General features: G+C 69.2%; 57 protein-coding genes and 2 tRNA genes (1 of these 59 running past the window's edge). 27 read left to right on the top strand and 32 right to left on the bottom strand.

The window, feature by feature from the left end:
• Together DS843_RS18770 and DS843_RS18765 are read left to right on the top strand one after the other, a co-directional pair.
• Positions 1-771, top strand: the 3' portion of a protein-coding gene (locus tag DS843_RS18770) for a UDP-2,3-diacylglucosamine diphosphatase (RefSeq protein WP_149470376.1). 42 nt of this gene lie to the left of the window's left edge; the window shows 771 of its 813 coding nt (coding positions 43-813); its start codon lies beyond the left edge, outside the window; it ends in the stop codon at positions 769-771.
• Complete coding sequence (locus DS843_RS18765) at positions 768-1766, top strand: glycosyltransferase family 4 protein (protein WP_149470375.1); 999 nt, start codon at positions 768-770, stop codon at positions 1764-1766. Before DS843_RS18770 ends, DS843_RS18765 begins: the two co-directional genes overlap by 4 nt.
• 42 nt (positions 1767-1808) lie before the next feature.
• Here the strand turns inward: DS843_RS18765 and DS843_RS32055 are convergent, their stop codons facing one another.
• Both DS843_RS32055 and DS843_RS32050 read right to left on the bottom strand, forming a co-directional pair.
• Positions 1809-2378, bottom strand: a complete 570-nt coding sequence (locus DS843_RS32055) for a methyl-accepting chemotaxis protein (protein WP_353618366.1) — start codon at positions 2376-2378, stop codon at positions 1809-1811.
• A 24-nt stretch (positions 2379-2402) separates the two neighbouring features.
• Positions 2403-3164: a protoglobin domain-containing protein gene (locus DS843_RS32050; protein ID WP_353618365.1), complete on the bottom strand. Its 762-nt coding sequence runs from the start codon at positions 3162-3164 to the stop codon at positions 2403-2405.
• A 306-nt stretch (positions 3165-3470) separates the two neighbouring features.
• Here DS843_RS32050 and DS843_RS18755 point away from each other — a divergent pair, with 306 nt between their 5' ends.
• The 8 genes from DS843_RS18755 to DS843_RS18720 all read left to right on the top strand — a co-directional run bounded on the left by DS843_RS18755 (position 3471) and on the right by DS843_RS18720 (position 9337).
• Positions 3471-4754, top strand: a complete 1284-nt coding sequence (locus DS843_RS18755; RefSeq protein ID WP_149470374.1) for a 3-deoxy-D-manno-octulosonic acid transferase — start codon at positions 3471-3473, stop codon at positions 4752-4754.
• Positions 4751-5761: a tetraacyldisaccharide 4'-kinase gene (gene lpxK / locus DS843_RS18750; protein WP_149470373.1), complete on the top strand. Its 1011-nt coding sequence runs from the start codon at positions 4751-4753 to the stop codon at positions 5759-5761. The genes DS843_RS18755 and lpxK overlap by 4 nt, the downstream gene beginning before the upstream one ends.
• Positions 5754-6662, top strand: a complete 909-nt coding sequence (locus DS843_RS18745) for a lipid A biosynthesis lauroyl acyltransferase (RefSeq protein WP_149470372.1) — start codon at positions 5754-5756, stop codon at positions 6660-6662. The genes lpxK and DS843_RS18745 overlap by 8 nt, the downstream gene beginning before the upstream one ends.
• 13 nt (positions 6663-6675) lie before the next feature.
• The gene (locus DS843_RS18740; RefSeq protein ID WP_149470371.1) at positions 6676-7341 is read left to right on the top strand and encodes a LysE family translocator; all 666 of its coding nucleotides are present in this window, start codon (positions 6676-6678) and stop codon (positions 7339-7341) included.
• Between the two features lie 129 nt (positions 7342-7470).
• On the top strand, positions 7471-7863 hold the full coding sequence (locus tag DS843_RS18735) for an NADH:ubiquinone oxidoreductase subunit NDUFA12 (protein WP_149470370.1): 393 nt from the start codon (positions 7471-7473) through the stop codon (positions 7861-7863).
• A gap of 30 nt (positions 7864-7893) precedes the next feature.
• Positions 7894-8379: an outer membrane lipid asymmetry maintenance protein MlaD gene (gene mlaD, locus DS843_RS18730; RefSeq protein WP_149470369.1), complete on the top strand. Its 486-nt coding sequence runs from the start codon at positions 7894-7896 to the stop codon at positions 8377-8379.
• Between the two features lie 157 nt (positions 8380-8536).
• Positions 8537-8803 (top strand): hypothetical protein, encoded by a 267-nt coding sequence (locus DS843_RS18725; protein ID WP_149470368.1) that lies wholly within the window; start codon positions 8537-8539, stop codon positions 8801-8803.
• Between the two features lie 90 nt (positions 8804-8893).
• Complete coding sequence (locus DS843_RS18720) at positions 8894-9337, top strand: DUF2155 domain-containing protein (protein ID WP_286192182.1); 444 nt, start codon at positions 8894-8896, stop codon at positions 9335-9337.
• Between the two features lie 15 nt (positions 9338-9352).
• Here DS843_RS18720 and aat read toward each other — a convergent pair whose 3' ends face one another.
• Positions 9353-9994 (bottom strand): leucyl/phenylalanyl-tRNA--protein transferase, encoded by a 642-nt coding sequence (gene aat, locus DS843_RS18715; RefSeq protein ID WP_149470367.1) that lies wholly within the window; start codon positions 9992-9994, stop codon positions 9353-9355.
• A 125-nt stretch (positions 9995-10119) separates the two neighbouring features.
• On the opposite strand from aat, the gene DS843_RS18710 reads away from it, so the two are divergent.
• The gene (locus tag DS843_RS18710) at positions 10120-10773 is read left to right on the top strand and encodes a ribonuclease T2 family protein (RefSeq protein WP_149470366.1); all 654 of its coding nucleotides are present in this window, start codon (positions 10120-10122) and stop codon (positions 10771-10773) included.
• Positions 10774-10848: 75 nt separating this feature from the next.
• On the opposite strand, the gene accC is transcribed toward DS843_RS18710, so the two are convergent.
• From accC to DS843_RS18685, 5 genes are all read right to left on the bottom strand, one after another.
• Complete coding sequence (gene accC, locus DS843_RS18705; protein ID WP_149470365.1) at positions 10849-12192, bottom strand: acetyl-CoA carboxylase biotin carboxylase subunit; 1344 nt, start codon at positions 12190-12192, stop codon at positions 10849-10851.
• A 20-nt stretch (positions 12193-12212) separates the two neighbouring features.
• Positions 12213-12662, bottom strand: coding sequence for an acetyl-CoA carboxylase biotin carboxyl carrier protein (gene accB, locus DS843_RS18700; protein WP_149470364.1), 450 nt, complete (start codon positions 12660-12662; stop codon positions 12213-12215).
• Between the two features lie 23 nt (positions 12663-12685).
• Positions 12686-13135, bottom strand: a complete 450-nt coding sequence (gene aroQ, locus DS843_RS18695; RefSeq protein WP_014241158.1) for a type II 3-dehydroquinate dehydratase — start codon at positions 13133-13135, stop codon at positions 12686-12688.
• Positions 13136-13260: 125 nt separating this feature from the next.
• Entirely contained in the window at positions 13261-14025 is a 765-nt protein-coding gene (locus DS843_RS18690) for a substrate-binding periplasmic protein (protein WP_149470363.1), read from the bottom strand.
• Positions 14026-14058: 33 nt separating this feature from the next.
• Positions 14059-15522 (bottom strand): dynamin family protein, encoded by a 1464-nt coding sequence (locus tag DS843_RS18685; RefSeq protein WP_149470362.1) that lies wholly within the window; start codon positions 15520-15522, stop codon positions 14059-14061.
• A 186-nt stretch (positions 15523-15708) separates the two neighbouring features.
• Between DS843_RS18685 and DS843_RS18680 the strand changes: the two genes are divergently transcribed.
• Positions 15709-16704: a cation diffusion facilitator family transporter gene (locus DS843_RS18680; protein ID WP_286192181.1), complete on the top strand. Its 996-nt coding sequence runs from the start codon at positions 15709-15711 to the stop codon at positions 16702-16704.
• An 84-nt stretch (positions 16705-16788) separates the two neighbouring features.
• Entirely contained in the window at positions 16789-17346 is a 558-nt protein-coding gene (locus DS843_RS18675; protein WP_149470360.1) for a hypothetical protein, read from the top strand.
• Between the two features lie 218 nt (positions 17347-17564).
• On the opposite strand, the gene DS843_RS18670 is transcribed toward DS843_RS18675, so the two are convergent.
• Both DS843_RS18670 and DS843_RS18665 read right to left on the bottom strand, forming a co-directional pair.
• Positions 17565-17864 carry a hypothetical protein gene (locus DS843_RS18670; RefSeq protein WP_149470359.1) on the bottom strand — a complete coding sequence of 100 codons (300 nt, stop codon included), beginning with the start codon at positions 17862-17864 and terminating at the stop codon, positions 17565-17567.
• Between the two features lie 124 nt (positions 17865-17988).
• On the bottom strand, positions 17989-20427 hold the full coding sequence (locus tag DS843_RS18665) for a methyl-accepting chemotaxis protein (protein ID WP_149470358.1): 2439 nt from the start codon (positions 20425-20427) through the stop codon (positions 17989-17991).
• A gap of 483 nt (positions 20428-20910) precedes the next feature.
• On the opposite strand from DS843_RS18665, the gene DS843_RS32130 reads away from it, so the two are divergent.
• Positions 20911-21630: a helix-turn-helix domain-containing protein gene (locus DS843_RS32130; protein ID WP_408902082.1), complete on the top strand. Its 720-nt coding sequence runs from the start codon at positions 20911-20913 to the stop codon at positions 21628-21630.
• Between the two features lie 117 nt (positions 21631-21747).
• Here the strand turns inward: DS843_RS32130 and DS843_RS18655 are convergent, their stop codons facing one another.
• Both DS843_RS18655 and mepK read right to left on the bottom strand, forming a co-directional pair.
• Entirely contained in the window at positions 21748-22926 is a 1179-nt protein-coding gene (locus DS843_RS18655; RefSeq protein ID WP_149470357.1) for a baeRF3 domain-containing protein, read from the bottom strand.
• Positions 22927-23130: 204 nt separating this feature from the next.
• Positions 23131-23721, bottom strand: coding sequence for a peptidoglycan L,D-endopeptidase MepK (mepK, locus tag DS843_RS18650; RefSeq protein ID WP_475849236.1), 591 nt, complete (start codon positions 23719-23721; stop codon positions 23131-23133).
• A 342-nt stretch (positions 23722-24063) separates the two neighbouring features.
• On the opposite strand from mepK, the gene DS843_RS18645 reads away from it, so the two are divergent.
• On the top strand, positions 24064-25341 hold the full coding sequence (locus tag DS843_RS18645) for a L,D-transpeptidase family protein (RefSeq protein WP_149470355.1): 1278 nt from the start codon (positions 24064-24066) through the stop codon (positions 25339-25341).
• A gap of 37 nt (positions 25342-25378) precedes the next feature.
• Here DS843_RS18645 and DS843_RS18640 read toward each other — a convergent pair whose 3' ends face one another.
• Positions 25379-25963: an HPF/RaiA family ribosome-associated protein gene (locus DS843_RS18640; RefSeq protein ID WP_149470354.1), complete on the bottom strand. Its 585-nt coding sequence runs from the start codon at positions 25961-25963 to the stop codon at positions 25379-25381.
• Positions 25964-26019: 56 nt separating this feature from the next.
• A complete protein-coding gene (locus DS843_RS18635) occupies positions 26020-26316 on the bottom strand; it encodes a DUF2934 domain-containing protein (RefSeq protein WP_149470353.1) in 297 nt (98 codons plus the stop codon).
• 242 nt (positions 26317-26558) lie between these two features.
• Between DS843_RS18635 and DS843_RS18630 the strand changes: the two genes are divergently transcribed.
• A complete protein-coding gene (locus tag DS843_RS18630; protein WP_286192180.1) occupies positions 26559-27779 on the top strand; it encodes a polysaccharide deacetylase family protein in 1221 nt (406 codons plus the stop codon).
• Positions 27780-27804: 25 nt separating this feature from the next.
• Here the strand turns inward: DS843_RS18630 and DS843_RS18625 are convergent, their stop codons facing one another.
• From DS843_RS18625 to treZ, 5 genes are all read right to left on the bottom strand, one after another.
• Entirely contained in the window at positions 27805-28170 is a 366-nt protein-coding gene (locus tag DS843_RS18625) for a hypothetical protein (protein WP_149470352.1), read from the bottom strand.
• A 108-nt stretch (positions 28171-28278) separates the two neighbouring features.
• Positions 28279-28482: a hypothetical protein gene (locus DS843_RS18620; RefSeq protein WP_149470351.1), complete on the bottom strand. Its 204-nt coding sequence runs from the start codon at positions 28480-28482 to the stop codon at positions 28279-28281.
• Positions 28483-29146: 664 nt separating this feature from the next.
• Positions 29147-30307: a PAS domain-containing sensor histidine kinase gene (locus DS843_RS18615; protein WP_167525365.1), complete on the bottom strand. Its 1161-nt coding sequence runs from the start codon at positions 30305-30307 to the stop codon at positions 29147-29149.
• 256 nt (positions 30308-30563) lie between these two features.
• Positions 30564-32630 carry an amylo-alpha-1,6-glucosidase gene (locus tag DS843_RS18610; protein WP_149470349.1) on the bottom strand — a complete coding sequence of 689 codons (2067 nt, stop codon included), beginning with the start codon at positions 32628-32630 and terminating at the stop codon, positions 30564-30566.
• Positions 32623-34596, bottom strand: coding sequence for a malto-oligosyltrehalose trehalohydrolase (gene treZ, locus DS843_RS18605; protein ID WP_286192179.1), 1974 nt, complete (start codon positions 34594-34596; stop codon positions 32623-32625). Before treZ ends, DS843_RS18610 begins: the two co-directional genes overlap by 8 nt.
• A 115-nt stretch (positions 34597-34711) precedes the next feature.
• Between treZ and DS843_RS18600 the strand changes: the two genes are divergently transcribed.
• Positions 34712-35458 (top strand): ThuA domain-containing protein, encoded by a 747-nt coding sequence (locus tag DS843_RS18600; protein ID WP_149470347.1) that lies wholly within the window; start codon positions 34712-34714, stop codon positions 35456-35458.
• A gap of 19 nt (positions 35459-35477) precedes the next feature.
• On the opposite strand, the gene DS843_RS18595 is transcribed toward DS843_RS18600, so the two are convergent.
• Genes DS843_RS18595 through DS843_RS18580 form a run of 4 tightly spaced genes read right to left on the bottom strand, consistent with a single transcriptional unit; the run spans position 35478 to position 38115 of the window.
• Positions 35478-35732: a hypothetical protein gene (locus DS843_RS18595; protein WP_149470346.1), complete on the bottom strand. Its 255-nt coding sequence runs from the start codon at positions 35730-35732 to the stop codon at positions 35478-35480.
• Between the two features lie 30 nt (positions 35733-35762).
• Entirely contained in the window at positions 35763-36938 is a 1176-nt protein-coding gene (locus DS843_RS18590) for a zinc-dependent alcohol dehydrogenase (protein ID WP_149470345.1), read from the bottom strand.
• Positions 36935-37684, bottom strand: coding sequence for an SRPBCC family protein (locus DS843_RS18585; protein WP_149470344.1), 750 nt, complete (start codon positions 37682-37684; stop codon positions 36935-36937). The genes DS843_RS18590 and DS843_RS18585 overlap by 4 nt, the downstream gene beginning before the upstream one ends.
• Complete coding sequence (locus tag DS843_RS18580) at positions 37681-38115, bottom strand: DUF3775 domain-containing protein (RefSeq protein WP_149470343.1); 435 nt, start codon at positions 38113-38115, stop codon at positions 37681-37683. The genes DS843_RS18585 and DS843_RS18580 overlap by 4 nt, the downstream gene beginning before the upstream one ends.
• A 190-nt stretch (positions 38116-38305) precedes the next feature.
• Between DS843_RS18580 and DS843_RS18575 the strand changes: the two genes are divergently transcribed.
• The 4 genes from DS843_RS18575 to leuA all read left to right on the top strand — a co-directional run bounded on the left by DS843_RS18575 (position 38306) and on the right by leuA (position 42242).
• Positions 38306-38977, top strand: a complete 672-nt coding sequence (locus DS843_RS18575; protein WP_149470342.1) for an alpha/beta hydrolase — start codon at positions 38306-38308, stop codon at positions 38975-38977.
• Between the two features lie 72 nt (positions 38978-39049).
• Complete coding sequence (locus tag DS843_RS18570; protein WP_149470341.1) at positions 39050-39424, top strand: CidA/LrgA family protein; 375 nt, start codon at positions 39050-39052, stop codon at positions 39422-39424.
• Positions 39421-40155 (top strand): LrgB family protein, encoded by a 735-nt coding sequence (locus DS843_RS18565; protein WP_149470340.1) that lies wholly within the window; start codon positions 39421-39423, stop codon positions 40153-40155. Before DS843_RS18570 ends, DS843_RS18565 begins: the two co-directional genes overlap by 4 nt.
• 389 nt (positions 40156-40544) lie before the next feature.
• A complete protein-coding gene (leuA, locus tag DS843_RS18560; RefSeq protein WP_149470339.1) occupies positions 40545-42242 on the top strand; it encodes a 2-isopropylmalate synthase in 1698 nt (565 codons plus the stop codon).
• Positions 42243-42445: 203 nt separating this feature from the next.
• On the opposite strand, the gene glyS is transcribed toward leuA, so the two are convergent.
• From glyS to DS843_RS18545, 3 genes are all read right to left on the bottom strand, one after another.
• Entirely contained in the window at positions 42446-44533 is a 2088-nt protein-coding gene (gene glyS, locus DS843_RS18555; protein WP_149470338.1) for a glycine--tRNA ligase subunit beta, read from the bottom strand.
• A gap of 4 nt (positions 44534-44537) precedes the next feature.
• Complete coding sequence (locus tag DS843_RS18550; protein WP_149470337.1) at positions 44538-45425, bottom strand: glycine--tRNA ligase subunit alpha; 888 nt, start codon at positions 45423-45425, stop codon at positions 44538-44540.
• Positions 45426-45528: 103 nt separating this feature from the next.
• Positions 45529-45795 (bottom strand): hypothetical protein, encoded by a 267-nt coding sequence (locus DS843_RS18545; protein WP_149470336.1) that lies wholly within the window; start codon positions 45793-45795, stop codon positions 45529-45531.
• Positions 45796-45976: 181 nt separating this feature from the next.
• Between DS843_RS18545 and DS843_RS18540 the strand changes: the two genes are divergently transcribed.
• Entirely contained in the window at positions 45977-46204 is a 228-nt protein-coding gene (locus tag DS843_RS18540) for a type II toxin-antitoxin system HicB family antitoxin (protein ID WP_149470335.1), read from the top strand.
• Positions 46205-46212: 8 nt separating this feature from the next.
• Here DS843_RS18540 and DS843_RS18535 read toward each other — a convergent pair whose 3' ends face one another.
• The 3 genes from DS843_RS18535 to DS843_RS18525 are packed head-to-tail and all read right to left on the bottom strand — an operon-like array spanning position 46213 to position 48095.
• The gene (locus DS843_RS18535) at positions 46213-47085 is read right to left on the bottom strand and encodes a S49 family peptidase (RefSeq protein ID WP_353618364.1); all 873 of its coding nucleotides are present in this window, start codon (positions 47083-47085) and stop codon (positions 46213-46215) included.
• Positions 47086-47136: 51 nt separating this feature from the next.
• On the bottom strand, positions 47137-47880 hold the full coding sequence (locus tag DS843_RS18530) for a tRNA1(Val) (adenine(37)-N6)-methyltransferase (protein WP_149470333.1): 744 nt from the start codon (positions 47878-47880) through the stop codon (positions 47137-47139).
• Positions 47880-48095, bottom strand: a complete 216-nt coding sequence (locus DS843_RS18525; protein WP_149470332.1) for a putative signal transducing protein — start codon at positions 48093-48095, stop codon at positions 47880-47882. The genes DS843_RS18530 and DS843_RS18525 overlap by 1 nt, the downstream gene beginning before the upstream one ends.
• Positions 48096-48205: 110 nt before the next feature.
• Here DS843_RS18525 and DS843_RS18520 point away from each other — a divergent pair, with 110 nt between their 5' ends.
• From DS843_RS18520 to DS843_RS18505, 4 genes are all read left to right on the top strand, one after another.
• The gene (locus DS843_RS18520) at positions 48206-49222 is read left to right on the top strand and encodes a polyprenyl synthetase family protein (protein WP_149470331.1); all 1017 of its coding nucleotides are present in this window, start codon (positions 48206-48208) and stop codon (positions 49220-49222) included.
• Positions 49223-49331: 109 nt separating this feature from the next.
• Positions 49332-49408, top strand: a tRNA-Pro gene (locus DS843_RS18515).
• Positions 49409-49566: 158 nt separating this feature from the next.
• Positions 49567-49643: transfer RNA gene (locus DS843_RS18510), tRNA-Pro, on the top strand.
• A gap of 122 nt (positions 49644-49765) precedes the next feature.
• Entirely contained in the window at positions 49766-50185 is a 420-nt protein-coding gene (locus DS843_RS18505; protein WP_149470330.1) for a hypothetical protein, read from the top strand.
• A 26-nt stretch (positions 50186-50211) separates the two neighbouring features.
• On the opposite strand, the gene DS843_RS18500 is transcribed toward DS843_RS18505, so the two are convergent.
• Complete coding sequence (locus DS843_RS18500) at positions 50212-50601, bottom strand: carboxymuconolactone decarboxylase family protein (RefSeq protein ID WP_149470329.1); 390 nt, start codon at positions 50599-50601, stop codon at positions 50212-50214.
• Between the two features lie 302 nt (positions 50602-50903).
• On the opposite strand from DS843_RS18500, the gene DS843_RS18495 reads away from it, so the two are divergent.
• Complete coding sequence (locus DS843_RS18495) at positions 50904-53039, top strand: hybrid sensor histidine kinase/response regulator (RefSeq protein WP_149470328.1); 2136 nt, start codon at positions 50904-50906, stop codon at positions 53037-53039.
• A 15-nt stretch (positions 53040-53054) separates the two neighbouring features.
• Here the strand turns inward: DS843_RS18495 and DS843_RS31285 are convergent, their stop codons facing one another.
• Together DS843_RS31285 and DS843_RS18490 are read right to left on the bottom strand one after the other, a co-directional pair.
• A complete protein-coding gene (locus tag DS843_RS31285; RefSeq protein WP_167525364.1) occupies positions 53055-53231 on the bottom strand; it encodes a hypothetical protein in 177 nt (58 codons plus the stop codon).
• 175 nt (positions 53232-53406) lie between these two features.
• Positions 53407-53637 (bottom strand): SMc00767 family acetate metabolism repressor, encoded by a 231-nt coding sequence (locus tag DS843_RS18490; protein WP_094301980.1) that lies wholly within the window; start codon positions 53635-53637, stop codon positions 53407-53409.
• Positions 53638-54086: the final 449 nt, after the last annotated feature.

The raw sequence follows: 54086 nt of genomic DNA, 5'->3' as shown, positions 1-54086 counted from the left end.
ATCTCCGACGTCCATCTGGGCACGCGGGGATGCAAGGCGGAGTTCCTTCTGGACTTCCTGAAGCACAACGAGTCCGAGCACCTCTATCTCGTCGGCGACATCGTGGACGGCTGGCGGCTGCGCAAGACCTGGTACTGGCCGCAGGCGCACAACGACGTGGTGCAGAAGATCCTGCGCCGGGCGCGCAAGGGCGTGCAGGTCTATTACATCCCCGGCAACCACGACGAGGCCGCCCGCGATTATGCCGGCCTGCAGTTCGGCGGCGTCCAGGTGGTGGAGGAGATGATCCACGTCACCGCCGACGGGCGCCGGCTGCTGGTCACCCATGGTGACCGCTTCGACGTGGTGGTGAAGTACGCCCGCTGGCTGGCCTTCATCGGCGACAACGCCTACGTGGTCCTGCTCCAGGCGAACACGCTGTTCAACTGGGTGCGGCGCAAGCTGGGCTTCCCCTACTGGTCGCTGTCCGCCTTCCTCAAGCACAAGGCGAAGACGGCGGTGGAGTTCATCGGCCAGTACGAGGCGGCACTCGGCGACGAGGCCCGGCGCCGCAAGGTGGACGGCGTCGTCTGCGGCCACATCCACACCGCGGAAATCCGCGACATGGAAGGAATCCTCTATTGCAACGACGGCGACTGGGTCGAGTCCTGCACCGCCTTGGTCGAGCATCCCTGCGGCCGGCTGGAGATCATCGATTGGGCGGCGGACATCCGCCGGCGCGCTCCGACGGCGCTGCCCGACCTCAGCCCGGCCAGGGAAAAGGCGGCGTGAACATCCTGATCGTCTCGGACGCATGGCTTCCCCAGGTCAACGGCGTGGTGCGCACCATCGGCACCGTCCGCGCGGAGTTGGAAGCCATGGGCCAAAGCGTGGAGGTGATCGGCCCCGACCGCTTCCGCACCGTGCCGATGCCCACCTACCCGGAAATCCGGCTGGCGCTGGGCGCCGGGCGGCGGCTCGGCGCGATGATCGACGCGCTGCGCCCCGACTGCATCCACATCGCCACCGAAGGGCCGCTGGGCTTCGCCGCCCGGCGCCACTGCCTCAGCCGCGGCAAGCCCTTCACCACCGCCTATCACACCCGCTTCCCGGAATATGTGCGCGACCGGGCTCCGGTGCCGCTGGCGCTCGGCTACGCCGTGGTGCGCCGCTTCCACAAGCCGTCCTCGGCGGTGATGGTGGCGACCCGGTCCATCGAGACGGACCTCGCCGCCCGCGGATTCACCAACATCCGGCGCTGGACCCGCGGCGTGGACACCGATCTGTTCCGCCCGCGTCCCAAGGATTTCCTGGCGCTGCCCCGCCCCATCGCCCTCTATGTCGGGCGCGTGGCGGTGGAAAAGAACCTGGAGGATTTCCTCCGGCTCGACCTGCCGGGCAGCAAGGTCGTGGTCGGCGACGGCCCGGTCCGCGCGGAGCTTCAGCAGAAATATCCGGAGGTCCATTGGGCCGGCGCCCGCCATGGCGAGGAGCCGGCGCAGCATTACGCCGCGGCGGACGTCTTCGTCTTCCCGTCCCGCACCGACACCTTCGGGCTGGTTCTGCTGGAGGCGCTGGCCTCGGGCGTGCCGGTGGCGGCCTATCCGGTGCCCGGCCCTCTGGACGTGGTGAACGGCTCGGGCGCCGGCTGCCTGGACGAGGACCTGAGGAGCGCCGTCGAACGCGCCCTGGCCATCCCGGCGGACCAGTGCCGCGGCCACGCCCTGAACTTCTCCTGGCGGCGGTCCGCCGAACAGTTCCTGGCGAACCTGCGCCCCCTCGCCTGAGCCTGCCCCAGGCCGGTCCGCCACCGTCCCGGCCTGCCACCGTCACGCGGCGCGGATGCGCTGCATGAACAGGTCCACGCTCTCGCGCAGGCGGTCGGATTCACGGTGCAGGTTTCCGGCGGCCCCCAGCACCTCTTCGGCGAGGTTGCCGGTCTCCGAGGCGCCCCCGGTCACCGACCCGATGGTCTCGGTCACGCTGCGGGTTCCGTGGGCGGCCTCCTGCACGTTGCGTGCGATTTCCCGGGTGGCGGCGGTCTGCTCCTCCACCGCGGCGGCGACGGTCATGACGATGTCGTTGATGGTGCCGATGGTGGCGCCGATGCCGTTCAGCGCCTCCGCGGAACTGCGCGCCACCTCCTGGATGCCGGCGATCTGGACGGAGATGTCCTCCGTGGCCTTGGCCGTCTGGTTGGCGAGGCTCTTCACCTCGCTCGCCACCACGGCGAAGCCCTTTCCGGCCTCCCCGGCCCGCGCCGCCTCGATGGTGGCGTTCAGCGCCAGCAGATTGGTCTGCCCGGCGATGCCGTTGATGAGCTGAAGCACCGCGCCGATCCTCTGCGCGGCATCGACCAGCCCGTTGACGGTGGCGTTGGTCCGCTCCGCCTCGGCCACCGCGCCGCGGGCGACTTGCGAGGACTAGCTGACCTGCCGGCTGATCTCGGCGATGGAGCTGGCGAGCTGTTCCGACGCCGCGGCGACCGTCTGCACGTTGGCGGACGCCTGCTCGGCGGCGGAGGCCACGGCGAGCGATTGGCGGTTGGTGGCGGCGGCGATCTGCGCCATGCGCTGGGCGTGGCCGCGCATCTCGTCCGACGCGGCCACCGTGTTGCCGGCGATGCTCCGGACGCTGCCTTCCAGGCTGTCGGCGAGATGGTTCAGGATGGTGCGCTTGCTCTCCCGCTCCGCCTCCGCGTAGGTCTCCAGAAGCACTTCGAGGTCGAGCCAGGTGACCCGGCCCAGAGTGTCGCGCAAGGCCGCCTTCTCCGCCCCCTTGCCGGACCCGAACGGAAGCCTCCGCCGTTCCGGCGCGTCCAGGCCCAACTCGCGGACGATGCCGTTGGACACCGTGTGGTGGCAGATGGCGACGGCATAGCCGGGCACGCCGTTGTCGTAGAAGGCCTTGGCCAGACGATGGGCCGACTCCAGGAATCCCGGCCCCAGATCGCCCGAAACCACGCGGGTCCAGTGGGAAACGCGCGCGGAGTGAACGTCCGGCAGAGTCAAGGCGTTGCGGATTTCCGGCCAGGCCGAGAAGGCGTCATGCCATTGTTCCAGCAGCAGCGGCAAACGGCGCTCCGCGAAATCCCGGAGCGCGCGCAGCCGCGCGATGTCCGCCTCCGCGATGTCGAAAGCCCGGAGCCGGTGGTCCTGACCGTCACGCTGCTGTCCGCCTGCCATGATCCGCATTCATCCTCTATCAATTGGAGGGCCAATGGTTGGTGGCCGGCGCTTCACCCGCCTTCCCACACGCTGTCTGTGTTTCTACGAAGTCATCTTAGAACCGGATTGCTTCAAAATTATCATAAGCCACCCCATAATCGTCATACTCCGGTATGCCGACCATCCCCTATGGCCATCAGCCCTCCGGAAGGCGTCAGCGCAAAGCCTTACCTCTGCCACAGCCCGCCGTGCTAAAGTGGTGGCGACCGCGGCCGGGAGATCAAACCGGCCGCGTTGGTTTTGTCGGATGGCGTTTCGACCCGAATGCTTCAATCACTCTACCGCGGCCTGACGACCCTCGCCGGGCCGGCGGTTCGTCTGTATCTCGACCGGCGGCTGGCCGCCGGCAAGGAGGATTCCGCCCGCCGGGGGGAGCGTTTCGGCACGGCCACGCGCCCGCGCCCGCCGGGGCGGCTCGCCTGGATTCACGCGGCCAGCGTGGGCGAGGCGAACTCGGTGCTCGTCCTCATCGACCGCCTGCTGGACGAAACGCCGGACCTGACCATCCTGATGACCACGGGCACCGTCACCTCGGCGGAGCTGATGGGCCGCCGCCTGCCGGAGCGCGCCTTTCATCAGTATGTTCCGGTGGATCTGCCGGCGGCGGTGGACCGCTTTCTCGACCATTGGCAGCCTGATCTGGCGCTGTGGACGGAATCGGAGATCTGGCCCAACCTGCTCGGCGCCGTGCGGACGCGGGGCATTCCGGCGGCTCTGGTCAACGCCCGCATGTCGGAACGCTCCTTCTCCCGCTGGCGCTGCGCGTCGGGCCTCATCACGCCGCTGCTTTCCACCTTCCAGGTCACTCTGGCCCAGTCGGACGGGGACGCCGACCGGCTGCGCCGGCTGGGCGCGCAGGGTGTCGCCAGCGTCGGCAACCTGAAATTCTCCGCGGAGCCGCCGCCCGCCGATCCGGAGGCCCTGGCGGCCCTGCGCGCGGCCTGCGCCGGACGCCCGGTCTGGCTGCTCGCCAGCACGCACCCGGGCGAGGACGAACTGGCCACCGCGGTGCACGAGGCGCTGGCCCCGCGCCTGCCCGGCCTGCTGACCCTGCTGATCCCCCGCCACGCCCACCGCGGCGCCGGCATCGCCGCGCTTCTGCGCGGGCGCGGCCTGACCGTGTCGCGGCGCAGCGAGGGAACCCTGCCCGCCGCCACGGACGCCGTGCACATCGCCGACACCATGGGTGAGATGGGGTTGTTCTACCGGCTGGCGCCGGTGGTGTGCATGGGCGGGTCCTTCGTGCCGCACGGCGGCCAGAACCCGGTGGAGCCCGCCCTGCTCGGCTGCGCCGTCCTCTACGGCCCGCACATGTGGAATTTCACGGAGATCACCCGCCAGCTCGAAGCCGCCGGGGGAGCCGTGCCCGTGGCCGGCGCGGACGACCTGCCCGAGGCGGTCGGGCGCCTGTTGACCGATGACGTGGCCCGCGCCCGCGTCGCCGCCGGGGCGGCGGCGGTGACCGAGGGCAACCGGCGGATCGTCGACCGCGCCCTGGCGGCGCTCGCCCCCGTCCTGGGCGCCGGCGGCGTCCGCCCCGCGGCATGAGGACGCCCGGTTTCTGGTACGGGTCCGGCGGTCCGGCCGGGGCGGCCCTGGGCTGGGCTCTCGCCCCGCTGGGCGCGCTCTACGGGCTGGCCGGGCGGCTGCGCATGGCGTCGGGACGCCCGGAGCGGGCCGGGGCGCCGGTGATCTGCGTCGGCAATCTGGTGGCGGGCGGGGCGGGCAAGACGCCGGTCTGCATCGCCGTGGCGGAGGCTCTGCGCGCCCGTGGCGCGGTCCCCGCTTTCCTTACGCGCGGCCATGGCGGGCGGGAGCACGGCCCGCTGGCCGTCGATCCCGGCATCCACGACTCCGCGGCGGTGGGCGACGAGGCGCTGCTGCTGGCCTCCCACGGCCCCTGCTGGGTGGCGCGCGACCGCGCCGCCGGGGCGCGGGCGGCGGTCGCGGCGGGCGCCTCCGTTCTGGTGATGGACGACGGCTTCCAAAATCCCGGCCTCGCCAAGGACCTCTCGCTGATCGTGGTGGACGGGGCGGTGGGCTTCGGCAACGGCCATCTCGTCCCCGCCGGCCCCCTGCGCGAGCCGGTGGCCCGCGGGCTGGCGCGCGCCGGGGCCGTGGTCGTGGTGGGCGAGGACCGCGCCGGGGTGGAGCGCCGGGTGGCCGGCGCCCTGCCGGTCCTCCACGCCCGGCTGGAGCCGGTGGAGGAGGCCCGCGCGCTGGCCGGGCGGACGGTCCTGGCCTTCGCCGGCATCGGGCGTCCCGAGAAGTTCTTCGCCACGCTGGAGGCGCTGGGCGCCCGCGTGGTGGAGCGCGCCGCCTTCGCCGATCACCACCCCTACCGCCCCGAGGAGGTGCTGGCCCTGTTGGACCGCGCCGCCGCGCTGGGCGCCCTGCCCGTCACCACGGCGAAGGACGCCGTCCGCCTGCCGGACGATCTGCGCGCCCTGGTCCGGGTGGTGCCGGTGCGCGCCGTCTGGCGGGAGCCCGCCGCGCTCGACCGTCTGCTCACCTCTCTTCCGACCGGGCATTTGACTGGAGTTCCGAATGGCTAAGCCGCGCGGCCCCCTGGCGACCTGGCTGACCCGCCGGGTCGCCTATCCGCTGGAAGCCGTCCTCGTCCACGGCCTCTGCGGCCTGTTCCGCGCCCTGCCGCTCGACCGCGCGTCGGCTCTCGGCGGCTGGATCGGACGGACCGTCGGACCGCGCCTGCCCGGCACGCGCACCGCGCGCCGCAACCTGGAGCGCGCGTTCCCCGAGAAGTCCCGCGCGGAGATCGACGCCATCGTCCTCGGCATGTGGGACAATTTGGGCCGCGTCGTCGCCGAATACCCCCATCTGGACGAAATCAGCGACTACGGCCCCGGCGGGCGGGTGGACATCGTCGGCGGGGAGCACATCGAGGCCCTGCGCGACGACGGCAAGGCCGGCATCCTGGTGTCCGGCCATTTCGCCAATTGGGAGGTGCAGTCCGTCTGTTCCCGCAAGATGGGCGCGGAACTGGCCGTGGTCTACCGGGCACCCAACAACCCCTATGTGGCCAAGCTGCTGACCGAACTGCGGGGAGCCGCCTCCGGCACCCAGATCCCCAAGGGGTCCGAGGGCGCGCGCACGCTGATCCGCGTCCTGACCAAGGGCGGCCACGTCGGCATGCTGATCGACCAGAAGCTGAACGACGGCATGCCCATCCCCTTCTTCGGGCGCGACGCCATGACCGCCCCGGCGGCGGCGCAGCTTGCCCTGCGGCTGGGCATCCCGCTGGTTCCGGCGCGGGCCGAGCGGCTGGACGGCGCGCGCTTCCGCATCACCGTGCTTCCCCCCGTGGAACCCCCGAACACCGGGGACCGCAACGCTGATGTGCGGATTTTGATGGAGCGTCTGAACGCCCTGTTGGAGCAATGGATTCGGGAACGCCCCGCCCAATGGCTGTGGCTGCACCGGCGCTGGCCCGACTGACGGAGAATCCCCCATGTCCCTGCCCTTGGACCCCCACCTGCTTCAGCTCTATCTCGTCGCGGCGTTGGTGCTGACGGTGGCGCCGGGGCCGGATTCGCTCCTGGTCCTGTCGCGCAGCGTGATGGACGGGCGCAACGCCGGGGTGGTCGCCACCGTGGGCATCACGCTGGGCAATCTGATCCACGCGCTTCTGGCCGCCGCCGGCATCTCCGCCCTGGTCGCCGCCTCGCCGGCTCTGTTCGACGTGCTGCGCTACGCGGGCGGCGCCTATCTGGGGTGGATCGGCGGGCGCGCCCTGTGGAGCGCGCTGCGGACCGGCTTCGGCGGCGGTGAGGATATGGCGACCGCCAAGCCCGAGTCGGCCCCGGCGCACCGGGTCTTCCTCCAGGCGCTGCTGACGAACCTGCTGAACCCGAAGGTCATCCTGTTCTACCTCGCCTTCGTGCCGCAATTCGTCGCACCGGCGCTCGGCCACGTCGCGCTGCAGATCTTCCTGCTGGGGTCGATCCTCGGCGGGATCGGCTGCCTTTATCTTCTGGGGGTGGCCGCGCTCAGCGCCGGCGCGGCGCGGCGGGCGCTGTCCAACGCGCGGGTCCGGGCCGTTCTGGACGGCGTCGCGGGGGTGCTGTTCCTGGGATTCGCCGTCCGCCTGCTGCTGACCGACCGGCGCATCGCCTGACGGCAAATCCGTCAGGCGGGAAAAGACGTTGCAGAGTCTGTGGACGAGCGTGGCCGGGGGTGTCATAGTGCCGCCCGCGTTTAACCGGCCAGCCCGTCCGGCCGAATGGCTTACCGACCGCGAGCGACGATGAGCGAGAAAATCTCCCTGATCACCTGGATGGCGAACATCCACATCCGGTTTGTCACCTGGCGCCGTGGCAACAAGGTCGGCACCGACCGCTTCGGCAACACCTACTACCGTTCCCCCAGCGCCATCGCTGCCGTGAAGGAACGCCGCTGGGTGATCTATGCCGGGGAACCGGACGCCTCCAAGGTGCCGCCGGAATGGCACGCCTGGCTGCATCACACCACCAAGGACCCGCTGCCGGAGGGCAACAGCGCCTTCCACAAGCCGTGGCAGAAGGAGCATGTCCCGAACCTGTCGGGGTCGCTCGGGGCCTACCGGCCGCCCGGGCACCAGTACGCCGGCGGGCAGCGCGTGCGCGCCACCGGCGATTACGAACCCTGGACTCCGGGCTGAGACCCCCGCGCGGTCCTTTAGGAATCTCTCATGCGCCGCAATGTGATTGAAACCGTGCTCGGCGGGGTCGTCCTCGCCGTGGCCGGCTTTTTTCTGGCTTTCGCCTACACCAGCGCCGATTTGCGCAAGGTGAGCGGCTATGCCCTGACCGCCAACTTCTCCAGCATCTCCGGCCTGCAGAGCGGGGCGGACGTGCGGATCAGCGGCGTCAAGGTGGGGTCCGTCACCGAACTGACGCTCGACCCGAAGAGCTATCAGGCGGTCGTGCACATGTCGATCCACCCGGACATCCGGTTGCCCAAGGACACCGCGGCGGTCATCGCCTCGGAAAGCCTGCTGGGCGGCAAGTTCCTGTCGCTGGAGCCGGGCGGCGAAGAGGACATGATCAAGCCGAACGGGCGCGTCGAGTACACGCAGAGCACCCCCGGGATCGAGCAGCTCCTGGGTCAGGTCATCTTCTCGCTGCAGAACATGAGCAAGCCCGGCGAGAACGGCGGCGAGCCGCCCAAGCTGTAGGCGATGCACCGAGTCGTGACGAACGGAGGGGCCGCAGGGCCCCTTTTTTCGTTTGCGGCCTCCACTTTTTCCCAGTCCCTTCCGGAACAGCCGCGGCCACGCTGCCGTTTCCTCCCGCAGACCCATCACGCCAGACCTATCAAGGAGGAGATCAGCGATGAAAGCGCGTTTCCTGGTTCTTGGATTCGCCCTGCTCGCCGCGGCCTGCGGCGTCAACACGGAAGAGAAGGCCGCCAGCGGTGCGCTGGGCGGGGCAGCGGCGGGCGCCGTGATCGGCGGGCCGGTCGGCGCGGTGGTCGGCGGGGCCGCGGGCGCCGGAGCCGGCACCGCCACCCAGAAGGTCGAGGAGAAGAACGGCACCGATGGCCCGTCGACCACCAACAGGTCTACCGGCAGCCGGTCCACCGGCAGCGTCACCCAGTAAGCGGTCATTCAGTGGACGGGGCGCCGCTTCCGGGATAGAAGGCTGTCGGGTTTCGGCCCACGCCGTTCGACATCACGGAAGCGATCCCCAGTGACGACGACTCCGAAAAGCTTCATCGGCCAGATCGCTGGCACAAGCGTTCGCGGCGCGGCCCTGTCGGCCGCGCTCCTCTGCCTTCCGGCCCTGGGGCTGCCTAGCCGGGCCGACGCCGCCCCGGTGCCGGAGGAGATGGTGAGCCGCCCCGCCGCGAAGCTCCAGGGGCTGGACAAGATCACCGCCCGCACCTCCACCTTCACCATCGCGGTGGGCGAGACCAAGGCGCTCGGCAGCCTGCGCATCACGCTGCGCGCCTGCAAGGAGAACCCGCCCATCGAGACTCCGGAAACCGCCGCCTTCCTCGAAGTGATCGAGAGCAAGCCCGGCGAGCAGGCGGAGCCGGTGTTCAGCGGCTGGATGTTCGCCTCCAGCCCCGCCCTGTCGGCGATGGAGCACCCGATCTACGATGTCTGGGTTCTGTCCTGCGAGGGCGAGTGAGGCAAGCCTCGCGGCTCAGCCCTCCGCCCCCAGAAGCGCCGCGATGGCCTTCCCCTGATCCACGCCGCCGAAGTCCGTCGGCACCGCCAGCGCGGCGGCCAGCCGGCGGCGGTATTCTGTGCGCGGGATCTCGACCGCGCCGAACTGGCTCAGATGCTCCGTCACGAATTGCGCGTCCAGCAGCGTGTAGCCCGCAGCCCGCAGCCGGGCGACCAGATGCACCAGCGCCACCTTGCTGGCGTCGGTGACGCGGCTGAACATGCTCTCCCCGAAGAAGGCCCCGCCCAGCGCCACGCCGTACAGCCCGCCGACGAGCCGCCCCCCGCTCCAGCATTCCACGCTGTGGGCGCATCCCCGTTCGTGCAGTTCGGTGTAGAGCCGCAGGATGTCGCCGTTGATCCAGGTCTTCGGGCGCTCCGACGTCGGCTCGGCGCAGGCTTCGATCACCGCGCGGAAGGCCGTGTCGAATCGCAGCTCGAACGGGCCGCGCCGCACGGTCTTGCGCAGCTTGCGCGGGACGTGGAAGCCGTCCAATGGCAGGACTCCGCGCCGCTCCGGATCGAACCAGTACAGCTCTTCGGAGTCGGCGTTCTCCGCCATCGGGAAGATGCCGGCGGCGTAGGCGCGCAGAAGCAGCGATGCGGACAGCTCGATCATCGCCGCCACTATACCCGTTTGCCCCCTCTCCCCAGCAACGTTATCTCGGCACACCACTTCCGCGCGACAGGTGGCTCCCACCATGGTATGCAACGGAAGAGCGTGTTTATTGAAGGAAATCCATCATGAAGACGGTTTTGTCAGCCATCGCCGCCGCTTTGATTGCGCTCGCGACGATGACCGGCACGTCCTGGGCGCAGCGCAAGGCGGAGCCCGGCACCTTCGATTATTACGTGCTCAGCCTGTCCTGGTCGCCGACCCATTGCGCCAAGGAGCAGGGCGGCGCCGATCCCGACCAGTGCGGTGTGGAGCGCAAGTTCGGCTTCATCGTCCATGGCCTGTGGCCGCAATACACCAACGGCGGCTACCCGGCCACCTGCACCCGCGACCGCAGCGTGCCCAAGGCGGTGGTGGACGCCACCATGCCGGTGATGCCCAGCGTCGGGCTGATCGTACACCAGTGGACGAAGCACGGCACCTGCAGCGGCCTGCCTGTGACCGATTACTTCGCTCAGGTCCGGACGGCCTTCGGCAAGGTCAAGATCCCCGAGGCGCTCCAGTCCCCGAAGCCCGACCTGTCAATCCCCGCGACCCAGGTGGAGCGTCTGTTCGTCCAGGCCAACCCGGGACTTGAGCCGGAGTCGGTGGCGCTCGTCTGTTCCAAGCGCGACGTGGCGGAGGTCCGGCTGTGCCTGAGCAAGGAGTTGGCCTTCATCCCCTGCGGCGCCAAGGTGGTGGACCGCTGCCGCCGCGACGCGATGCTGACCGCGGCGCCGTGACGGGGAGCAGGAACGAAAAGAGCCCTTCCTCCCCACCGGGAAGAAGGGCTCTTCTTCATTCAACCACGCAACGGATTACTTCTTCGCAGCCATCAACTGTTCGAGCCAGTGGATGTCGTAGTTGCCGTCGATGAAGGCCTGCTGCGCGATGATGCGCTGGTGCAGGGGCAGCGTGGTGTCCACGCCGCCGATCACATACTCCTCGATGGTCCGGCGCAGCCGCATCAGGCACTCGTTGCGGGTGGTGCCGTGGACGACCAGCTTGGCGATCAGGCTGTCGTAGTGCGGCGGGATGCGGTAACCGTCGTAGAGCGCCGAGTCGACGCGCACGCCCAGACCGCCCGGCGCGTGATAGCCGTCGATCTTGCCCGGCGAGGGCATGAAGGTTTCCGGATGCTCCGCGTTCACCCGGCATTCGATCGAGTGGCCCTGGAACCGGATGTCCGCCTGCCCGTAGCCGAGCGGAGCGCCGGTCGCCACGCGGATCTGCTCGCGCACCAGATCGATGCCGGTGATCATCTCGGTGATCGTGTGCTCGACCTGAAGGCGGGTGTTCATCTCGATGAAGTAGAACTGCCCGTCCTCGAACAGGAACTCCATCGTGCCGACGCCGCGGTAACCGATGGCCGCCGCCGTCTTGGCCGCCAGATCGCCGATGAAGGCGCGCTGCTCGGCGTTCAGGGCCGGCGACGGGGCTTCCTCGATGACCTTCTGGTGGCGGCGCTGCACGGAGCAGTCGCGCTCGCCGAAATGCACGCAGTTGCCGTGCTCGTCGCCGAGAAGCTGGATCTCGATGTGCCGGGGCCGGCCGAGATACTTCTCGATGTAGACCTCGTCGTTGCCGAAGGCGGCGCGCGCCTCGCCACGGGCGAGCTGGTAGGCTTCCTTGAGCTGGTCGGGGTTGCGGGCCACCTTCATGCCCTTGCCGCCGCCGCCCGCCGCCGCCTTGATGAGGATCGGATAGCCGGTCTCGCGACCGATCCGCTCCGCCTCCTCCAGCGTCGCCACCGGGCCGTCGGAGCCGGGAACCACGGGCAGCCCCTGCTCCATCACCGTCTTCTTCGCGGTGACCTTGTCGCCCATGATGCGGATGTGCTCCGCGGTCGGGCCGATGAAGGTGAAGCCGTGCTCCTCCACCATCTCCGCGAATTGGGCGTTCTCCGACAGGAATCCGATGCCGGGATGGATCGCGTCCGCCCCGGTGATCGACGCCGCCGACAGGATCGCCGGAATGTTCAGGTAGCTTTCGCGGGCCGACGCGGGGCCGATGCACACGCTTTCGTCCGCGAGGCGGACGTGCATGGCGTCGGCATCGGCGGTGGAATGCACCGCCACGGTCTGGATGCCCATTTCGCGGCAGGCGCGGTGGATGCGCAAAGCGATCTCACCACGGTTCGCGATCAGGACCTTCTCGAACATCGCCAAGGGATGGTCCCCGCTCACTCGATGATCATAAGGACTTCGCCGAACTCCACCGGCTGGCTGTCGGAGACCAGGACCTCGACGACCGTGCCGCCCCGCGGGGCCTTGATGGGGTTCATGACCTTCATCGCCTCGATGATGAGGACGGTCTGGCCGGCCTTCACCGTGTCGCCGACGCGCACGAAGGGCGTGCCGCCCGGCTCCGCCGCGGCGTAGGCCGTGCCGACCATCGGCGAGGTGACGGCGCCCGGGTGGCTGGCGGGCTTGCCCGCCGGGGCGGCGGCCGGAGCCGCGACGGGGGCGGGAGCGGCGACCGGAGCGTGCACGGCCACCGTCTGGGCGGCCGTCGGGCGGGTGACGCGAATCCGCTTCTCGCCCTCGGCAAACTCGATCTCGCTCAAGCCCGTCTCACGCAGGAGATCCGCGAGCTTGCGGACCAGATCGCCGTCGATGTCGAAGCTTGCCATGGTGTTCGTTTTTCCCGTGTTCCTTAGTCGCGCTCGAGGATATTCGCCATGGCGTCCAGCGCCAGCAGATACCCGTGAGGGCCGAAGCCGCAGATCATCCCCTTGGCCACCGCGGAAATGTGCGAGTGGTGGCGGATGGCCTCACGCTTGTAGATGTTGGAGAGATGCACCTCGACGATCGGCAGCTCGGACAGGATCAGCGCGTCCATGATGGCGACGGAGGTGTGGCTGTAGGCGCCGGCGTTGATGACGATGCCGTCATGCTCCGTCCGCGCCTGCTGAATCCAGGAAACGAGTTCGCCCTCGTGGTTCGACTGCCGGAAATCGATGGCCAGCCCGAGCTGTTCGGCGCGCTCCTGGCACGCGCCTTCCAGATCGTCGAGCGTCATGGAGCCATAGATGTGCGGTTCACGCACGCCCAGCATGTTCAGATTCGGTCCGTTCAGGACCAGAACGGAAGCGTCGATGGCCACGGGCCACGCCCCTTTTCCAAGATCGAGACCGCGCGTTTATAGCACTTTGCGTCGCGCTGGCAATGCCGCATGGCAGGGTCGCCGCGCCCATTCGGCATGTTCTTCCCCCTTCGGCGCCGATCGCGTCACGGCGCTTCGGACAGGTGGCGGCGCAGGATCTCCTCCATGGCGCCGCCGGCCTTCAGCTTTTTCAATCCGGCGTTGAAGGCCGCCAGGATCGCCGCCGCCTCCGGCGTGGCGCGGGCGAGAATCAGGTGCTGCCCGGCGCGGGCGTAGGGCAAGGGGGCGATGCGGATCTCGTCCTCGACCATCGCCTTCGCCACGGCGCGCTGCCCGGTGAATTCGTCGATGAGGAAGGCATCCACCCGGCCCGAGGCGACCATCCGCACGCAGGCCGGCAGATCCGCCGGGCTTTCCCGCGTCAGCCCGCCCGATGCGGCCAGTTCCGCCAGATCCGGCGGCAGGGCGTACCCGACCGGGGCGCAGACCGCCCGCCCCCGGAAATCCTCCGGGGTGCGGAACTCCATGCTGCTGTGGACGGAGAGATAGACGAGCTGGCGCACCTCCAGCAGCGGGTCGGAGAACAGCATCTCCTTCTCGCGGTCCGGCGTGCGGACATAGGGGAAGGTGCCAAGGAACTTGCCCGCCAGCACCCCGTCGTAGCCGCGGCGCCAGGGCATGAAGCGCACCTCGTAGTGCAGCCCCACCTCGTCGAAGGCACGGCGCACGATCTCGGTCAGCAGGCCGCCCTGCGGCAGGTCCTCCCCGGTGAAGGGCGCGAAGTCGTTTCCGGTGACGAGGTCCAGCGTGGAATCGAGCGGCGCCGCACGGACGGTGCCGAGCGCCGCCAGGAGCAGGAACAGGGCGAGAAGACACCGCCGGCCCGCCATCGCCCGATCCCCCTCCCTTCTACGTCCGTCCGGTCACTCCGCCGGGGCGCGGCTGCGCCGCCCGGCGGGGTCGGTGAACAGGTCGTTGATGCGCTGGACATGCTCCGCCACCGCCTCGCGGATGGAAAAGATGCGCTTCTCCGCCCCGCCGCTCCAGCCCGCCGGCTTCTTGCGGAAGATCGAGCGGAAGAAGCGGGTGTTGAGCAGGAATCCCTGCTGCAGGTTCAGGTCCACGTCGCCGTAGCGCTCCGGCAGGCTTCGGGCGACCCGGCGGGCCATGAAGGAGCGCAGCCAGAAATGGCCGGCGCCGAACAGGCCGGCCAGCAGAACCAGCGCCACCAGCACCCCGACCGGCAGGCCACCGGCCCAGGCCGGCTGCGATTGTGTCAGCCAGGACAGGAAGGCCGACACCGTGTCTCCGCCGGCAAGGCTGGCGATCCCGCCGAACAGCGCGGCCAGCAGCCCCAGCCACACCGCGTCGCCGATCAGCACCAGCTTGCGCCACCGCTTCATCGCCGCGGCGAGCTGCGGCACGATCTCGCCCTTCAGCTCCTTCACGAGGCTGTCGATCATGCCGACGATGCGGTAGGCGCGGGCGACCTCCACCTCGTTGATGCGCACCTGGAGTTCGGCGAGGTCGGCGTCGCGCCGCGACTCGTAGCGGGCGCGCACCGCGTCGTCCGCGATGGCGACCGCCGACTTGCTGTCATAGAGGGCGTAGAAGCGGCCCGACACCAGCCCGGCTTGGGCGATGGCGCGCTGCCACGCGCCGAACACGGCCTCCAGATTGTCTTCCTTCGCCGTGGTGTCGATCTGGTTCAGGATGTAGCAGACCTTGCGCGCGTCGGCGCGGTCGACCGTCTTCGACACCAGATGCTTCAACGTGTCCTGCATCGCTCCCGGCTCCGGGTGGCGCCCGTCGAAGAAGACCAGCACGAGGTCGGACAGCTCGACGATGTGATCGACCAGCCGCAGCACCGACCGGCGCTGGTCGTCGGCGTCGAAGCCCGGCGAGTCGATGAAGATCTTGCCGCGCGCCCGGTCGCCGGACAGCGTCTTCAGTTGCAGGTAGTTGTCGATGCGCTTGCCCTCGCCCGCCGCCACCTTCTCGATCTCGTCGGCGATCCGGTAAAAGGGGAAGCGCGGGTCGGCGTTCAGCGCGGTGCCCGGCAGGGCTTCCCGCCGGGTTTCCTGCCCGTGGCAGATCACCGTGAACTTGTCGTCCACCGCCTGGTTGCCGGTGTTCTGCAGCGGCGCGCCGAGATAGCCGTTGAGGAAGGTGGACTTGCCCGCTGAGAAGGTGCCCAGCACCGCGATCATCGGCCACCAGGGAATGCGCGTGGTCAGCGACTCGTGCGGCCCCAGCAGGCCCAGCCGGACCAGCACCCGGTCGAAATTGCGGAAGGTCGGAATGACCGGGAGAAGGTTCGGGTTTTCCGCGCGGAGATGCGCGTCCAGGGCGGCGAGGCGCTGCTGGAGGGCTTGCCTGGGGGTCATGGCCGGCCGGGTCCCGTCTGCTGTGAAATGGGTGACGTCTCGTGTCGGGGGCATTCTCTAGCACGAGGCGCGGTTTCGATGGACAGCGAAATCGCCGCGACCGGAAACGCCGTGACGGCGGCACGGCATCGGTCCTATCCTGTCGGGACCCGTCCGTTCCCGCACAGGACCACGAGGGGCAGGCCAGTGACTCACAGACCAGTGACCCAGGCACCGCAGGGCCACGGCGCCCATCACCACGATCACGACCGTCATCACGGGCATTCCCATGGGCACGGCCACGGCCACGGCCACGCCGCGGCGGTGACGGCGGACAGCGAGCGGCGGATTCTGCTGGTCCTGCTGCTGACCGCCAGCCTGATGGTGGTGGAGGTGGTGGGCGGCATCCTGTCGGGGTCGCTCGCCCTGCTGGCCGACGCCGGGCACATGCTGACCGACGCCGCCGCCCTGGCTCTGGCATGGCTTGCCTTCCGGCTCGGGCGGCGCCCGTCCGACCGGCGGCGCAGCTTCGGCTACCACCGGCTCCAGGTGCTGGCGGCCTTCGTCAACGGCCTCAGCCTGTTCCTGCTGTCCGGCTGGATTCTGTGGGAGGCGGCGGAGCGGCTGATCCAGCCGCAGCCGGTCATGGGCGGCACGATGATGGCCGTGGCGGTGTTGGGCGGGCTCGGCAACCTCGCCGGATTCGTCATCCTGCACCGTGGCGACCGGGAGAACCTGAACGTGCGCGGAGCCGCCCTGCATGTGCTGGGCGACCTGCTCGGCTCCGTGGCGGCGGTCGCGGCGGCGGGCGTGATCCTGCTGACCGGCTGGACCCCCATCGACCCGATCCTGTCGGTCGTCGTCGCCCTGCTGATCCTGCGCGGCGCCTGGGAGGTGGTGCGACAAAGTGCCCACATCCTGGTGGAGGGCACGCCCGTGGGGATCGACGTGGATGAGCTGCGCCGCGCCCTGCGGGAGGCGGTTCCGGCGGTGACCGAGATCCATCACGTCCATGTCTGGTCCCTGACCGCGGAGCGGCCGCTGCTGACCATGCACGCCGTGGTGCCTCCGGGAACCGATCGGGACGCGGTGCTTCGCGATCTGGTGGAAACGCTGCGCGGGCGCTTCGGCATCGGCCACGCGACGGTGCAGGTCGAGACCGGCCCCTGCCCCGACGGGCGCGAGACCCGCCACGCCGCCTGAGACCACCACCTTCCGTGACCTTCTTTGGCCGTGACCTTCTTTGGTGGTAGGGATCGGAAAGCGTCCTGAAACGTTGCTTTCGGCATGACTGCCGAAAACGACGCTGCAACCGACACCGACGCCCTGCGCCTGACGGCGGAGGAATTGGCCTTCCTTCTCGGCGACCCGCAGGCCCGCGCGGACCGGGAGGAACGCAACGCCCGCGCCAACCGGGCGCGCACCGAACGGCGCCGCAGCGATCCGGCCTATGCGGAGCGGCTGCGCAACGAGGATCGGCTGCGGCAGCGGCGGCACCGCGCAAAGGCGGTCATCGGCAAGCCCGAACGGGAACCCGACCCGCCCGTCCCGCTGCCTGCCTTGTCCGCGGCGGATGCTCTTCGGCTCCTTGAGACGCATCTGCAGGGCGTCGCCACCCCACAGGCAGCGCAACTGCGGCGGCGTCCGGAGGCTCTGCAGCGCTACGCCGCGGCCTTCGAGCTGTACCGCGCGCTCTCCGACCGGGGCGAACGTCCGACCCGCGGCGCCCTCGCCGCAGCCTTCGCCGCCCGCTTTGGGCTTGCCCTTACCCCGTCCCAGATCCAGAAGCTGCGCGATCAGGTGGAGGGCTTCGCCCGCCCGGGCGGTCCGTGGCATGCCGGCTGACCGGGCCGGCTGATCGGAAGGACCGGTAGGACCGGAAGGCCGATACAGCGTGTCACGCAGCGGGACCGTTTCCGGCTCCGTTCGCCTCGCAAACGGTCGTTAACCGACTATTAACTATGAATTAAGGACCCGTTAAGCCGGTTCGAGCGCCCCGCCGCGCCATGCAAACCGCGCCGGGGCGCTGCGTGACATGGTGTATCGGGCTTTCGCCGATCACTCTACAGATCGGTCGGGGCGTTCGGAACCGGGGCGTCCGGGCTCCTGGGGGCACGCGGCTCGGGCTCGGACGGGCGGTTGCGGTCGAGCCGGCGGATGATGATGTCTCCCTCGGGCGTCACTTCGGGGGCGGAGAACAGCGGCATCTGCCGCACCCAACCCTCCAGGGCCTTCATCAGAAGCTCCAGCCCCTGCCGGGCCTGATCGCCCGGTTGGGATGGGGTCTGGGAGGGAGGCGGGGTGGCGCCGGGCGGGGGCGGCGTGTCGGCGGCGCCCGCCGGAACCGCCCAGAGGGCGCTCACGAAAAACATCAGAGGAAGGAGGCGGCGCGCGGTCATGGGGGCATCACTCCCGGTCGGTGTGAAGTCTTTCCCTGACAAACGTCCGCGCCGCCGATTTCATCGCACGGATTCTCGATCCGTAACCTCAGAACTCCTTCCAATCGTCCTCGTCGGCGGAGGCGCGCTGCAAGGTGGCGGACGCCGCGTTGCCCCCCGCCGGACGGGCCGGAGCCGCGGCCTTGCGCACCGCAGGCTTGGTCGGGGCGATGCTGCGGCGCAGGGCCGGAGCCGCCGCGCCGTGGCCCGCCCCGCCATGATGGTGCACGGCGGGAGCCGCCGCGAAGGCGGAGGCGTCGAGCTTGAAGAAGCTGACCAGAGACCGCAGGTCCGTCGCCTGATTGGCGAGCGACTGGGCCGCCGCGGTGGTTTCCTCGACCAGGGCGGCGTTCTTCTGGGTCATCTCGTCCATCTGCGAGACGGTGGCGTTGATCTCGTCCAGCGCCGCGGCCTGCTCGCTCGACGCCGAGGCCATCTCGGCGATCAGTCCGGCGACCTGCTGGACGCCCGACACGATGCCCTCCAGCGCGTCGCCGGCCTTCTTGACCAGCTCCACCCCGTCCTTGACCTGGGCGTCGCTGTCCAGGATCAGGCCCTTGATCTCCTTGGACGCCTGGGCGGAGCGCTGGGCGAGGTTGCGCACCTCCTGCGCCACCACGGCGAAGCCGCGCCCGGCGTCGCCGGCCCGCGCCGCCTCGACCGCCGCGTTCAGAGCCAGCAGGTTGGTCTGGAAGGCGATCTCGTCGATCACCCCGATGATGTCGGTGATCTTGCGGCTGGAGGTCTCGATGCGCTTCATCGCCTCGATGGCCGAGTCCGCCACCGTCCCGCCGGATTCGGCGGCGCTGCGGGCGTCGGTGGCCATGCCGTTGGCGCGCTGGGCGTTGTCGGCGTTGGAGCGCACCGTGGCGCCCAGCTCCTCCATGCTCGCCGCCGTCTCCTCCAGCGAGGACGCCTGCTGCTCCGTCCGCTCGGCCAGATCGCTGGACCCCAGCGAGACTTCCGAAGCGGCGCCGGAAATCGCGTCGGTGGCGCGCAGGATCTGCCCGACGATCTCGCCCAGCTTGGCGGAGGTGGTGTTGACGTCGGTCTTCAGCGTCTGGAAGGCGCCCTGATAGTCGCGCTCCACCCGCTTGTTGAGGTCGCCCTGGGCGAGCGCGCTGAGCACGGCGCCAAGGTCGGCGATGACGGATTCCACCGTGTCGGTCAGGCGGTTGATGCCCTGCGACATGGTCTTGTAGAAGCCATCCTTGCCGGTCAGGTCGAGGCGGCGCGACAGGTCGCCCTTGGACACGCCGTCGATCAGCGCGGCGATCTCCTCGCCGATCGCCTTCTCGCGGGCGCGCTCGGCCTCCTCGGCGCGGCGCTCGGCCTCCAGACGCTCGCGTTCGGCCTCGTCCATCGCCTTCTTCTGGATGGCGTTGTCCTTGAACACCTGGACCGCCTGCGCCATCTGCCCGATCTCGTCGCGGTTGGCGAGCGCCGGGATGGTCACCGTCAGGTCGCCGCCCGCGAGGTTCGTCATCGTCTCGGTCATCGAAACGACCGGTTTCACGATGGACCGCGCCACCGCCCAGGCCAGCAGCAGGCCGAACAGGAAAGCGCCGCCGGCGATCGCCATGTTGGCCGACAGGGTGCTCTGCATGCTGGCTTCGGTTTCGGCCTTGACGCCGTCGCGCTCCTTGGTCTCGATCGCGACGGTGCGGTCGGACAGGTCGGCGAACTCCGCCCCGCGCGCCGCCATCACGTCGATCAGCCGGGCGTTTTCCAGCACCACCGTGGCGGTTTCGCGGAACACGGCGACGTAGCGGTCGGACAACTGATCGGCGTTCTGCGCCGTGGCCCGGTGAGCCGGGTTGGTCAGCCGCGTGCCCAGCCGACGGATCGACTCGTTGAAGGCGTCGTTGCGGGCCGTCACTTCGGCGATGATCGCCTCGTTCGGGTTGGTGAAGAAGCGCGAGGCGCTCAACCGCGCCAGAAGCAACTGCTCCTGCGCGAGGCCGGCGCTGGCCGCCGCCTCATGCTCCCCGTCGGCGGCCAGGCCGGAGACGAGCTGCGACACGGTTTCACGCGCCTTCTCGCCCGCCGGGACGAGCTGTTCGGCGTAGAGGCGGTCGCGGCGCAGGCGAAGCTCCACCAGCGTGTTGAAATCGGCCGTGTAGGCGGCGAAGAGCTGGTTCATCCGTTCCAGCAGGGCGCGCCGTTCCCCGGCCGTTCCGTCCAGGGAGGCGCGCAGCTCGTTGGCGAGGGACGCCTGAACGGCGCGCACCTGCTCCGCCACCTTGGGATCACCGAACGTGTTGAAGTTCAACGCGAGGCGGCGCATCTGGGCGACCTGCCCGTCGATGGTGCTGACCTGGATCGAGTGATTGCTCACCGACGCATAGGATTCGAAGCCGTCCCGCGCCACCCCGAGGCCCCGGACGCCGATCGCGACGACCACCGCCAGCAGCAGCAAAACCACGAGGAAACCGAAGTAGATACGGGTCCCGACCTTGAAACGCCCCGCCAGACTGCTTGTCTGCATCGACCTGATCCTTTGATTGCGACCCGGCGGCGCACCGGACGCCGCCGACCGTCGCCGCCAACCGGCTCCGCCGGCCCGGCGCCGCCGGCCCGATGGACCCACGGCGCGAACTCTCTTCCATGCGACCTATCCGAATTTGATTATCAAAGTGTTTCCACACCGCGCCGCCGGAGCGAATTCCCACAATTTGAAATAAAATTCGTACTGCGAGCACCGCAACGTTCCGATTGTTCAGCCTCACATCCCGGCGAGACGGCGCAACCCGCACGGGCGATGCGGAAAGAACGTCGCAATCAACGCCTTCAACGCCCTCATCCCATAAGGCCACCAGAGACCCCATACCCTATTATGTGCGTCCAGTGCATGGCGTCGGCGCAGTAATTTCACAGATTCCCCTTGCCTGACGGCAAGTTCTGTGTGAACAATCCTACTGACATACTCAAATTCTGCATATTTATTCGTAAGCATTGGAGTTCCGGGGCCATGAGCGAACCAGCGGTGCGCAAAAGAGGGCGACGCGGATCGCCCGAATCCTGGTCGGTCGATGCACATGTCGGACAACGCGTGCGCATGCGCCGCACTTTGCTCGGCATGAGTCAGGAAAAGCTGGGCGAAGCCATCGGCCTGACGTTTCAGCAGGTGCAGAAATACGAACGCGGCTCCAACCGAATTTCCGCCGGAACACTGTACCGCCTGGGACAGGTTCTTGACGTTCCGGTCAGCTTCTTCTTCGATTGCTACGATGATCCGCAGTCTCCGAGGCGCGAGTCGCCCGCACCGGACGGCGCACGGATCGGCGAAGGCCCCATCAGCCGCCGCGAGGCGCGCATGCTGCGCCTGTGGCGGTCGGCACCGGAAAGTGTGAGCAACGAACTTCTCTCGCTGCTGAGTTCCCTGTCGCCCCACCTGCGCGACGCGCAAGACGGCGATTCGGCGGACGGCATCCCGCTGGACACCGCCCCGCCGCGGGAGCCGCGCGGAGAGGGACTCCTTCTGTCGGTCGCGGTGCCGTCGAAGACGGGGGGGGCGCCGAGAGGCGTAGGTGGCGGCAAGGCCGGCGTGAAGACCCCCGCCAAGCCGCTTGTAAAGGCCGAGCCGGCCAGTTCCGGCCAGCGGCGGCGTCACGGCGCCGTGTGGGACCCAACGGACATCTACCGCGCCGGAAGATCATCCACCGGCAAACCCGGCAAGGCCTCCGGTTGACGGAATAACTCCGTCGGCATCAATGCTGGCGGCACCACCGCCAAGGCACCAACGCCAAGGCGGCGGCGCCACCGGGTGCGGCGCCGCCAGCCGAAGGCGTTCGAGGTCCAGAGGAGATCAGAAACGCAGGATGGCCGCGGTCGAGGCGCCGGACGGCAGGTCCGCCTTGCTGACCACATGCACCTCCCCGCCCCGCAGCAGCGTTTCCGTGGCGGCATGCTCGACGAGGTCGATGGCTCCGTCCGTTTCGTGGTGCAGCGGGAAGGCGCGGTGATAGTCCTCCCGGAAGTGTCCCCAGACCTTGTCGTTCTCGGCCACGAGGAGAACACCCACGCGCCCTTCGCGCGCCGCCACCATCACATCCTCGGCGCGCGTCGTCGTGCGTTCGGTGGTGCTGCGGTCACCGTAGAGGGCGTTGAACCGCTCCAGCGCCGTCCGACGGGTCGTTTCGAACATCGGCTTGACCGCCGCGTAGGCCCGCCGGTGCAGTTCCTCCGCCTCCAGCGACTCGGGGTTGGTCACGACGCCGTCGTCCAGCAACCCCTGCAGATGCATGTCCTTGCGGAGATGCCCTTGGATCTCCTCGTCGGCCACCAGCACCAGAGGACCGCGGAAGGGCTTGAGATGATCGCGCACCCGGGCGCCGACACGTCCGAGATACTCGATCAGATGCGCTTTGCGCAATCCCTCCGGGTCCTCGCCGAAGTTGTGCGTCTTGACCATGGAGACGCCGCCCCGGTCCGTGCGGTCGGCGTGGCGGGCGGGCGGCGCGGAATGCAGATTGTTTTGGTCGTAGTCGGTTTCGGCGTGGATTTCCGCGACGCCCTGCGGCAGGTCCGCGTCCTCCTCGGCGATGCCGTGACGGGTCGCGGAGAACAGGCGCGCCCGCCCGGCGGTGACCGTCAGGATCATGAAGGTCCCGTCATCCGCCAGCAGCGGCAGCAAGGGCCGCAGCGTGAAGCGGGAATTGACCGTCACCTCCTCCGGCATCTCGACGGGCACGCGGTGGATGGCCGACACGCCCTTCGCCAGGAAGATGGCCAGGCCACGGTCCATGTGGCGCCAGAATTCGCCCTGCTCCAGCAGGTCGGACGCCGGCTTCAGGAACGCCTCGGCGTCGGGCCGGCGCAGTCCGTGCTTTTCGCACAGTTCGTCCTGAGCCTTGGAAATCAGGTTCCGCAGCCGGATCACGTCCTGGCGGATGTCGCGCCCGGCGATGTGGGTGGGCAGGAAGATGGACACCGCCGGCGCGGCGTCGACGGTCAGGAGCCGTTCCAGATCGTTTTTGCAGAACATCGCCTTCGTCGCCTTCTCGTGTTGCTCGTTCGGGGAGTTCCGTTCGGAGCAACCGGCGCGTCGGGCTATGGTTCCAGGTCCCCTACCGACAGGGCAGGGACCGGGTCTGCCGGATAGGCCGACCGTTTCTATGACCCGGCCCCGCCGGCAGCCCGGGACTCACCAAGGCCGGACTCACCAAGGCCGGACTCACCCAGTCCAGACTCACCAAGTCCGGACTGGGCCGGTGTCGATGTGCACGAATCCGCTGCGCGGGTAGAAGCCGACGCCGCCGGCCTCCATGCCGCGGGCCGCGGCGGCGATGGCCTTCAGTTCCACATCCGGCAGCATCACGTCGATCGCCATGCCGCGGGTGTGATAGCTCTCCTTCGCGACCCCGCGGGAACGGCGGCGGGCCATGGCGTTGGTGCGGCGCGACCGGTAGCCGCAGATGACCCGGAACGGCTCATCGCTGTCCAGCGTCCGGTGGAGGCGGGCCAGCACGTCGAACAGGCGCGGGTCGAAGCGGCAGACCTGCTTGGCCCGATGGTCGCGCAACAGCACGTCCAGCTTCTTCAGCGCGTCCGGCCGGTAGGCGCCGTCGGCCCAATAGACGCCGCTGAAATGTTCGTTCGTGTTGACGTTGTGAAGGGACAGGCGGCGCACACCGCCGGCCAGGGGAGCCGCAAGGGCGGGAGCGGCGGGCACCAGGGCCGGAACGGCCAGGGCGGTCAGGGTGGCGGCGGCGAAGGTCAGAAACCCACGGCGGCCGGTCTCGCGCCCATTCATCGGCGCGGCACGGTCGTCAGTCCCCAAAAGCATCACTCCCTAACAATGCATTTTGGTGATCGGGCCGCACCGTTCCATCGCCGGACGGCCCCCTATGGATTGTTCGAATAGGACCAAATTAAATACGGTCTTACCGAACGAATATTCCCTATAGGCTAGGACTTGACCGGGATCAACCCGAAAATGGCCCGAATCGGTCACAGTCCGGTCCTCGGCACCGCTGCCGCGCGAGGGAGCTGCCCCGGCCGGATGGCCGTACGCCGATTTCCCGACCCCGCGACAGCATGCCATCGCCTCGCCGGGCGTCGGGTCGCGTACTACATTCGATATGAGGGACGGGGATCGGACCCCGTCAGGCAAGGACGGACCATGCAGGCACCCCAGACGCTCACCGACCGACGACGCCATCCGGCGTCAATCCCGGCCCCGGCGTCGATCCAGGGCCCGGCGCCGATCCTGGCCGCGCTGTCGCTGTGCCTGGCCGTCCTGGCTGGAATGTCCATCGCTCCGGCCTCCGCCCTGGCCACCCCCTACCGCGACACGCTGACCGGCTGGGCCGACCGGCTGGACGCCGCCGCCGCGGTGCTGGAGGCCGAGCCGGAGCAACCCATCACCCGCATCGGGTCCGGCCCCCTCCTGAAGAGGGGCAGCAGCGGCGAGCGCGTGGAGCGGCTGACCCGGAGGCTGGCGGAACTGGGCTTCCTCGACCGGGCGCGGCAGGGCGACCTGTTTGACGAGGGCGTGGACACCGCCGTGCGCGCCTTCCAGTTCAGCCGGCACATGAAGGTGGACGGTCTGGTCGGCGGCGGCACGCGGGTGGCGCTGGACCGCAGCGTGCAGGAGGAGGCGGTCCAGATGCGGCGCAGCGCCATGTCCATGCGCGCCTTCCGCGACACCGCCCCGGACACCGTGATCCTGGTGAACCTGCCCAGCCAGACCACCACACTGGTCCGCGACGGGGAGGCGGCGCTGACCATGCGCTCCATCGTCGGGCGCCCGTCGCGCGAGACGCCGATGCTTCAGGACCGGATCACCCATGTCATCGTGAACCCCACCTGGACCGTCCCCCCGACCGTCCTGAAGGAGGACAAGCTTCCGATGCTGCGCTCCAAGGGGACGCCGGGCATCGAGAACGCGGTGGTCTATCTGGACGGCACCCCGGTGGAGCCGTCCGCCGTGGACTGGCGCAACGTGTCGCCGCGCCGCGTCCGCATCGTGCAGCAGCCGGGCGACCACAACGCGCTGGGCCGGTTCCGCTTCAACCTGACCAACCCCTACAACATCTATCTTCACGGCACCAACGAGCCGCGGCTGTTCGACCGCGAGGTCCGCACCGTCAGCTCCGGCTGCGTGCGCCTCGAAGACGCGCGCGGCATGGCCGAGGCGCTTCTGGCGACCGAGCACATCTCCCCGGCGCGGATCGACCGCATGCTGGAGCGGCAGGAGCCGCAATGGGTGAAGCTGAACCAGCCGGTGCCGGTGCGCTTCGTCTATTGGACCGCCACGGTGGACGAGCGCGACGCGGTCCGCCTGCATCCGGACATCTACGACCTGAACGACGACACCGCGCCCGCCGCCGCGCCGGACGCCGTCGGCGACGCGCCCGCTCCGGCATCCCCGGCGATGTCGGCGGCCCAGCGGGCCTGAACGAAGAAGCCCCCGCCGCGGGCGGGGGCCTGTCCCGTCAGGAGGCGCGCAACTCGTTGTCGGACCCCGCCGCCCGCCAGACCTTGGCGGCGGTCGGACCGGTGTCGCCCGTGGTCTCCACATACTTCACCGGATCGCCGGTCTTGAGCTGGTCCATGTCCACGTTCAGGCAACTGTTCCGGTGGAAATAGAGCTGCGTCCCGGTGTTGGTCATGATGAAGCCGTGGTCCTCGTTCGGGTAGAGCTGCGCCACCCGCCCCGGCTGTTCCGGATCGTGGGCCTTCACGTCGCGGCGCATCTTCTCCTTGTATTCCTTCAACTGCCGCTCCGCGGCTTCGAAGGCGTCGCGGATCGAGGTCCGGGCGTCCGGATTGGCGTAGCGCTCCTTCGCCTTGTTCGGCTTCCGGCTGACCACGATGTCCTGGCCCGGCACCATCAACTCGATATGGACGTCGAAGACGTTGCCGGTCTTGTGCTGGCGGTGCTGGGCTTCCACGGCGACCCGAATGCCGACCAGCCGGTCGAACAGCTTTTCCGTCTTCTCCGCCCGTTCGCGGATGTAGGCCTCCAGTTCCGGCTGTGAGTCCATATTGTGGAAGGCGATTTCCAGGTTCGTGTCCATGGGGGTTCCTCGTTAAGCACGGCGGAAGGGCGGCAGCATGGCGAACGGGGGCCGCCTCAGGAATTGCGGTCGTCGGCGCCGGGAACGCGAGACGCTTCGCCCTGGTCGGTGAGGCCGGGCATGTCGCCCAGGGACTCGACGCTCAGCACGGGCTCGACCGGCTCGGTCCGCTCGGCGGTGTCATCGGGGCCGTGGGACGGATTCGGGAGCAGCGTGGCGCGGTAGTTGTCCTCGATGGCGATTTCCTCGCTCGCCAGCTCCCAATGATCCTGGGAGCGGCCTTCCGGGCGGCCTTCGCGTTCCCAGATCTGGTGAGCGCGCGCTCTGATCCGGCTTTCCAAATCATCCGCCATCCGGGCTGCCTCCTTCCTGTTCCTGTCGCGCGTCCCCGACGCTCTTCGTGGAGCGGGCGCTTCCCGTCAACCGGACGCGGGCGTCGAAGGTTCCGGCATCCGCGACGCGCCGGGCGGAGGCGCCGGCGAAAGCCGCGCCGTTTGAATTAATCCCGAAGGGGTGGTATTCGACGGTCACCAACGTTCCGGGGAGGCATACCGCGCCCCGGCCCGCCGACCGCTCCGAAGACGGGACCAGGATTTTGAGCGAAGCGCCCGCGGCACGGCCGAATCCTGAACGGTCCAAGGCTGGATGGTTCCGCGCCGCCCTCCTCGCCCTGCCTTTGGCCGCGGCTCTTCTGCCGGGGGCGCCGGTCGCCGCCACGGATGGGCAATCGCTGCTGCAACTAGGCCTTTTCCAGAAGGAAGGGGACGCCTGGTGGGCGTGGGACAGCCTGCGCCGGCGCTCCCCCGAACTGGCGGACGGGCTCAACCCGGCGGTCGTGCCTCTGGACGCACGGCGCCAGGGCGAGGGCGTCGCCCTGCGGGCCACCGCCGCGGCGGGTCTGGACGTGACGACGCTGTGCCGCCGCATGGTCGGCGCCGGGTTCGGCTGCCTCCTGCTCGACGCGGCACCGCCTTCCCCGCCACCACCGCCGGACAGCGCCCAGCCCGTACCGTCCCGCACCGGAAGCGATCGGAAGCCGGACGTCGCCGTCACCTATTCCCCGGATGCCGCCCGGACCATGGCCGCCATCGAGAAGACCGGGCGGCGCAAGGGCCGGCTGGGGGCGGTGATCCCCGACACGGCGCTGGACGTCATGCCGGCGACGCTGAAGGAGGAGGGCTGGAACCTCTGCGCGCTGACCTTCGACGACGGGCCGCACCGGGTGGTCACGCGCCAGATCCTGGAGGTTCTGAATCGGGAGAAAATCCCCGCCACCTATTTCCCGGTTGCCAGCGTCGCGGAGAACCAGGGCGAGGTGATCCGCGACTTCATCGCCGCCGGGCATGAGATCGGCAATCACAGCCTGACCCACGCCGACCTGCGCGCCCTGGACGCCGACAGCCAGCGGCACGAGATCGCGGAGGCGAACCGCATCCTGCGCGGATTCGGCGCCGACCCGGTGCTGTTCCGCCCGCCTTATGGGCGCTACACGCCGGAGCTGCTGTCCATCGCCCGCGAGGAGAGGATGAGCCCGGTGCTGTGGACCGTCGACACCCGCGACTGGCAGGTCCGCGACCCCGACCGGATCGTGCAGCATGTGAAGACCGAGGCGGGAACCGGCAGCGTCCTGCTGCTGCATTCCACCTACCCTTCCACCCTGAACGCCCTGCCCCGTGTGATCGCCGCGATGCGCGCGAAGGGCTGCGAGTTCGTCACCCTGTCGGAATGGATCGAGCGGATGCACCAGATCGCCACGCCGGCCATGGCTCCGACCATGGTGAAGGCTGGCGGCCGGACCTTGGGTGGCGCCGACTGACCGGACGGGTCTGCCTGACAGTCTGCTACTTGCCGGTCTTCTGCTTGCGGATTTGCAGATACTTGCGGATGGTCGCCTCGACCTCCGTCGGCAGCATGTTCCAGGCACCGGACACCGATCCGCCCTTGACCTCCTCGATCGTCACGGTGGCGGAAAAGGTGAATTTGCCGCAGGGGTCGTCGATTCGCACCGTGATGCGCGCGGTCTGGCTGGGGATCAGGGAGCCGTCGAAACCGGTCGCCACGAAGCCCTTGTGGCTGATGGCGCCCAACGGAAAGCTCTTGCCGTCGAATTCGATGACGTTGGACGGGCCATTGGACGCAGCGGCGCGGCGCGGGGCCGGCTTCTTCTGATCCTTGACGGTCACCTTCAGAAAATCGAACAGCCCCATACCAGCCCCCGCCGAACAACGCCGTCCATCGCCACGGCGCCGGTACGTTATGCGCGGACTCCCCATGAGGGGGCAACCGTGATTTCCTCGCCCCGCGACGCTTCAACCTTATGGCGAGACGATCCCCCCGCGACGCTTCCGTCCCGCAGACAGCGCGTCCTGTGCCCGGCGGACGCACAGCAGGGCAAAGGGCAGCAGGATCACCAGGACCGCAGCCATTCCCACCGCCACCGTCAGCGCCCCCGCCATGTCGGCCCCGCCCAGATGCGAGGCGAGGGTCAGCAGCAGATGGAGGATCAGGGCGGACAGCATCACGGCCGCCAGCGCGGGTCTCGCGACGCTTGTCAGGGACAATTCTCGCGGGCTCCGGTCCCGCGGGCTCCCGGTCGCCGTGCGCCACGGCCATCGCGGACGCGCCGCCGGGCAAGACGTCCCATAGACATCCAGCATGGGCACCCCTCCCGTCACTGTTCATCCGACGCCGGCTGGATTGGGGCAACCCGGCGGGATGAGGCGCGACCACTATAGCGGCCAAAGGGCGCGGAGCCTAAAAACTGAAGTACTTATTCTGATTGGACGGACCTCCCGCCAAAGGTTATGGGCCGGCGGCGCGGCCCTTCACCTCCCGCGTAGGCTCTCCACAGAGTCTGTGGATAACTGTGTTGACAAGGCCCGGCAATTCCCGATTCGAGTCAGTCGCCACAAGGCCATAGCCCGATTTGCACAAAATTTGGGCATGTCACACAAACCATTGAAACGCATTATCTTTCCAGGTTTTTGGGGGTGTTGCAGAGCTCACGCCTGTCAATTGGATTCTGATGCCGGATACGCGACGTGACGATTTCGCGCGACCCTGTGCCCTGTTGACAACTGAATGTTCGGATTCCCCGCAAGAGGCAACCCGATCCTGTCACCCCTTCTCCGACCGGGGGAGCCGATGCGCCCGCCCATCCGTTCGCTTGCGTCAAAGGCCGGCTCAAACCCCTTGGGTCAGGGTCACGGTGACCGCGGTCCCGCCGCCGGGCTTGCTGTAGATCCGGATGCCGCCGCCCATGCGCTCCACCAGCGCCCTGCAGATCAGCAGGCCGAGGCCGCTGCCCACCTCCCCGTCGGCGCCGGGGGCGGCATGGTGCAGATCGATGCGGAACAGGTAGGGCTGGAGTTCCTCCGGAATGCCCAGACCATTGTCCTGTACGCGGACGGTCACCCGCCCGTCCGCCAGGGTGGCCGACAGCATGACGATGCTTCCCGACGGCGAGAAGCGCACCGCGTTCTCGATCAGATGCTTCAGCACCGTGTTCAGGGCGGACAGGTCACCCAGCACCGGGGTGGCGAAGATGCGGTTGACGATCAGGATGTCGCGGGCACGGGCGCGCGGCTCCAACTCCTCCAGCACGTCCTGGAGCAGGCCGCCCAGTTCGTAGGCGCGGAGATCCAGGGGAACCTGATTCAGTTGCAGGCGGGACCACAGAGACAGGTTCTCGATGGTCCGCATCATCTGCCGTCCGGCGTCGCTGCACAGGGCCGCATAGGCGCCCAGCCGCGCCGTCCCCTGGCCTTGCCCGCCGTCCGCGAGATCGCAGGCCACGTCGGAGGAAATCATCTGCGTGGCGCCCAGGATGGCGCTCAGCGGGTCCTTCAGCTCCTGGCAGATCTGCCCCAGGAAGCGGTTCATGCGCGCGACCGTGTCCGCCAACTGGTCCACCCGCAAGGCGCGCTGCTCCTCCTCCTCATGGCGGCGGGTGATGTCGGTGACGAAGATGCACGACCCCGGCGCCGCGCCGCCGTCCGGGTCGGGATCGCCCTCCAGCCGCGATTCGTTGAAGATGACGCGGAGCGGCGTGCCGTCGGAGCGCATCAGGGTGACGTCGTAGCTGCGGTGCGGCGTCAGATCGCGGAGGGACGCCTGCCGTTCCAGGATGCCCCGGCTGTCGTCCGCCACATAGGCGAGGAGATGGGTCCCGACCAGTTCCCCCGCCCGGTAGCCGAGCATCGCGCACAGGGCCGGGTTGACTCCGATGGTGACCAGATCGCGGTCCACCACCCAGCAGGGCTGCGCGCTCTGGTCCAGAATCCGGCGGCTCAAACCGTCCCAATCCACCGTGGAGCGCGTCGCCTTCGACAACAGCGTCAGCATGGGCCCTCCCGTCATCGTCCGGTGCGTGGGCGGGCCTCACAAATATTTGTTTGTGTGCCTTCTATTCACCCCGCTTCCGATGATAGGCACGGGCGGTAGAAACCTTCAACAAAATGTGGGTTTCACACTTGTTAAATTGCTGTCATCGATTTGCGCCTTTTCCGATTCGCACCTTTCCTTTCAGTAATCCGACCAAGCCCAACCCGCTTCGCGCCATATTCTTACGACCACTTTCATAGGCAGCATCGCCGATGCTTCAGGATGTTTCATCCTCAGCCGTCGCCGCCCAGCAGCGCAGCACCTCCGCCACGCTCCAGGCCTGCGAAATGCAGCCGCGGGGGCTGAAGGGCGGTTCGGCGTCGAAGATCTCGGCGATGGTGCCGATCCCCGCCTGGTCCAGATGCGGCAGATAGCCGCGGAGCAGATCCCGCGCGCCGGCCTTGTCCTCCGGATGCAGCTTCAGCCACGCGTCGACATAGGGGCCGATCAGCCAGCCCCACACCGTGCCCTGGTGATAGGCGGCGTCGCGGGCGCGCAGGTCGCCGAAGTATTTCGCCTTGTAGTCGCGGTGCCCCGGCGCCAGGGAGCGCAGCCCGACCGGGGTCAGCAGCCGCTGCCGCACCGTCTCCACCACCGGGTCCCAACGGGTACGGTCGAGCACCGGGTGGTCGAGCGAGACGGCGAAGATCTGGTTGGGCCGGCACGCGTCGTCGTCCCCCCGCTCGCCGTCCACCACGTCGTACAGGTGCCCAGCCCCGGCGCACCAGAAGCGCGCGTTGAAGGAGGCGCGGGCCTGCTCCGCCAGCTCCTCCAGCGGGCGGGCCGCCTCGGCGTCGCCCTCCTCGGCCAGCCAGCCGGCGGTCAGGCGGAGCGCGTTGTACCAGAGCGCGTTGATCTCCACCGCCTTGCCCCGGCGCGGGGTGACCACCCAGTCTCCGACCTTCGCGTCCATCCAGGTGAGCTGATAGCCCTCCCGCCCCTGGCGCAGCAGCCCGTCGCCGGGGTCCACGGCGATGCCGAAGCGGGTGCCGCGCCGGTGATGGTCGATCACCCCGACCAGCCGGGGCAACAGCAGCCGCAGCGTGTGCCGGTCCCCCGTCGCGCGGACATAGCGGTTCAGCGCGTGGAAGAACCACAGCGTCGCGTCGGCGGTGTGGTACAGCCCCTCGTCCTTGCCGTCGGGGAACATGTTGGGGATCAGCCCGTCGCGGATGTAGTGCGCGAAGGTGCGCAGAATCCAGCCGGCCTCCATGTGGCGCCCGGTGGTCAGGGTCAGCCCCTCCAGGCTGATCATGGTGTCGCGGCCCCAGTCGGTGAACCAATGGTAGCCGGCGATCACCGTGCGCACCTCGTCCCCCTCGGCGCGGGCGCGCATCTGGTCGGCGACGCGGCCCGCCGGAACGAACAGGAAGCTGTCCGCCGACAGAACCAGCTCCGCCATCGGCCCGTCGCGCAGCGAGGGGTGCGCGGTCCCGACGATGCGCCGCCGCCGCTCCTTCTCAAAGCGCAGGACGTCGGCGGGCGGCAGCGCCCAGAGCCGCTGCCAGGGCTCCGTGGCGGCGACGAAGCTCAGCGTCTGGCCCTGGCTCAGCGGGCCGCTGAAATAGCCGGGCGTCCACAGCGAGCCGCGCGACTCGTAGCCGCGCTCGGCCTCCACCGGATAGACGATGTCGCGCCGCGCCCCGCCGTCCAGGGTCAGGGGAAGCTCCGCCCCCTCGATGGTCATGCGCAGCACCGGCAGTTCCGGGCCGGCCCAGATCTCGTACTCGTGGCCGCGGGCGGTGACGCGGTAATCGCGGGCCAGCGGCTCGTCCACCGCCGACTCCAGCTTGCGGAAGGCCATCACCGGGCGAAGCCGCAGGCAGATCGGCTGCGGCGCCTTCACCACCCGGTAGGTGACGTGGACGATGTTCTGCAGGTGCGGCAGCACGACCTGCTTCTCGATCACCACGTCACCGAACTCGTAGCGCCAGACCGGCAGCCCCGACTCCATGCGGAACTCGGCGAGGCCGGAGGGGGCGGCGTCCGACGGGTAGTTCGGGTCGGGCCATTGGTCCGCCTGCGGGTTGTGGCCGGTCAGCCGCCGTTCGGTGCCGTCCGGCTGGATCAGCACGTCGTTGAGCTGGCTCAGCATCACCACGCGGCCCAGCGGCGCCGGAAGCGCCGCCACCAGCAAACCGTGGTAGCGCCGCGTCACCGCCCCCGACAGGGAGGAGGAGGCGTAGCCGCCCAGCCCGTTGGCGACCAGCCATTCGCGGGAAAGCGCGGCGTCCGGCGCGGATCGCAGGACATCGCGCGTGATCTTGCGGACGAAATCAGCCATGGGTCTCCTGAGCGCTTGCGCTGTTGCGTTCGCCCCCGCCACGCTCGTCTCCGGGGTTCATGGGCGCGGGGGCAAGGACGACGGCCGCGTGGCCGGGCACCCGCCAGCCGCCGTCCGGCGTCGCCAGCGGAGCGGTGCCGCTGCCGCTGCCGCCGTAGCAGGGGTCCTCGCTGGACCACAGCGGCCTCCACTCCTTGCCAACGGGCGGCGCCAGCAGCGGTTCCGGAAGGATGTCCAGCCTCAGGTCGCGCCCCAGATTGACCAGCAGAAGCCGGTCGCCTCCCTCCTCTTCGAAGAAGCGGAGGACGAACGCCTCCTCCCCCAGCACGGCGCCGTCCAGCCCGCCGTCGCCCTGCGCGCGGAACACCGGGTCCTCCCGGCGCAGGCGCAGAAGGTCGCGGTGCAGCGCCCAGACCTCCGCGTGGCGTTCCCGCTCCCCATGGTCGATCTTGGAGAGGCGGAAGGTGTCCTCGTCCTGCGGGGGCTTCAGGTGGGCGCGCATGGCGGGCGTGGCGAGGCTGGGAAACTGGGACAGGAACTCCGCCCGCCCCTCCGCCACCAGGGCGGCCAGATCCGGCTCGTGGTCGGCGAAATAGTGGAAGGGCGCGCTGGCCGCGAACTCCTGACCCTGGAACAGCATCGGCGTGCCGGGACCCAGCAGCGTCAGCGCCGTCATCGCCCGCCAGCGCCCGGGCGTGGTCAGCGCGTGGCCGCGCAGGCCCCGGCCCGAATTGGCGATCTGGTCGTGATTCTGGAGGAAGGTGACGAAGGCCGGACGCGGCAGGCCGTAGGCCGGCGTGCCCCGCCGCTGGCCCTGCCAGCGGTACCATTGCCCCTGATAGAGGAAACCGTGCTTGATGGCGGACACCAGCTCCTGCGGGGTGCCGCGGTAATCGGTGTAGTAGGCTTCGTTCCGCCCGGTCAGCGCGACGTGCGCCGTGTGGTGGAAGTCGTCGTTCCACAGGGCGTCCAGCCCGCAGCCGCCCTGCTCCACCGGGGTCGCCATGGCGGCGTGCTGGCATTCGTTCTCGCCGACCAGCAGCGTGGCGCGCCCGCGCGCCGCCCGGCGGACGGCCCGCCCGATCTCCTGGATGATGTGCGGGGTGCTGCGGTCGAAGATCTGCTGGGTGGCGTCCAGCCGCAGCCCGTCCAGATGATATTCGTCGATCCAGAAGGCAGCGTTCGCCAGGAAGAATTCCCGCACCGGGCCGCAGTCCGGGCCGTCGAAATTGATCGCGTCGCCCCACTCGTTCTTGTAGCGGGCGGTGAAGTAGTCCGGGGAAAAGCGGGACAGGAAATTCCCGCTGGGGCCGAGGTGGTTGTAGACCACGTCGAGGATCACCGCGAGGCCCAGCGCGTGCGCGCGGTCCACGAAGCGCCGCATGGCGTCCGGTTCGCCGTAGAGCCGCGTCGGGGCGAACAGGTCCACCCCGTCGTAGCCCCAGCCGAAGCGCCCCGGAAACTCCGCCACCGGCATGAGTTCCAGGACCGTCACCCCCAGCTCCGCCAGATGCGGCAGTTCGCGCAGCGCCGCGTCCCAGGTGCCGTCCGGCGTGAAGGTGCCGATGTGCATCTCATAGACCACCTGCCCCCGCAGGCCGCGCCCCGCCCAGGCGTCGTCGGTCCAGGCGAAGGTAGCGGGGTCCACGAGCTGCGACGGCCCCTCCGGCCCGTCGGGCTGGAAGCGCGAGGCGGGGTCGGGAAAGGCCGGGCCATCGTCCAGCCGGAACCGGTAGAGGCTTCCCACCGGCATCCCCTCCACCACCGCAGAGAAGTAGCCGCCGCCCTCCGCCTCCAGCGCCACCGCGCGCTCTTCCGCCCCGGCCAGCAGGCTGACGCGGCGGCAGGCCGGCGCCCAGACCCGCGCCAGCGCCCGCCCGCCCGGCGCCGGTTCGACGCCTATGGGATAACGGCGGGTGGTGGACGCCAAGCCGCCGGCACGCGCCTCATCGGGAGGACTCGACACTGGTACCTTCCCACCGCATTGTTTCGCCATCGGCCCCCCAACAGGCGCCGGCCCCCTTCGTCCCACGGACGGCATCGGCGATGCCGGTGCGATCCCTTCGGAAAGGCCATTCGCCATGTCCACTCCCTCGCCGCGCGTCCTGATCTGGAACGAATTCCGCCACGAGCGCCGGGACGAGACCGTGCGGTCCCACTATCCCCAGGGCATCCACGAGGCGCTGGCCGCACCCTTGCGCGCCGCCGGCCTGACGGTGGACACCGCCACCTTGGACGAGCCGGAGCACGGCCTGACGGAGGAGCGGTTGAACGCCGCCGACACGCTGGTCTGGTGGGGTCACCGCGCCCATGCGGAGGTGTCGGACGCGGTTGTGGAGCGGGTGAAACGGCGGGTGACGGAGCATGGCATGGGTCTCGTGGCGCTCCATTCCAGCCATTTCTCCAAGCCCTTCATGGCGCTGATGGGCACCGGCTGCTACCTGAAACACCGCGTTGCGGCGGAGAAGGAGCGGCTGTGGGTGGTGGACCCCGGCCACCCGGTGGCGGCGGGCATCGCCGACTTCATCGAACTGGATCGGGAGGAAATGTACGGCGAGCCCTTCGACGTGCCGCCCCCGGACGATCTGGTCTTCCTGAGCTGGTTCCAGGGCGGCGAGGTGTTCCGCAGCGGCTGCGGCTGGCGGCGCGGGCTGGGCCGCGTCTTCTACTTCCGGCCCGGTCACGAGACCTATCCCACCTACCACCACCCGCAAATCCAGCGCGTGATCCTGAACGCCGTCCGCTGGGCCGCCCGGCCGGAGGGGCTGGAGGCGCCGGTGCGGGGACGGCGGGAGACTCCGCTGGAACCGATCCCGCCCCGGTCATGAAGCCCTGGTCATAACGGGGTCAGACCCGCTCCCCGAAGCTTCCGGCGGCGGCGTCGATCACGGCGGGATGGGCGCGCAGCGTGTTGATGGCGGTGTCCTGCCGGGAGTCGTCCACCTCCAGCGTGACGATGACGTCCACGGCCCCGCCGCGCTCCGCGTCGCGCTCCTCGCGCCCGGTCTGGACGACGTGGCCGCAGCGGTCGCGCAGGCCGCCGACGATCTCCGCCTCGACACCGCGCCCCTTCTCCGCCGGGTAGGCGTAGACGAGCTTCATGGCCTTCCTCCCTTTGCTGGAGCGCCGCCGCTACGGCGCGAAGACGACGCGCATGCAGTCGTCGGCCTTTTCCTTGAACATGCGGTAGCCCTGGGGCGCGTCGTCCAGCGCCCATTTGTGGGTCAGCAGGTAGGACGGATCGAGTTCGCCCTTCTCGATGTGCTCGAACAGGCGCTTGACGTAGCGCTGGCCGTGCTGCTGCCCCATGCGGAAGGTCAGCGCCTTGTTCATCGCCGCCCCCATGGGGAATTTGTCGATGACGCCGCCATAGACGCCGACGATGGACAGCGTTCCGCCCTTGCGGCAGCACTGGATCATCTGGCGCAGGACGGCGGGCCGGTCGCTTTCCAGCCGCAGGGCCTGCTTTCCACGGCCGTACCAGTCCTCCACGCCCGAGGCGCCGCTGTCCGCTTCCATCCCCACCGCATCGATGCAGACGTCCGGCCCGCGCCCGCCGGTCATCGCCAGCAGGGCGTCGTGGATGTCCACGCGGCTGTAATCCAGCGTCTCCGCCCCCGCCTTCATCTGGGCGGCGCGCAGCCGGTCGGGAAAGCGGTCGATGCCGATCACCCGCTCCGCCCCCATCAGCCAGGCGCTGCGGATCGCCATCTGGCCGACGCCGCCGCAGCCCCACACGGCCACCACGTCGCCCGGCTTGATGTTGCCCATGTCGGCGGCCATGTAGCCGGTCGGCACGGCGTCGGACACGAAGACCGCCTGCTCGTCCGTCACCCCTTCCGGCACGCGGAAGCAGTTGGTGTCGGCGAACGGGACGCGGATGTATTCGGCATGACTCCCGGCGTAGCCGCCGAAGGCGTGGCTGTAGCCGAAGATGCCGGCGGTGCAGTGCCCGTAGGCCGCCTCCTCGAAGGCCGGCTGGGGGTTGGAATTGTCGCAGAGCGAGAATTCCTCGTGCCGGCAGTGCCAGCATTTGCCGCAGCCGATGATCGACACGGTGATGACCCGGTCGCCGCGGTTCAGCCGCGTCACCTCCGGCCCCTTCTCCACCACCTCGCCCAGGAACTCGTGGCCGATGATGTCGCCCGCCCGCATGGTGGGGACGTAGCCGCCGATCAGATGCAGGTCCGACCCGCAGACGGAAGACAGGTTGACCTTGATGATCGCGTCCTGCGGTCCGAGGATCGTGGGATCGGGCACCCGCTCCACCCTCAGGTCGTTCACGCCGTTCCAGCAGAGCGCCCTCATCCCGTCACCTCCCGCAATCGCGACCGAACCCCGCCACCCTCGGCCCGCCCGCTCGGCTGGCCGTCGATGGTGGGAAGCTCTCCAACCTCCATGATCCGTTTCAGGCGGCGCAGCGCCTCGCGCGCCTGCTGCTCCGGCGCCGCGCCGAACAGGCGGGACACGGCGTCGCCGCCAGCCCCGCCCGGCGGATGGTAGGCCAGAGTCAGGCTGACCTCCGTCCCGCGCCCGCCCGGCGCCGGACGGAACAGGACGGTGCCCCGGTGCGGCAGGTCCGCCCCCTCCACCGTATGCCAGGTGATGAGTTCGTTCTCCCGCACCTTGTCCAGCCGGCTGTTCCAGACCACCGGAACGCCGCCGGGGCCATGGGCCTTCCAGCGGCTTTCCATGTCGGACAGCACCTCCACCGCGTCGAGATGGGGGAACAGGGCCGCCAGATGGCGGACGTTGCGCCAGTGGCGGAACAGCGTGTCCGCCGGGACGGCGATGGTAACGTTCGCCTGGGTCGTCGTCGGTTCGCGGCGCATCGCCGGCAGAACGGCGCGCCGCACCGGGCTGGACAGCGGCACGCCCGCCGCACCGGCCAGGAACAGCCCGCCGCCGAGCGCCGCCAGCGCCCAGCTTCCCCGGCGTGTGCCGGCGAAGCCCAGCGCCGTGCCGCCCAGGATGGCGGCCCAGCGTTCGAGCGCTCCGGAGGAGCCCCCAGAGGCGTCCCCGGAGGGGCCTTCCGTGTGCCGCCGTCCGATCATTGCCCGTCCTTCTTCTTCAGCAGGTCCAACTCGTACAGGCCCTTCATCAGGTCGCGGTGCAGGTCGATGCGCTCCGCGATGTCGGTGTAGTGGGTGGCGTCGGGCGCCCGCCCGGCCTCGTCCAGCGCGCGGTCCCACTGGTTTCCGGCGAAGTCGCCGCGCCCGACGAACATGACCGCGCGCAACTCCATGCGCTGTTCGGGGGTCAGGTCCTCCAGCATCCGGTTCAACTGGTTCAGCGCCCCGCTGGCGTCGGAGGACAGAATGCTGAGGGCGTCGAGATCGGTCGGGTTCCGCGAACCGCGCTCGCTGGTCTGTTCCCCGAGGTCGATGTTGCGCATTCCCGCAAGGAAGCGCTGGCGGTCGGCCACGGCCTCGTATGCGAGGTCGGCGGCCTGCTTCACGGTATCGACCGAAATCTGCTTGAGCATGTGTCGCACTTCTTTTCAGTTGCACGGCTTCGCCCGACGACAACAGCCGGGCTGCGGGTTCGTCGCGGATCGGCCCCTGTTGCGGACCGCCTCCCGGCACAACCGGGGTCCGTGCGGCGAGGTTCCGGAGCAACACCGGTGCCCGCTGCGCTGTTACCCCCGCAAGACCTTGACAAGCCGGAGAGAACCCATGCCGCTCCTGTCGGCGCAGATCGGCGAAATCGTGGACGAGGGTTTCGTCCCCGTGCGGCTGGACACCGACCGAGGCACCGTGGATGCGCGCTTTTACCCAGCGCCCGGCCCCGCACCGGACGGGCGGAAGGCGGCGGGAACGCTGGGCGTGATCTGGCTGGGCGGCGTCGGAGGCGGCTTCGACTCGCCGGCCCGCGGGCTGTATCCCCGGCTGGCCGGGGCACTGACCGCGGAGGGCATCGCCTCGCTGCGCATCCGCTACCGCAACCCGCGCGCGCTGGACGAGGCGGTGTATGACGCGCTGTGCGGCCTGACCTTCCTCGGCCAGAAGGGCATCCATCATGTGGCGCTGGTCGGCCATTCCTTCGGCGGGGCGGTGGCGATCCAGGCCGCGGCGTCCAACCGCGGGGCGGTCTGCACCGTGGCGACCCTGGCGACCCAGGGGCTGGGCACCGACGCGGTGGCAGACCTGAGCTGCCCCGTCCTGCTGATCCACGGCGAGGCCGACGAGGTTCTGAAGCCCATGTGCTCCATCCACGTCCACCGCATGGCGCGCGAGCCGAAGAAGCTGGTCCTGATGCCCGGCGCCGGGCACTGCCTGGACGAAACCGCCGAGGCCGTCTGCCACGAGGTGCGCGACTGGCTCAAGGCTCAACTGCTGCAACGGTAGGGCCTGCGCTCTCCCCCAGGGCGGCGGCGTTGGTTAGGCTGCGGCCAGCCCCCCACAGCCCGGAGTCCGCCGATGCTCGGCACCCTGACGCTTCTCCTCTCCTGCCAGTTGGCGGGCGAGTTGGCCGCCCGTCTGCTGCACCTGCCCATTCCGGGGCCGGTGCTGGGCATGGTCCTGCTGTTCGCCGGCCTGCTGGTCCGCGGCGGCGTGCCGGAGCCGTTGCAGGAGACGGCGGGCGGCATCCTGCGGCATCTGTCCCTTCTCTTCGTTCCGGCGGGTGTCGGGGTGATGGCCCACCTGAACCGGCTGGGGGAGGAGGCCCTGCCCATCGCCGCCGCCCTGCTGGGAAGCACGCTGATCGGCGTCGCGCTGACCGCCTGGGTGATGAGCGCGCTGAGCCGCCGCGGCCCCGACGCGGAACCCGGAAACGGGGAGAAGGCGCCATGAGCCCCGATTTCCAAGAGAATTTCCACGAGATCTGGGTCTATCTGTCGGCCAGCCCGCTCGCCGGCCTGACCCTGACGCTGATCGCCTATCAGGCGGGGATGTGGGTGTTCGAGCGGTTCGGGCGGCGGCCCGCTCTGAACCCCGTGATGATCGCGGTGCTGCTGATCGCCGGTATCCTGATGGTGACGGGCATCGAGTACCGCACCTATTTCGACGGCGCGCAGTTCGTGCATTTCCTGCTCGGCCCCGCCACCGTCGCGCTGGCCGTTCCGCTCTACCGCCAGTTCCAGCAGGTCCGCCGCTCCGCCGTTGCGCTGCTGGTCGCCCTGCTGACCGGCTCCGCCGCGTCGGCGCTGAGCGCCGTCGCCATCGCCTGGGCGTTGGGCGCGTCGGAGCGGACCCTGCTGTCGCTGGCGCCGAAGTCGGTCACCTCCCCCATCGCCATGGGCGTGTCGGAGCAGATCGGCGGCCTGCCCTCCCTCACCGCGGTCTTCGTGATCCTGACCGGGATCATCGCCGCCTCCTTCGGCACCTGGGTGCTGAACCTCGTCCGGGTGAAGGACTGGCGGGCGCGCGGCTTCGGCATGGGGGTAGCCGCCCACGGCATCGGCACCGCCCGCGCCCTTCAGGTGAACGAGGTGGCCGGGGCCTTCGCCGGGCTGGGGATGGGGCTGAACGGGCTGGCGACGGCGATCCTTCTGCCGCTCCTCTACCGCCTCTTTTTCGGCTGACCGTCCGGTGGGCGGAGCAACATTTCCGTGAAACGCGGCTTGACACGGCAAGCCTGCCTGCGCAGAGTGTGGCCCATGATCCGCATCGACCACACGAACGCCCTTCTGCGACTTATCACCCCGGCGCTTTGAGCGTCCGGGTCGCCTGCGTTCGCCTGTCCTGTTTCCTGGTCGAAGTGTCTGTTTTCCCATGAGCACCCACAGTCTGCGCCATTTCGGCACGCGCCCTTGCGGGGCGAAACGTGTCTCCCGGCTGGGGCCGGGGCTGCGACTTAGGAACGGTCGCTGAGCCGCCCGGCAGCTCGGCGACCGTAGTCCCGCCGGTCCCCACACGACACGAGACAATGCCCCTCACCGAACCAGGGGCTCCCAAGGGATCACGAAGCGTCATGAACCACATCGCCACCCCCGCCGCCGCCACCGCTGCCAAGCACGAGAAGTACGTGCCCTTCGCGCCGGTGAAGCTGACCGACCGCCAGTGGCCGAACCGGACCATCGAGAAGGCTCCCGTCTGGTGCTCGGTGGATCTGCGCGACGGCAACCAGGCGCTGATCGAGCCGATGGGTCCCGACCGCAAGCGCGCGATGTTCGACGCGCTGCTGAAGATGGGCTTCAAAGAGATCGAGATCGGCTTCCCCGCCGCCTCGCAGACCGACTTCGACTTCTGCCGCGAGATCATCGAGGGCGGCAAGATCCCCGACGGCGTGACCATCCAGGTGCTGACCCAGGCCCGCGAGGAGCTGATCCGCCGCACCTTCGAGGGCATCAAGGGTTCCAAGCGCGCCATTGTCCATCTGTACAACTCCACCTCGGAGCTGCAGCGCCGCGTCGTCTTCGGGCTGGACCGCCAGGGCATCATCGACATCGCCGTCGCCGGCACCAAGCTGGTCAAGCAACTGGCCGCCGAGCATCCGGAGACCGAGATCGTCCTGCAATATTCGCCGGAGAGCTTCACCGGGACCGAGCTGGACTTCGCCCTGGAGATCTGCGAGGCGGTGATGGAGACCTGGGGCGCCAGCGCCGACAACAAGGTCATCCTGAACCTGCCGGCGACGGTGGAAATGTCCACCCCGAACATCCACGCCGACCAGATCGAGTGGTTCTGCCGCAGCATGAAGAACCGCGACGCGGCGATCATCTCCCTGCACCCGCACAACGACCGCGGCACCGGCGTCGCGGCGGCGGAGCTGGGCATGCTGGCCGGCGCCGACCGCGTGGAAGGCACCCTGTTCGGCAACGGCGAGCGCACCGGCAACGTGGACGTGGTGACGCTGGCGCTGAACCTGCTGACCCAGGGCGTCGATCCGGAGTTGCGCATCGACGACATCAACGAGATCGTCCGCGTCTCCGAATACTGCACGCAGTTGCCGGTCCATCCGCGCCATCCCTATGCGGGCGAACTGGTCTTCACGGCCTTCTCCGGCTCGCACCAGGACGCCATCAACAAGGGGCTGAAGGCGCTGGCCAAGTCCAACCACGGCACCTGGGAGGTTCCGTACCTGCCTATCGACCCGCAGGACCTGGGCCGCAGCTACGAGGCGGTGATCCGCATCAACAGCCAGTCGGGCAAGGGCGGCATCGCCTATGTGCTGGAGAAGGATTATGGCATCCAGATTCCGCGCCGCCTCCAGATCGAGTTCTCCAAGATCGTGCAGCGCATCGCCGACGAGACCGGCAAGGAGTTGGCCCCCGCCGACATCCACGCCGCCTTCAAGGCCGAGTATCTGGACGCCGAAGCCCCGCTGGCCCTGATCGAGCATTCGACCGAGCCGCGCGGCCCGAACTCCGGCGCCCGCGTTCTGAACGTGGTGGTGTCGCGCGACGGCGTGGTCAGCACGCTGAAGGGCTCGGGCAAGGGTCCGATCGACGCCTTCCTGGACGCTCTGCGCCACGGGGCCGGGATCGACCTGCATGTGGTGGATTACCGCGAGCACGCCGTGGGCGAGGGCGAGGACGCTCAGGCCTGCGCCTATGTCGAGGTGAAGACCAAGGACGAGCGCACCCTGTTCGGCGTCGGCATGGACGCCGACATCGTGACCGCCTCGCTGCGCGCCCTGGTCAGCGCCGCGAACCGCGCCGTGCGGTAAGGGGTTGGGGGGTAAGAGAAAGGGGCGCCCGAGTGGGGCGCCCCTTTTTTTGTTTGGGTGGGAGTTCTGGCGTTGGGCCCCCCTCCCGACCTCCCCCCACTTCGCGGGGGGAGGAGATGAGTGGTGGAGGAGATAAGCCCTCCCCCGCCGAAGGTGGGGGAGGGTTGGGTGGGGGCCCACCTCAACCACGTCCCCCTGCCCCATCACCCCTCGATGCGCGAAAAGTCCGCCACGGCGTTCAGCGTCGCCCGGATCTGGCTGAGCAGGCGCAGGCGGTTGGCGCGCAGGTCGGCCTGCTCGGCGTTCACCGTCACCTTGTCGAAGAAGGCGTCCACCGGACCGCGCAGGCGGGCCAGCGCCGCCATGGTGCCGGTGAAGTCCTCCTTCGCCAGCAGCGGCTGGGCCGTCTCTCCGGCCCCGGACAGAGCGCCGTAGAGATCCTTTTCCTCCGCGAGCGTCAGCAGGCCCGGATCGACCGGCTGGTCGTAGGCCTTGCCATCCTTCTTCTCCTCGATGCGCACGATGTTGCTGGCGCGCTTGTAGGCGGCGAGCAGGTTCGCCCCCTCCTCCGACCCGACGAAGGTCTGGAGCGCCTTCACGCGGGCGAGCAGCCGGACGAGGTCGTCCTCGCCGCCCAGAGCGAACACGGCGTCCACGAGGTCGTGCCGCACACCCTGGTCGCGCAGCGTGACCTTCAGGCGGTCGGCGAAGAAGGCCATCAAATCGGCGGCGACGCCATCGGCGGCGGCGAAGCCGCCGACCGTGTAGGCGCCGTGCGCGGCCTTGAAGACATCCTGAAGCGACAGCCGCAGCCCGTTCTCCAGGATCAGCCGGATGATGCCCAGCGCGGCGCGGCGCAGGGCATACGGGTCCTTCGATCCCGTGGGCTTCTCGTCGATGGCGAAGAAGCCGACCAGCGTGTCCAGCTTGTCGGCCAGCGCCACGGCGACCGACACCGGAGCGGTCGGGCACGAATCGGACGGGCCGAGCGGCTTGTAATGCTCGGCGATGGCCTCGGCGACCGCCGGGTTCTCGCCCTCGCCCAGCGCGTAGTAGCGGCCCATGATGCCCTGGACCTCGGGGAACTCGCCGACCACTTCGGTCACGAGGTCCGCCTTGGACAGCAGGGCGGCGCGGGTCGCGGCGTCCGCATCGGCGCCGATGGCGCGGGCGATCTCGGCGGCCAGGACCTGGACGCGCGTGACCTTCTCCGCCACCGTGCCGAGCTTGGCGTGGAAGGTGATGGCGCCCAGCTTGGACACGCGGTCTTCCAGCTTCGTCTTGCGGTCCTGGTCCCAGAAGAACTTGGCGTCGGACAGGCGGGCGCGCAGCACGCGCTCGTTGCCGGCGACGATGGCCTTGCCGCCATCCGCCGTCACCGTGTTGGCGACCACGACGAAGCGCGGCGCCATCTTTCCGGACTGGTCCAGCAGCGCGAAATACTTCTGGTGCGTGCGCATGGAGGTGATGAGGACCTCCGACGGCACGTCCATGAATTTCTCGTCGATGGTGCCGACCAGGGCGACCGGCCATTCGACGAGGCCGGTGACCTCCTCCAGCAGCCCGTCGTCGGGGGAGAGGGTCAGCCCCTCCCGCGCGGCCAGCGCCTCGGCGTCGGCCTTGATCTTGGCCTTGCGCTCGGCGCGGTCCAGCACGACGTGGGCGGCGCGCAGCTTGGCCTTGTAGTCGGCGAAATTCTCGACCGTGAAGGCATCCGGCGACAGGAAGCGGTGGCCGCGGGTGCTGTTGCCGAACACCAGCTTGCCCTGCGCGCCGCCGAGGTCGAACGAACCCTCCAGCACGGCGCCGCCGAACAGCGCGATGATCGAGTGCAGCGGGCGCACCCAGCGCACCGTGCCCGTGCCCCAGCGCATCGACTTCGGCCAGGGGAAGTCGCCCATGACCGCCGGGATGATCTCGGCCAGCACCTCGGCGGTGGCGCGGCCCTTCTTCTCCGCCACGGCGAAGTAGAAGACGCCCTTGCCGGTGTCGCGCTGCTCGCACTGGTCCAGGCTGGTGAGGCCGGCGGACTTCAGGAAGCCGACGACCGCCTGCTCCGGCGAGCCGACGCGCGGCCCCTTCTTCTCCTCGCGGACATCGGCGGTGCGCTCGGGCAGGCCGTCGATCACCAGCGCGAGGCGACGGGGGGTGGAGTGGGCCTCGGCGGCCTCGAAGGACAGACCGTTGGCGGCCAGCTTCTCGGTGACGAGGCGCTTGAGGTCGTCCGCCGCGCGCGCCTGCATGCGGGCCGGGATTTCCTCGGAGAAGAACTCGATCAGAAGTTCGGGCATGATCTTACTTGGCCCCCCCGGCGGTCCACGCTTCGCAGCAGGCTTTCGCCAGCGCGCGCACGCGGCCGATGTAGGCGGCGCGCTCCACGACGCTGATGACGCCGCGCGCGTCCAGCAGGTTGAAGAGGTGCGACGCCTTGATGCACTGGTCGTAGGCCGGCAGCGCGACGCCCTTGGCGATCAGCGACTGGCACTCCGCCTCGGCGTCCTTGAAATGCTGGAGCAGCATGTCGGTGTTGGCGTGCTCGAAGTTGTGGGCCGAATATTCGACCTCGGCGCGCTTGAACACGTCCCCGTATTTGACGCCCTGCCCGTTGAAGTCCAGGTCGTAGACGTTCTCCACGCCCTGCACATACATGGCCAGACGCTCCAGCCCGTAGGTCAGCTCGACCGCGACGGGGTCGCACTCGATGCCGCCGACCTGCTGGAAATAGGTGTACTGGGTGACCTCCATGCCGTCGCACCAGACCTCCCAGCCGAGGCCCCAGGCGCCCAGAGTCGGGCTTTCCCAATCGTCCTCGACGAATCGGATGTCGTGCAGCGACGGGTCGATGCCCAGCACCTTCAGGCTTTCCAGGTAAAGCTCCTGCGGATTGGCCGGCGAGGGCTTCAGGATCACCTGATACTGGTAATAATGCTGGAGCCGGTTCGGGTTCTCGCCGTAGCGGCCATCCTTCGGGCGGCGCGAGGGCTGCACATAGGCCGCCTTCCACGGCTGCGGGCCGAGGGCGCGCAGCGTCGTCGCCGGGTGGAAGGTGCCCGCACCCACCTCCATGTCGTAGGGCTGGAGGATCACGCAGCCCTGCTCCGACCAGAACTGGTGGAGCTTGAGGATCAGGGCCTGAAAGGACAGGCCGCGGCTGTCTTGGGAAGACCCGCTCTGGGAGGCCATCGGCGGTCACTTATGATTGGTGTGGAAAAACGCGCCGCACGATACGCGGCGGTATCCCCGGAATCAAGCGCCCGCCAATCAAGCATTCGCCTGGGCTTGCGGTTCAGCGTCCGTAGGGACAGACCGGACGGCCGCAGGCCACGGCGGAGCGCGGGGCGACGTAGGCGCCGCATTCCGGGCACTTCTCCATGTCCTCCGTGGTCACCTGGGGGGTTGCGCCCCCGGAGCCGGTGGATTTGCCGGCGCCGCGCCCCTCCCGCTCGCGCAGGCGTTCCCGCCCGACCGCGCCGACGCGGTTGTACCAGCGCCAGCCAAACCACACGGCGCCAATCACCAGCGCCAGGAACAGGAGCTTCGAGAGACTGAACATGGGGGAGGATTAGGGCCTGCGGGGTGCCGCGGTCAAGGGGGGCCTGCACCCCGGAAGGTTGATCCGCCGAAAATGGATCGAACATCGAAAGATGCGCCGGTCCGGCGCAAAGAATCCTTGTCGTCCGCAGCGGAAGCGGCACCTAATGGATGAAAACCGCGCGCAGAGGAGACGCAACGTTATGGATGCCAGCGCCTATCCGGTCATCGTCCGCCCCCTGCCCCCGGAACAGGGCGTCGGCTATGTGGCCGAGGTGCCCGACCTGCCGGGCTGCACCGCGGGCGGCGCCACCCCCGCCGACGCCAGCACCGCCGCGCTCGACGCCATCGCCGCCTGGATCGAGAACGCCCGGCGCAGCGGCGAACCGGTCCCGCCGCCGTCCGAACGCCTGCGCGAAGTCACCCAGTAACGCCCGGCTCACAGGCCGTAGCGCGACCACAGGGCACGCTCCTCCACGGCGGCCAGCGCCGCCGCGGGGAGGTCCGCCGCGAGACGGTCGAGCGTGTTTCCGCCCATCGGCGCTTCCACGCGGAAGCCCATGCGGCGGAACCAGCGCCGGTCCTCCTGCACGACGCGCAGCCGCACCTTCTCGCCGAACCGGCCCCGCAGGACGGTGCGCAGATCGCCGATTCCGTCGATCAGCCCCAGTTCCAGAGCGCGCCGCCCCGCCCAGAAGGCGCCGGAGAACAGCTCCTCCTCCGGCCCGGCCAGACGGGCGCCGCGGCGCTCGCGCACCATCGCCTTGAAGGCGTCGTGAATCTCCGTCTGGATCGCCTTCAAATGGGCCACCCCGTCCTCCCGCTCCGGCGAGAAGGGGTCGAGGATCACCTTCTTGTCGCCCGCGGTGTAGAGCCGGCGCTCGATGCCGTAGCGCTGGATGAATTCGTGCGCGCCGAAGCCGGAGGAGACCACCCCGATGGAGCCCAGGATGCTGCTCTCGTCCGCCCAGATCTCGTCCGCCGCACAGGCCAGCCAGTAGCCGCCGGACGCCGCCGCGTCCTCGCAGAAGGCGAAGACCGGCACCTTCTTCTCGGTGGCGAGGTCGCGGATGCGCTTGGCGATCAGCGCCGACTGCACGGGCGATCCGCCGGGCGAGTTGACGACCAGAGCCACCGCCGCCTGTTTCTTCGGCGCGAAGGCGCGTTCGATCAGCCCGGCCGTGCCGGCCATGGTCAGACCTTGCCGGAAGGCTCCGGCCTGACCGATGATCCCGGACAGGCGGAGAACGGACACGATCGGCCCGGCGTCGCGCCAGGGGCCGAACGGGAGTTTGGCGAGCAGCTTCGTCATGTTCATCGCCGGTTGAAATGGTGGCGCTGAGGCTGGATTGAAAGCGCCGACTTAAGGGATCAGCGGTTCCATGTCGCGCAGAATCCGCTGCGCCTGCGCGCCATAGGCGCCATCGGGGCCGTGCAGCACCAGCCCGGCGGTGAAACGCGCGGGCGACCGGCCGCCCTTTCTCGCCGCCAGCAGGATGCGGCGGGCCTCCTCCCCAGGCTTCGGCCAGAGCGGGACCAGCAGCAGGGAGCCGAATCGGGCGCCGTGCAGGGCAGCTAGGATCTCGTCCACCCGGTCGGCCCGGTGGACCATGGTCAGCGCGCCGCGCGGCTTCAGCATGGCGGCGGCGAAGCGCACCCAGTCCGGCAGCCCCGCCTCCCCTTCCACGTTCGCGGCGGCCTTCCAGGGATCGGGGGGCGGGCTGGCCGCCCCGGCGCGCAGGTAGGGCGGGTTCATCATCACCCGGTCGAAGCTTCCGGGAATCAACTCCGGCGGCGGAGCCAGCAGGTCGCCCTCGACGACGGGCACCCGGCCTTCCAGCCCGTTGAGGGCGGCGTTGCGCCGCGCGAAATCCGCCGCCTCCGCCCGCTTCTCCAGCCCGACGACCGTCACGCCCGGCACCCGGACGGCGAGGCACAGCGCCGCGGCCCCGGTGCCCGTCCCGGCGTCCAGCACCCGCTCCCCCGCCTCGGCGGCGGTGACGGCGGCAAGCAGAACGGGGTCGATGGCGGCGCGGTACCCGGCCTGCGGCTGGATCAAGCGCACCCGCCCGTCCAGGAGCGTGTCGAACGCATCCTCACGCACCATCACGCCCCCAACTCCTCCCCGGCGTCGCGCAGCAGGCGGCTGGCGAAGGCGTGATCGTCCTCCGCCACCATCAGACGGCGCGGGATGGCCCCGATGGAGCCCTCCAGGATGCTGGTGTGGGTGTCCAGCACGATCCCCTCGATTCCCGCGTCGGCCAGCAGGGCCAGAAGCCAGCTCAGGCGGACCGGATCGGTGGTGCGGAGAAGTTCCTTCATGAAATCCCGGCTGTTCTGTGCCCTTGAACGCCCTGCGGGCTTGACCGAAGAGGCTATGCCGTTATGCTCCCTGCCGGAATTCGTCACGTCAATCATCATTGGAGTCGACCTTGGCGGTCGTGACCAACCTCGAGCCGAAACGGCGGAAGTCCACCCCGCTCGACGATCTGACCGCCCTGGTGGCCGATGACCTGAGCGCGGTCAACGAGATCATCGTCCAGCGGATGCATTCGTCGGTGGAGATGATCCCGCAGCTTGCCGGCTACATCATCGCAGCCGGCGGCAAGCGGCTGCGCCCCGTCCTGACCCTCGCCGCCGCCGAGCTGTGCGGCTACAAGGGGGAGGACCACAAGATGCTGGCCGCGGTGGTGGAGTTCATCCACACCGCCACCCTGCTGCACGACGACGTCGTGGACGAGAGCGACCTGCGCCGCGGCCTCGCTTCCGCCAACGCCGTGTTCGGGAACAAGGCCAGCGTGCTGGTCGGCGACTTCCTGTTCTCCCGCAGCTTCGAGCTGATGGTGGAGGTCGGGTCGCTCGACGTGCTGCGCATCCTGTCCAAGGCGTCCGCCGTGATCGCCGAGGGCGAGGTGCTGCAGCTCCGCACCACCAACGACACCGAGACCAGCGAGCAGGCCTATCTGGAGGTCATCAAGGCCAAGACGGCGGAGCTGTTCGCCGCCGCCTGCCGGGTCGGCGCCGTGGTGGCCGAACGCCCGCAGGCGGAGGAGCTGGCGCTCTACGACTACGGCATGAATCTGGGCATCGCCTTCCAGCTCGTGGACGACGTGCTGGATTACTCGGCCTTCCAGGCGAAGCTGGGCAAGACGGTCGGCGACGACTTCCGCGAGGGCAAGATCACCCTGCCGGTCGTGCTCGCCTTCCGCCGCGGCAACGACGAAGAGCGGGCCTTCTGGCGCCGCACCATGGAGGAGCTGGACCAGCGGGACGGTGACCTGGAACGCGCCCAGGAACTGATGGCCAGGCACAACGCGCTGAAGGACACGGTGGAGCGCGCCCGCCACTACGGCGCCATCGCGCGGGACGCGCTGGGCCTGTTCCCCGACACGCCGGTGAAGGCCGCCCTGCTTGAAGTGCTGGATTTCGTGATCGAGCGTGATTTCTAAGCGTACCGAACTTTTTCGCCGCGGGGGATGATTTTCACGTTGCAGCCCCCGGTTCGAGCGGCTATATACGCGGCCCACGGTGACGCTGGCGACGGCGGCACCGACGGACCGGAGAGTAGCTCAGCCTGGTAGAGCACTGCTTTCGGGAGGCAGGGGCCGGAGGTTCGAATCCTCTCTCTCCGACCATACGGCAAAGGGCCGGTGCGGAAACGCACCGGCCCTTTCGCTTTTCCGGCCCGGCAGAAAACATACCGCAATTGCCGCTTATTCCCATTGCAGCCGGTCCGCAAAGGGTCTATACACCCGCTCCACGGCGACGCTGGAAACGGCGGCACCGATTGGACCGGAGAGTAGCTCAGCCTGGTAGAGCACTGCTTTCGGGAGGCAGGGGCCGGAGGTTCGAATCCTCTCTCTCCGACCATACGGCAAAGGGCCGGTGCGGAAACGCACCGGCCCTTTCGCTTTTTCTCCCTCCGGCTTTCCGGCACAGGCCGCGCTCCCGCCTGTTGTCCGTATCAGGCGAGACGGAAGGGGAGCGGCCCCATGGAACAGGCGATCGGAGAGGAACCCCAGGCGGCGGGCGGCCCCGTCGGCACGGAAATCGATCCCAAGGCGGTGGTGGTGTCCCGCGCGGTGCGCGATCTGGTGGAACCGCAGGGCTTCCGCCCCCGCGATATCGGCGGTGATATGGGCGGCGGCGGCGGCATGGCCTGGAACCGGCGCGGCGGCGACGACACCCACGAGATGATAACCTGCAACGGACGGCTGTCCGGCGACCCCGACCAGCCGGAATGGACCGCCGGGCGCTACGGCGACCGCGGCGGCTTCGTGGAGGTCACCGGGCTGACGCTGCGCGGGGCTCTGGACGCCGTCGCCGTCCTGCCCAGACCGGTGCGGGTGGACGGCTCGCTCGTCGAGGGCATCTATCCGTCGCTGGAGGACGCGCTCGACGATATCGCCTGAGGGGTGCATCGCCTGACGGGTGCGCCCTACTTCAGCGCCTCGTCGATCTCGACCTGATAGCCCTTGACGAGCCGGTTGGTCTCGTTGGCCATGCCGATGACGGCCATCAGTTCGCCGAACTGGGCGTCGGTCATGCCCGCCCGGCGCGCGGCGGCCTCGTGCGAGCGGATGCAATAGTCGCAGCCGTTGGTCACGCTGACCGCGACGAAGATCATCTCCTTCACCAGCGGGTCCAGCGCGCCCGGGGCCATCACTTCCTTCAGGCTCTCCCAGGTGCGCTTCAGCGTGGGCGGGTGGTGCGCCGCCATCTTCCAGAAATTGTTGACGTCCGGCACGTTGCGGACCGCCTTGATGTCGTCGTAGACGGCGCGCACCTCGGGTGCGGCGTCGGCGTGCTCGATGGGCTTCAGGGGCATGGGAACGGATCTCCGCGGCAGAAGGGTGACGGCTGAGGGACGGCAATGGAGGGATGGCAATGGAGGGATGCGGACTTGCACCATTGTCGCCGGTTCCACCCCGCAAGACCATGGGGGCAAGACCATGGGGAAGGGATCGGCTGCACCACCACCCTCTGCTGAAAGGCATAGGGCCGCCAGAAAGTTCAGGTTGCCCCGGATACCGGGGACCGGCATAGCTTCGTGCATACGGCGGAATGTCCACGGCACCCCGCGCCGCCGCCCCCCCGGCCTCCCGGCCTCCCGCTTCCACCCTGCAGACCATGCCCCTTCGCTACCTCGATGCCCTGGCAACCGAATCGGCGGGAATGGTGCGCCTTCTGCGCACGCTTCTGGTGGCTGCCGTCCTGGTCCCCACCCTGCTGTTCACCGCCATCGCCTGGCGCGACTATCACGATGTGGAAGCGGACGCGGAGCGCAACATCCGCAAGACCGTGCTGATCCTGCACGAGCACATGCAGAAGGTGTTCGACACGGTCGAGCAGGTTCTGGACCGCATGGACGAGCGGACCGCAGGCATGAAATGGGCCGAGATCGGCCACTCCGAACAATTGCACGGCTATCTGAGGACGCTGGTCGAGGAGTTGCCGCAGATCGGCATCGTGGGGCTGGTCGATCCGAACGGAGCGCTGAAGAACGACAACCGCCAGTTCCCCGTTCCCTCGATCTCCCTCTCCGACCGCGAGTATTTCCGCACACAGGCGACCGCCGACGCCGGTGTCTTCATCAGCGAGGCGGTCACGGGGCGCGGGTCCGGCAAGCGGCAGTTCAACGTCACGCGCCGGCGCGCCGCCGAGGGCGGGCCGGAGGGGCCGTTCGACGGCATCCTTCTGACCGCGGTGCTGACCGACTATTTGGAGGATTTCTACCGGCGGGTCGTCTCCGGTCCGAAGGAATCCATCTCCCTCGTGCGCCGGGACGGGTCCGTTCTCGTGCGCTTCCCCGCGATGGGCGAGCGGCAGGCACGCCATGGAGCCGACAGCTCCCTGCTTGGCGCCATGGCGGCGGGACGGGCGGAGGGTGTGTTCCTCACGCGGGGCCGCATCGACGGGATGCCCCGGATGACCGGTTTCATGCACGTCGCGCCCTACCCGGTCTACGTCACCTACGGCGTCCCGATGAACGACATCCGGTCCAAGTGGGCGCGCAACATCCTGCTCTATGCCGCCCTCGCCGTGCCGGCGACGCTGGCCCTGGTCGGCATCACCCTGCTGGCGCTGCGCCGCGCGCAGAGCGAGATGCGGGCCGTCCGCCGCTGGACCGAGGAGGCCCGCGCCCGCGAATCGCTGGAGAACGCGCTGCGCCAGTCGCAGAAGCTGGAGGCGCTGGGCCAGTTGACCGGCGGCGTTGCCCACGACTTCAACAACCTTCTGACCGCCGCCCTGACCAACCTGCACCTGATGGAACGGCATCTGCCGGCGGAAGGGACCCGCTATCTGGACGGCGCCCGCACCGCGCTGGATCGCGCCCGGACGCTGACCGGCCAGTTGCTGGCCTTCTCCCGCCAGGAGGCGGTGGACCCCAAGGTGGTCGATCTGGGGGACAGCCTGCGCGCCATGGCCGATCTTCTGGAACGGTCCATCCGCGCCGACATCGCGCTGGACTGGGCGCTTCCCGCGGCCCCGTTGCGGGTGGAGGTGGACCCGGTCCAGTTGGAGCTGGCGGTGTTGAACCTCGTCGTCAACGCCCGCGACGCCATGCCGGCGGGCGGACGCATCCGCATCGCCGCCCGGCAGGAGGACACGCCCGACGGCCCGCAGGCCGTGCTGGAGATCGCCGACACCGGCAACGGCATGCCGCCGGAGATCGCCGCCCGCGCCTTCGAGCCATTCTTCACCACCAAGCCGCACGGCAAGGGGACGGGGCTGGGCCTGTCGATGGTCTACGGCTTCGCCCGGCAATCGGGCGGCAACGCCACCATCTCCAGCGCGCCCCGCCGCGGCACGCTGGTCCGCATCACCCTGCCCCTGTCCGACCGGACGCCGGAACCGGAGGCGGCGCCCGAGGCGGAGGAGGAGGCGCCGAGCGGCCCGGTGCGGCTGCTGGTGGTGGAGGACAACGCCCTGGTGCTGATGGCCACCGTGGAGGGGCTGACCCAGGAGGGCTTCGAGGTGGTGACCGCCGACCACGGCGCCGCCGCGCTGGAAATCCTGGAAGAGGACTCGGCCTTCGACGTGATCGTGTCGGACGTGGTGATGCCCTACGGCGTTTCGGGCATCGACCTGGCGCGCCGGGTCCAGGAACGCTGGCCCGGCATCCGCATCCTGCTGATTTCCGGCTACAGCCCGGAATCCTTGAACGGGCTGAAGGCCGACGCCGCCGTCCTGCCCAAGCCCTTCACCCCCGACCAGCTCGCCGCGCGGGTCCGCGCCCTGCTGCGGCCCGCGAAGGTGGCGTGAAGGAACGGATGCGGATCAGAGCAGCACGCTGATGAACATCGGCGCCCACAGCACCGCCGACCAGACGAGGCCCAGGAAGATGCCGTGCGTCAGGTCGGTGAAGGTCGGTTCCGACAGGCAGTGCATGCGCCAGAAGGCTTCACGGTCCTTCATGGCCTGACGCTGCGGGGGATGGTTCTGAGCGTCCTTCATGACCGTTCCCTTGTTGCGGCCCAATCTGGAAGGGAACCGGGAAAGGGAGCCGTGGTTCCGCGCCCCGGCATGAAGATTCGCGGAAAGACCGGCCGAAGGGGATGGAGACGCCGAAAAGGAAAAGGCCCCCTGCCCTTTCGAGCGGGGGGCCTTCCGTAAGGATGGTATGAGCCGCTTACTTGGTGCGGATCATCGGGGTGAGCTGGTCGCCCCAGTTGCCCGTCGCATTGTGATAGCGGGCGGTGCGCATCAGCTCGACCGTCACGCCGGCTTCCACGGCCTTGACGACGGCGTCGTTCAGGCGGTGCAGGCTGTTGGCGAGAACGCGGATGGCGCTTTCCTGCTCGTCCGTGAGGTTCGAGCGCTCGTCCGGCGGCGCATCCTGGAAACCCGGCTGATTCGTCATGCGGCTATCCTTCCCTTGTTCTCCGGCCCGGGTCTTGCGGCCCCGGCGCTGGCCCTGGTTCACCGGCGCCGTTGCGCCGGCATGGCCGGGTGCTGCGCTGCAAACCCGGCATTCAACGTCTTAACACATCACGCGCCGGGAGCAAGGGCGCGGCGAGACAACCTCGTTCGAAAGAGTCATGCCTCCCGCGGCAGAGTGCCGCTGCCCGTGGATGCCGGACGGGGGAACGGCGCCGCCGCACTGCAATCGCGCGCCGCCCGCCGCAGGGCAACGAGGTCAGGTTGATTTCTGTCCCAAAGGCATCGAATAACCCTCTCCCCCCGATCGTGTCCCGTGCCGTGGTGTAGGATTGGACAAGCCAATCATCATGGTTCCCCGCGATCTGGCCGGGGGTATCAGGCGGCCACGGCGGGCAAGCTGATGGCCGTATCATCGCCGAGCGCGGCGAT

It is taken from the genome of Roseomonas genomospecies 6 (assembly GCF_008365375.1).
Taxonomy (GTDB): domain Bacteria; phylum Pseudomonadota; class Alphaproteobacteria; order Azospirillales; family Azospirillaceae; genus Azospirillum.
This window is presented reverse-complemented; position numbering and strand designations above follow the sequence as displayed.

What these genes read in the sequence shown, in the direction of transcription:
- DS843_RS32050 (WP_353618365.1), bottom strand. Translation starts at nt 3,164, where the DNA reads ATGGCAGGCGGACAGCAGCGTGACGGTCAGGACCACCGGCTCCGGGCT.
- DS843_RS18755 (WP_149470374.1), top strand. Translation starts at nt 3,471, where the DNA reads ATGCTTCAATCACTCTACCGCGGCCTGACGACCCTCGCCGGGCCGGCG.
- lpxK (WP_149470373.1), top strand. Translation starts at nt 4,751, where the DNA reads ATGAGGACGCCCGGTTTCTGGTACGGGTCCGGCGGTCCGGCCGGGGCG.
- DS843_RS18745 (WP_149470372.1), top strand. Translation starts at nt 5,754, where the DNA reads ATGGCTAAGCCGCGCGGCCCCCTGGCGACCTGGCTGACCCGCCGGGTC.
- DS843_RS18740 (WP_149470371.1), top strand. Translation starts at nt 6,676, where the DNA reads ATGTCCCTGCCCTTGGACCCCCACCTGCTTCAGCTCTATCTCGTCGCG.
- DS843_RS18735 (WP_149470370.1), top strand. Translation starts at nt 7,471, where the DNA reads ATGAGCGAGAAAATCTCCCTGATCACCTGGATGGCGAACATCCACATC.
- mlaD (WP_149470369.1), top strand. Translation starts at nt 7,894, where the DNA reads ATGCGCCGCAATGTGATTGAAACCGTGCTCGGCGGGGTCGTCCTCGCC.
- DS843_RS18725 (WP_149470368.1), top strand. Translation starts at nt 8,537, where the DNA reads ATGAAAGCGCGTTTCCTGGTTCTTGGATTCGCCCTGCTCGCCGCGGCC.
- aat (WP_149470367.1), bottom strand. Translation starts at nt 9,994, where the DNA reads ATGATCGAGCTGTCCGCATCGCTGCTTCTGCGCGCCTACGCCGCCGGC.
- DS843_RS18710 (WP_149470366.1), top strand. Translation starts at nt 10,120, where the DNA reads ATGAAGACGGTTTTGTCAGCCATCGCCGCCGCTTTGATTGCGCTCGCG.
- accC (WP_149470365.1), bottom strand. Translation starts at nt 12,192, where the DNA reads ATGTTCGAGAAGGTCCTGATCGCGAACCGTGGTGAGATCGCTTTGCGC.
- accB (WP_149470364.1), bottom strand. Translation starts at nt 12,662, where the DNA reads ATGGCAAGCTTCGACATCGACGGCGATCTGGTCCGCAAGCTCGCGGAT.
- DS843_RS18690 (WP_149470363.1), bottom strand. Translation starts at nt 14,025, where the DNA reads ATGGCGGGCCGGCGGTGTCTTCTCGCCCTGTTCCTGCTCCTGGCGGCG.
- DS843_RS18685 (WP_149470362.1), bottom strand. Translation starts at nt 15,522, where the DNA reads ATGACCCCCAGGCAAGCCCTCCAGCAGCGCCTCGCCGCCCTGGACGCG.
- DS843_RS18675 (WP_149470360.1), top strand. Translation starts at nt 16,789, where the DNA reads ATGACTGCCGAAAACGACGCTGCAACCGACACCGACGCCCTGCGCCTG.
- DS843_RS18665 (WP_149470358.1), bottom strand. Translation starts at nt 20,427, where the DNA reads ATGCAGACAAGCAGTCTGGCGGGGCGTTTCAAGGTCGGGACCCGTATC.
- DS843_RS32130 (WP_408902082.1), top strand. Translation starts at nt 20,911, where the DNA reads ATGAGCGAACCAGCGGTGCGCAAAAGAGGGCGACGCGGATCGCCCGAA.
- DS843_RS18655 (WP_149470357.1), bottom strand. Translation starts at nt 22,926, where the DNA reads ATGTTCTGCAAAAACGATCTGGAACGGCTCCTGACCGTCGACGCCGCG.
- DS843_RS18645 (WP_149470355.1), top strand. Translation starts at nt 24,064, where the DNA reads ATGCAGGCACCCCAGACGCTCACCGACCGACGACGCCATCCGGCGTCA.
- DS843_RS18640 (WP_149470354.1), bottom strand. Translation starts at nt 25,963, where the DNA reads ATGGACACGAACCTGGAAATCGCCTTCCACAATATGGACTCACAGCCG.
- DS843_RS18635 (WP_149470353.1), bottom strand. Translation starts at nt 26,316, where the DNA reads ATGGCGGATGATTTGGAAAGCCGGATCAGAGCGCGCGCTCACCAGATC.
- DS843_RS18625 (WP_149470352.1), bottom strand. Translation starts at nt 28,170, where the DNA reads ATGGGGCTGTTCGATTTTCTGAAGGTGACCGTCAAGGATCAGAAGAAG.
- DS843_RS18620 (WP_149470351.1), bottom strand. Translation starts at nt 28,482, where the DNA reads ATGCTGTCCGCCCTGATCCTCCATCTGCTGCTGACCCTCGCCTCGCAT.
- DS843_RS18615 (WP_167525365.1), bottom strand. Translation starts at nt 30,307, where the DNA reads ATGCTGACGCTGTTGTCGAAGGCGACGCGCTCCACGGTGGATTGGGAC.
- DS843_RS18610 (WP_149470349.1), bottom strand. Translation starts at nt 32,630, where the DNA reads ATGGCTGATTTCGTCCGCAAGATCACGCGCGATGTCCTGCGATCCGCG.
- DS843_RS18600 (WP_149470347.1), top strand. Translation starts at nt 34,712, where the DNA reads ATGTCCACTCCCTCGCCGCGCGTCCTGATCTGGAACGAATTCCGCCAC.
- DS843_RS18595 (WP_149470346.1), bottom strand. Translation starts at nt 35,732, where the DNA reads ATGAAGCTCGTCTACGCCTACCCGGCGGAGAAGGGGCGCGGTGTCGAG.
- DS843_RS18590 (WP_149470345.1), bottom strand. Translation starts at nt 36,938, where the DNA reads ATGAGGGCGCTCTGCTGGAACGGCGTGAACGACCTGAGGGTGGAGCGG.
- DS843_RS18585 (WP_149470344.1), bottom strand. Translation starts at nt 37,684, where the DNA reads ATGATCGGACGGCGGCACACGGAAGGCCCCTCCGGGGACGCCTCTGGG.
- DS843_RS18580 (WP_149470343.1), bottom strand. Translation starts at nt 38,115, where the DNA reads ATGCTCAAGCAGATTTCGGTCGATACCGTGAAGCAGGCCGCCGACCTC.
- DS843_RS18575 (WP_149470342.1), top strand. Translation starts at nt 38,306, where the DNA reads ATGCCGCTCCTGTCGGCGCAGATCGGCGAAATCGTGGACGAGGGTTTC.
- DS843_RS18570 (WP_149470341.1), top strand. Translation starts at nt 39,050, where the DNA reads ATGCTCGGCACCCTGACGCTTCTCCTCTCCTGCCAGTTGGCGGGCGAG.
- DS843_RS18565 (WP_149470340.1), top strand. Translation starts at nt 39,421, where the DNA reads ATGAGCCCCGATTTCCAAGAGAATTTCCACGAGATCTGGGTCTATCTG.
- leuA (WP_149470339.1), top strand. Translation starts at nt 40,545, where the DNA reads ATGAACCACATCGCCACCCCCGCCGCCGCCACCGCTGCCAAGCACGAG.
- glyS (WP_149470338.1), bottom strand. Translation starts at nt 44,533, where the DNA reads ATGCCCGAACTTCTGATCGAGTTCTTCTCCGAGGAAATCCCGGCCCGC.
- DS843_RS18550 (WP_149470337.1), bottom strand. Translation starts at nt 45,425, where the DNA reads ATGGCCTCCCAGAGCGGGTCTTCCCAAGACAGCCGCGGCCTGTCCTTT.
- DS843_RS18545 (WP_149470336.1), bottom strand. Translation starts at nt 45,795, where the DNA reads ATGTTCAGTCTCTCGAAGCTCCTGTTCCTGGCGCTGGTGATTGGCGCC.
- DS843_RS18540 (WP_149470335.1), top strand. Translation starts at nt 45,977, where the DNA reads ATGGATGCCAGCGCCTATCCGGTCATCGTCCGCCCCCTGCCCCCGGAA.
- DS843_RS18535 (WP_353618364.1), bottom strand. Translation starts at nt 47,085, where the DNA reads ATGACGAAGCTGCTCGCCAAACTCCCGTTCGGCCCCTGGCGCGACGCC.
- DS843_RS18530 (WP_149470333.1), bottom strand. Translation starts at nt 47,880, where the DNA reads ATGGTGCGTGAGGATGCGTTCGACACGCTCCTGGACGGGCGGGTGCGC.
- DS843_RS18525 (WP_149470332.1), bottom strand. Translation starts at nt 48,095, where the DNA reads ATGAAGGAACTTCTCCGCACCACCGATCCGGTCCGCCTGAGCTGGCTT.
- DS843_RS18505 (WP_149470330.1), top strand. Translation starts at nt 49,766, where the DNA reads ATGGAACAGGCGATCGGAGAGGAACCCCAGGCGGCGGGCGGCCCCGTC.
- DS843_RS18500 (WP_149470329.1), bottom strand. Translation starts at nt 50,601, where the DNA reads ATGCCCCTGAAGCCCATCGAGCACGCCGACGCCGCACCCGAGGTGCGC.
- DS843_RS18495 (WP_149470328.1), top strand. Translation starts at nt 50,904, where the DNA reads ATGCCCCTTCGCTACCTCGATGCCCTGGCAACCGAATCGGCGGGAATG.
- DS843_RS31285 (WP_167525364.1), bottom strand. Translation starts at nt 53,231, where the DNA reads ATGAAGGACGCTCAGAACCATCCCCCGCAGCGTCAGGCCATGAAGGAC.
- DS843_RS18490 (WP_094301980.1), bottom strand. Translation starts at nt 53,637, where the DNA reads ATGACGAATCAGCCGGGTTTCCAGGATGCGCCGCCGGACGAGCGCTCG.